57 protein-coding genes and 1 riboswitch (2 of these 58 cut by a window edge) are annotated in these 54,903 nt (G+C 66.3%); of the genes, 33 read left to right on the plus strand and 24 right to left on the minus strand.

Annotated features, from left to right (window positions below):
* A protein-coding gene (locus VXM69_RS03720; RefSeq protein WP_367189017.1) for a glutathione S-transferase family protein crosses the window boundary here: on the minus strand, positions 1–481 show its 5' portion. It extends 179 nt beyond the left edge of the window; the window shows 481 of its 660 coding nt (coding positions 1–481); its start codon is at positions 479–481; its stop codon lies off the left edge, out of view.
* A gap of 122 nt (positions 482–603) precedes the next feature.
* Here VXM69_RS03720 and VXM69_RS03725 point away from each other — a divergent pair, with 122 nt between their 5' ends.
* The 6 genes from VXM69_RS03725 (at position 604) to VXM69_RS03750 (ending at position 4,848) form a co-directional block, all read left to right on the plus strand.
* Positions 604–1,419 (plus strand): helix-turn-helix domain-containing protein, encoded by an 816-nt coding sequence (locus VXM69_RS03725; RefSeq protein WP_049034754.1) that lies wholly within the window; start codon positions 604–606, stop codon positions 1,417–1,419.
* Positions 1,420–1,639: 220 nt separating this feature from the next.
* Complete coding sequence (locus VXM69_RS03730) at positions 1,640–2,452, plus strand: hypothetical protein (protein WP_367189223.1); 813 nt, start codon at positions 1,640–1,642, stop codon at positions 2,450–2,452.
* Between the two features lie 151 nt (positions 2,453–2,603).
* Positions 2,604–2,707: riboswitch (SAM-I-IV-variant riboswitch) on the plus strand.
* 42 nt (positions 2,708–2,749) lie between these two features.
* Entirely contained in the window at positions 2,750–3,070 is a 321-nt protein-coding gene (locus VXM69_RS03735) for a hypothetical protein (protein WP_154233749.1), read from the plus strand.
* Positions 3,071–3,418: 348 nt separating this feature from the next.
* Positions 3,419–3,586, plus strand: a complete 168-nt coding sequence (locus VXM69_RS03740) for a hypothetical protein (RefSeq protein WP_367189018.1) — start codon at positions 3,419–3,421, stop codon at positions 3,584–3,586.
* Positions 3,587–3,598: 12 nt separating this feature from the next.
* Positions 3,599–4,567: a DUF6708 domain-containing protein gene (locus VXM69_RS03745; RefSeq protein ID WP_367189019.1), complete on the plus strand. Its 969-nt coding sequence runs from the start codon at positions 3,599–3,601 to the stop codon at positions 4,565–4,567.
* On the plus strand, positions 4,564–4,848 hold the full coding sequence (locus tag VXM69_RS03750; protein ID WP_175901198.1) for a PAAR domain-containing protein: 285 nt from the start codon (positions 4,564–4,566) through the stop codon (positions 4,846–4,848). Before VXM69_RS03745 ends, VXM69_RS03750 begins: the two co-directional genes overlap by 4 nt.
* Before the next feature lie 52 nt (positions 4,849–4,900).
* Here the strand turns inward: VXM69_RS03750 and glmS are convergent, their stop codons facing one another.
* Entirely contained in the window at positions 4,901–6,730 is a 1,830-nt protein-coding gene (gene glmS / locus VXM69_RS03755; RefSeq protein WP_367189020.1) for a glutamine--fructose-6-phosphate transaminase (isomerizing), read from the minus strand.
* A gap of 157 nt (positions 6,731–6,887) precedes the next feature.
* On the opposite strand from glmS, the gene VXM69_RS03760 reads away from it, so the two are divergent.
* Positions 6,888–7,379, plus strand: a complete 492-nt coding sequence (locus VXM69_RS03760) for an Lrp/AsnC family transcriptional regulator (RefSeq protein ID WP_034188457.1) — start codon at positions 6,888–6,890, stop codon at positions 7,377–7,379.
* Between the two features lie 24 nt (positions 7,380–7,403).
* Here VXM69_RS03760 and panB read toward each other — a convergent pair whose 3' ends face one another.
* A complete protein-coding gene (gene panB / locus VXM69_RS03765; RefSeq protein WP_069704451.1) occupies positions 7,404–8,258 on the minus strand; it encodes a 3-methyl-2-oxobutanoate hydroxymethyltransferase in 855 nt (284 codons plus the stop codon).
* 77 nt (positions 8,259–8,335) lie between these two features.
* Here panB and VXM69_RS03770 point away from each other — a divergent pair, with 77 nt between their 5' ends.
* On the plus strand, positions 8,336–9,154 hold the full coding sequence (locus VXM69_RS03770; RefSeq protein WP_226226979.1) for a helix-turn-helix domain-containing protein: 819 nt from the start codon (positions 8,336–8,338) through the stop codon (positions 9,152–9,154).
* Between the two features lie 13 nt (positions 9,155–9,167).
* Here VXM69_RS03770 and VXM69_RS03775 read toward each other — a convergent pair whose 3' ends face one another.
* Complete coding sequence (locus tag VXM69_RS03775; RefSeq protein WP_049028613.1) at positions 9,168–9,701, minus strand: methylated-DNA--[protein]-cysteine S-methyltransferase; 534 nt, start codon at positions 9,699–9,701, stop codon at positions 9,168–9,170.
* Entirely contained in the window at positions 9,698–11,170 is a 1,473-nt protein-coding gene (locus VXM69_RS03780; protein ID WP_367189021.1) for a DNA-3-methyladenine glycosylase 2 family protein, read from the minus strand. Before VXM69_RS03780 ends, VXM69_RS03775 begins: the two co-directional genes overlap by 4 nt.
* Before the next feature lie 317 nt (positions 11,171–11,487).
* On the opposite strand from VXM69_RS03780, the gene VXM69_RS03785 reads away from it, so the two are divergent.
* Positions 11,488–12,780, plus strand: a complete 1,293-nt coding sequence (locus VXM69_RS03785) for an MFS transporter (RefSeq protein WP_034188452.1) — start codon at positions 11,488–11,490, stop codon at positions 12,778–12,780.
* 72 nt (positions 12,781–12,852) lie between these two features.
* Here the strand turns inward: VXM69_RS03785 and VXM69_RS03790 are convergent, their stop codons facing one another.
* Positions 12,853–13,956: a LacI family DNA-binding transcriptional regulator gene (locus VXM69_RS03790; protein ID WP_034188451.1), complete on the minus strand. Its 1,104-nt coding sequence runs from the start codon at positions 13,954–13,956 to the stop codon at positions 12,853–12,855.
* 79 nt (positions 13,957–14,035) lie between these two features.
* Between VXM69_RS03790 and VXM69_RS03795 the strand changes: the two genes are divergently transcribed.
* On the plus strand, positions 14,036–14,872 hold the full coding sequence (locus VXM69_RS03795) for an NAD(P)-dependent oxidoreductase (RefSeq protein ID WP_034188450.1): 837 nt from the start codon (positions 14,036–14,038) through the stop codon (positions 14,870–14,872).
* Positions 14,873–14,900: 28 nt separating this feature from the next.
* Here the strand turns inward: VXM69_RS03795 and VXM69_RS03800 are convergent, their stop codons facing one another.
* The 3 genes from VXM69_RS03800 to VXM69_RS03810 form a co-directional block, all read right to left on the minus strand.
* Positions 14,901–15,221, minus strand: coding sequence for a DUF1330 domain-containing protein (locus tag VXM69_RS03800; RefSeq protein WP_034188449.1), 321 nt, complete (start codon positions 15,219–15,221; stop codon positions 14,901–14,903).
* A gap of 129 nt (positions 15,222–15,350) precedes the next feature.
* Complete coding sequence (locus VXM69_RS03805; protein WP_069704455.1) at positions 15,351–16,046, minus strand: hypothetical protein; 696 nt, start codon at positions 16,044–16,046, stop codon at positions 15,351–15,353.
* A gap of 97 nt (positions 16,047–16,143) precedes the next feature.
* Entirely contained in the window at positions 16,144–16,602 is a 459-nt protein-coding gene (locus VXM69_RS03810) for a MerR family transcriptional regulator (RefSeq protein ID WP_034188447.1), read from the minus strand.
* Between the two features lie 77 nt (positions 16,603–16,679).
* Between VXM69_RS03810 and VXM69_RS03815 the strand changes: the two genes are divergently transcribed.
* On the plus strand, positions 16,680–17,924 hold the full coding sequence (locus tag VXM69_RS03815) for an NADH:flavin oxidoreductase/NADH oxidase family protein (RefSeq protein WP_049036116.1): 1,245 nt from the start codon (positions 16,680–16,682) through the stop codon (positions 17,922–17,924).
* Positions 17,925–17,990: 66 nt separating this feature from the next.
* Here VXM69_RS03815 and VXM69_RS03820 read toward each other — a convergent pair whose 3' ends face one another.
* The 5 genes from VXM69_RS03820 to VXM69_RS03840 all read right to left on the minus strand — a co-directional run bounded on the left by VXM69_RS03820 (position 17,991) and on the right by VXM69_RS03840 (position 23,392).
* Positions 17,991–20,108 carry a TonB-dependent receptor gene (locus VXM69_RS03820; RefSeq protein WP_367189022.1) on the minus strand — a complete coding sequence of 706 codons (2,118 nt, stop codon included), beginning with the start codon at positions 20,106–20,108 and terminating at the stop codon, positions 17,991–17,993.
* Positions 20,109–20,149: 41 nt separating this feature from the next.
* A complete protein-coding gene (locus VXM69_RS03825) occupies positions 20,150–21,619 on the minus strand; it encodes a PepSY domain-containing protein (RefSeq protein ID WP_367189023.1) in 1,470 nt (489 codons plus the stop codon).
* A 242-nt stretch (positions 21,620–21,861) separates the two neighbouring features.
* A complete protein-coding gene (locus VXM69_RS03830; RefSeq protein ID WP_367189024.1) occupies positions 21,862–22,347 on the minus strand; it encodes a hypothetical protein in 486 nt (161 codons plus the stop codon).
* Positions 22,348–22,442: 95 nt separating this feature from the next.
* Complete coding sequence (locus VXM69_RS03835) at positions 22,443–22,997, minus strand: hypothetical protein (RefSeq protein WP_367189025.1); 555 nt, start codon at positions 22,995–22,997, stop codon at positions 22,443–22,445.
* A gap of 71 nt (positions 22,998–23,068) precedes the next feature.
* A complete protein-coding gene (locus tag VXM69_RS03840; RefSeq protein WP_034188441.1) occupies positions 23,069–23,392 on the minus strand; it encodes a hypothetical protein in 324 nt (107 codons plus the stop codon).
* 603 nt (positions 23,393–23,995) lie between these two features.
* On the opposite strand from VXM69_RS03840, the gene VXM69_RS03845 reads away from it, so the two are divergent.
* Positions 23,996–24,628 carry a LysE family translocator gene (locus VXM69_RS03845; protein ID WP_034188440.1) on the plus strand — a complete coding sequence of 211 codons (633 nt, stop codon included), beginning with the start codon at positions 23,996–23,998 and terminating at the stop codon, positions 24,626–24,628.
* A gap of 72 nt (positions 24,629–24,700) precedes the next feature.
* Here the strand turns inward: VXM69_RS03845 and VXM69_RS03850 are convergent, their stop codons facing one another.
* A complete protein-coding gene (locus VXM69_RS03850; protein WP_034188439.1) occupies positions 24,701–26,329 on the minus strand; it encodes an NADP-dependent glyceraldehyde-3-phosphate dehydrogenase in 1,629 nt (542 codons plus the stop codon).
* A 731-nt stretch (positions 26,330–27,060) separates the two neighbouring features.
* Positions 27,061–27,273 carry a hypothetical protein gene (locus VXM69_RS03855; protein WP_124608118.1) on the minus strand — a complete coding sequence of 71 codons (213 nt, stop codon included), beginning with the start codon at positions 27,271–27,273 and terminating at the stop codon, positions 27,061–27,063.
* On the opposite strand from VXM69_RS03855, the gene VXM69_RS03860 reads away from it, so the two are divergent.
* Positions 27,263–29,392 carry a TonB-dependent siderophore receptor gene (locus VXM69_RS03860; protein ID WP_124608117.1) on the plus strand — a complete coding sequence of 710 codons (2,130 nt, stop codon included), beginning with the start codon at positions 27,263–27,265 and terminating at the stop codon, positions 29,390–29,392. The two genes, VXM69_RS03855 and VXM69_RS03860, sit on opposite strands and share 11 nt — an antisense overlap.
* A gap of 95 nt (positions 29,393–29,487) precedes the next feature.
* On the opposite strand, the gene VXM69_RS03865 is transcribed toward VXM69_RS03860, so the two are convergent.
* Positions 29,488–30,444, minus strand: a complete 957-nt coding sequence (locus tag VXM69_RS03865) for a LysR family transcriptional regulator (protein WP_059559810.1) — start codon at positions 30,442–30,444, stop codon at positions 29,488–29,490.
* A gap of 225 nt (positions 30,445–30,669) precedes the next feature.
* On the opposite strand from VXM69_RS03865, the gene VXM69_RS03870 reads away from it, so the two are divergent.
* On the plus strand, positions 30,670–31,698 hold the full coding sequence (locus VXM69_RS03870; protein WP_034188436.1) for a DUF1338 domain-containing protein: 1,029 nt from the start codon (positions 30,670–30,672) through the stop codon (positions 31,696–31,698).
* A gap of 343 nt (positions 31,699–32,041) precedes the next feature.
* On the opposite strand, the gene VXM69_RS03875 is transcribed toward VXM69_RS03870, so the two are convergent.
* The 3 genes from VXM69_RS03875 to VXM69_RS03885 form a co-directional block, all read right to left on the minus strand.
* Positions 32,042–32,239, minus strand: coding sequence for a CsbD family protein (locus VXM69_RS03875; protein WP_034188435.1), 198 nt, complete (start codon positions 32,237–32,239; stop codon positions 32,042–32,044).
* 64 nt (positions 32,240–32,303) lie between these two features.
* On the minus strand, positions 32,304–32,654 hold the full coding sequence (locus tag VXM69_RS03880) for a BON domain-containing protein (RefSeq protein ID WP_069704463.1): 351 nt from the start codon (positions 32,652–32,654) through the stop codon (positions 32,304–32,306).
* 63 nt (positions 32,655–32,717) lie between these two features.
* Complete coding sequence (locus VXM69_RS03885) at positions 32,718–32,882, minus strand: hypothetical protein (RefSeq protein ID WP_185732791.1); 165 nt, start codon at positions 32,880–32,882, stop codon at positions 32,718–32,720.
* A gap of 384 nt (positions 32,883–33,266) precedes the next feature.
* Between VXM69_RS03885 and VXM69_RS03890 the strand changes: the two genes are divergently transcribed.
* From VXM69_RS03890 to VXM69_RS03905, 4 genes are all read left to right on the plus strand, one after another.
* Complete coding sequence (locus VXM69_RS03890; protein WP_034188433.1) at positions 33,267–34,799, plus strand: helix-turn-helix transcriptional regulator; 1,533 nt, start codon at positions 33,267–33,269, stop codon at positions 34,797–34,799.
* Between the two features lie 140 nt (positions 34,800–34,939).
* Positions 34,940–35,131, plus strand: coding sequence for a CsbD family protein (locus tag VXM69_RS03895; protein WP_034188432.1), 192 nt, complete (start codon positions 34,940–34,942; stop codon positions 35,129–35,131).
* Positions 35,132–35,556: 425 nt separating this feature from the next.
* On the plus strand, positions 35,557–36,708 hold the full coding sequence (locus tag VXM69_RS03900) for a branched-chain amino acid ABC transporter substrate-binding protein (RefSeq protein WP_367189026.1): 1,152 nt from the start codon (positions 35,557–35,559) through the stop codon (positions 36,706–36,708).
* 163 nt (positions 36,709–36,871) lie between these two features.
* On the plus strand, positions 36,872–38,044 hold the full coding sequence (locus VXM69_RS03905) for an NAD(P)/FAD-dependent oxidoreductase (protein ID WP_367189027.1): 1,173 nt from the start codon (positions 36,872–36,874) through the stop codon (positions 38,042–38,044).
* Between the two features lie 94 nt (positions 38,045–38,138).
* Here VXM69_RS03905 and VXM69_RS03910 read toward each other — a convergent pair whose 3' ends face one another.
* A complete protein-coding gene (locus VXM69_RS03910) occupies positions 38,139–39,320 on the minus strand; it encodes a serine hydrolase (protein WP_059559804.1) in 1,182 nt (393 codons plus the stop codon).
* Between the two features lie 252 nt (positions 39,321–39,572).
* Between VXM69_RS03910 and VXM69_RS03915 the strand changes: the two genes are divergently transcribed.
* The 4 genes from VXM69_RS03915 to VXM69_RS03930 all read left to right on the plus strand — a co-directional run bounded on the left by VXM69_RS03915 (position 39,573) and on the right by VXM69_RS03930 (position 43,416).
* Entirely contained in the window at positions 39,573–40,700 is a 1,128-nt protein-coding gene (locus VXM69_RS03915) for an aminotransferase class V-fold PLP-dependent enzyme (protein WP_059560087.1), read from the plus strand.
* 265 nt (positions 40,701–40,965) lie between these two features.
* Positions 40,966–41,430 (plus strand): GNAT family N-acetyltransferase, encoded by a 465-nt coding sequence (locus VXM69_RS03920; RefSeq protein ID WP_049028879.1) that lies wholly within the window; start codon positions 40,966–40,968, stop codon positions 41,428–41,430.
* Positions 41,431–41,682: 252 nt separating this feature from the next.
* The gene (locus VXM69_RS03925; RefSeq protein WP_338152887.1) at positions 41,683–42,411 is read left to right on the plus strand and encodes a helix-turn-helix transcriptional regulator; all 729 of its coding nucleotides are present in this window, start codon (positions 41,683–41,685) and stop codon (positions 42,409–42,411) included.
* Between the two features lie 87 nt (positions 42,412–42,498).
* A complete protein-coding gene (locus VXM69_RS03930) occupies positions 42,499–43,416 on the plus strand; it encodes an alpha/beta hydrolase (RefSeq protein WP_367189028.1) in 918 nt (305 codons plus the stop codon).
* 34 nt (positions 43,417–43,450) lie between these two features.
* Here VXM69_RS03930 and VXM69_RS03935 read toward each other — a convergent pair whose 3' ends face one another.
* Positions 43,451–43,879, minus strand: a complete 429-nt coding sequence (locus VXM69_RS03935; protein WP_034188425.1) for a VOC family protein — start codon at positions 43,877–43,879, stop codon at positions 43,451–43,453.
* 621 nt (positions 43,880–44,500) lie between these two features.
* Here VXM69_RS03935 and VXM69_RS03940 point away from each other — a divergent pair.
* From VXM69_RS03940 to VXM69_RS03965, 6 genes are all read left to right on the plus strand, one after another.
* On the plus strand, positions 44,501–44,875 hold the full coding sequence (locus VXM69_RS03940) for a VOC family protein (protein WP_367189029.1): 375 nt from the start codon (positions 44,501–44,503) through the stop codon (positions 44,873–44,875).
* Between the two features lie 30 nt (positions 44,876–44,905).
* Positions 44,906–45,112 carry a hypothetical protein gene (locus tag VXM69_RS03945; protein WP_059559795.1) on the plus strand — a complete coding sequence of 69 codons (207 nt, stop codon included), beginning with the start codon at positions 44,906–44,908 and terminating at the stop codon, positions 45,110–45,112.
* Between the two features lie 82 nt (positions 45,113–45,194).
* On the plus strand, positions 45,195–45,704 hold the full coding sequence (locus VXM69_RS03950; RefSeq protein ID WP_156444807.1) for a hypothetical protein: 510 nt from the start codon (positions 45,195–45,197) through the stop codon (positions 45,702–45,704).
* Between the two features lie 171 nt (positions 45,705–45,875).
* On the plus strand, positions 45,876–46,319 hold the full coding sequence (locus tag VXM69_RS03955) for a hypothetical protein (RefSeq protein WP_034188422.1): 444 nt from the start codon (positions 45,876–45,878) through the stop codon (positions 46,317–46,319).
* An 85-nt stretch (positions 46,320–46,404) separates the two neighbouring features.
* On the plus strand, positions 46,405–46,917 hold the full coding sequence (locus tag VXM69_RS03960; RefSeq protein WP_226251987.1) for a GNAT family N-acetyltransferase: 513 nt from the start codon (positions 46,405–46,407) through the stop codon (positions 46,915–46,917).
* Positions 46,918–47,034: 117 nt separating this feature from the next.
* Positions 47,035–47,715: a hypothetical protein gene (locus VXM69_RS03965; RefSeq protein ID WP_367189030.1), complete on the plus strand. Its 681-nt coding sequence runs from the start codon at positions 47,035–47,037 to the stop codon at positions 47,713–47,715.
* A gap of 4 nt (positions 47,716–47,719) precedes the next feature.
* Here VXM69_RS03965 and VXM69_RS03970 read toward each other — a convergent pair whose 3' ends face one another.
* Positions 47,720–48,691: a LysR substrate-binding domain-containing protein gene (locus VXM69_RS03970; RefSeq protein ID WP_124608111.1), complete on the minus strand. Its 972-nt coding sequence runs from the start codon at positions 48,689–48,691 to the stop codon at positions 47,720–47,722.
* Between the two features lie 135 nt (positions 48,692–48,826).
* Between VXM69_RS03970 and VXM69_RS03975 the strand changes: the two genes are divergently transcribed.
* The 5 genes from VXM69_RS03975 to VXM69_RS03995 all read left to right on the plus strand — a co-directional run bounded on the left by VXM69_RS03975 (position 48,827) and on the right by VXM69_RS03995 (position 54,042).
* A complete protein-coding gene (locus VXM69_RS03975; protein ID WP_069704467.1) occupies positions 48,827–51,127 on the plus strand; it encodes an NADP-dependent malic enzyme in 2,301 nt (766 codons plus the stop codon).
* A 130-nt stretch (positions 51,128–51,257) separates the two neighbouring features.
* Positions 51,258–51,641 (plus strand): hypothetical protein, encoded by a 384-nt coding sequence (locus VXM69_RS03980; RefSeq protein ID WP_034188417.1) that lies wholly within the window; start codon positions 51,258–51,260, stop codon positions 51,639–51,641.
* A gap of 310 nt (positions 51,642–51,951) precedes the next feature.
* Complete coding sequence (locus tag VXM69_RS03985) at positions 51,952–53,151, plus strand: PLP-dependent aminotransferase family protein (protein WP_124670108.1); 1,200 nt, start codon at positions 51,952–51,954, stop codon at positions 53,149–53,151.
* A gap of 12 nt (positions 53,152–53,163) precedes the next feature.
* Positions 53,164–53,355: a hypothetical protein gene (locus VXM69_RS03990; RefSeq protein WP_175027102.1), complete on the plus strand. Its 192-nt coding sequence runs from the start codon at positions 53,164–53,166 to the stop codon at positions 53,353–53,355.
* 96 nt (positions 53,356–53,451) lie between these two features.
* The gene (locus VXM69_RS03995; RefSeq protein WP_049035274.1) at positions 53,452–54,042 is read left to right on the plus strand and encodes a pyridoxamine 5'-phosphate oxidase family protein; all 591 of its coding nucleotides are present in this window, start codon (positions 53,452–53,454) and stop codon (positions 54,040–54,042) included.
* Positions 54,043–54,085: 43 nt separating this feature from the next.
* Here VXM69_RS03995 and gcvA read toward each other — a convergent pair whose 3' ends face one another.
* Positions 54,086–54,903, minus strand: partial view of a transcriptional regulator GcvA gene (gene gcvA, locus VXM69_RS04000; RefSeq protein WP_069704470.1) — the 3' portion only. 76 nt of this gene lie beyond the right edge of the window; only the last 818 of its 894 coding nucleotides appear in the window; the start codon falls outside the window, past its right edge; its stop codon occupies positions 54,086–54,088.

Consider the following 54,903-nt stretch of genomic DNA (forward strand, 5'->3'; position numbering starts at 1 on the left):
GCACGTCCGCTGCGGTGAAGCGTTCGCCGAGCAGATAAGGCCCGTTGGCCAGTTGCGCGCCGATCGTGTCGACGACGGTATCGAAGTCGCCGTAGGGTGACGTCGAATACGGAGCAGGCGGGCGGTTCATCGATCGATCGACGATGGCCGGCTCGAAGCACGATCCGTAGAACACCATCCAGCGCAGGTACGAGCCGCGCAGCGGATCGCCCGTCGCCGGCGCCAGGCCGGCTTCCGGATACAGTTCCGCCGCATAGAGATAGACGGCGGCCTGCTCGGTGACGACCACGTCGCCGTGGCGCAGGGCGGGCACCTTGCCCAGCGGATTGATCGCCCGATAGGCGGGCTCGCGATGCTGGTCGGCGGACAGGTCGAACGCGTGCAGTGCATAGTCGGCGTTCAGTTCCTCGAGCAGCATGCGGGCGCCGGCCGACCGGCTGCGCGGCGAATGGTAAAGGATCAGGTGGCGGTCTGGCGGCATGGCGGACTCCATGGCGTGGTCGGGAAGCGGGTGTCCAATGTAGGCCGGCGCGCGCGGCATCGTCTTGGAAAAATCCGCTGTGGCGGTGCATCATCACGGTATTCCCTCTCGCCGTTCACACCATGTCCGACCTGCGCAACGTGACCGATAGCCCCAAGGGCGTGGTCGGCCCTCGGGCCGCCCTGCAGCGCTTCCGCCTGAATCGCTACTATCCGTGCGCCGCACTGGCCGGCGTGCTCGATCACCACTGGATCGTCGAATGGGATTTGCGCGACCAGCCGCCCCATGTGCAGCGCACGCTGCCGTATCCCTGCGTGAACCTGGTGTTCGACCGGCGGCAGACGGGCATTTTCGGCGTGGTGTCCGGCGCATTCGAGACGACGCTGGCCGACACGGGGCGCGTCATTGGGCTGCGATTCCGGCCCGGCGCGTTTCGGGCGTTTTTCGGCAAGCCCGTGCATCTGATGACCGACAAGGTGCTGCCGGTGTCGACGCTGCTCGACTGCAGCGATGCGCAGGCCGAGGCGGCGGTGCTCGGTGCGCAGGACGATGCGGGCATGGTATCGGCCGCGGAGTCGTTGCTGTTGCGCGTGCTGCCGCCGCCCGATCCTCAGGTGGAGCGTATCCACGGCTTGCTGCAGATGCTGCAGCAGGACATCGGCATCACGCAGGTGCGCGATCTGGCCGAACGCGCCGGCTTGAGCGAGCGCACGCTGCAGCAGCTCTTTGCCGACTACGTGGGGGTGACGCCGAAGTGGGTGATCTGTCGATATCGCCTGCACGAGGCGGCTGACCGGCTGGCCGGCGGACAGCCGGTCGATCTGGCGGAACTCGCGCAGGCGCTCGGCTATTTCGATCAGGCGCACTTCACGCGCGATTTTCGCAAGCTGGTGGGGAAGGCGCCGGCGGAGTATCGGCGGGAGGACGGGCAGGCATGAGTGTGTGGATGCCCGATGGGCGCCGCAGCACACATCCCGTTGTTTGTTGTCGGCCGGGCAACACGGTAGTGTGCCCGTGGGCCTGCCGCCGCGCCGACAACGAACCTATGATGGGGCGAGCCGGCCCTCGGTGACGGTCAACACCGAGGGGTGCGCTGCCGATCATTCCACCCTATAGTGCTCGTCGTTGATCGATCTGCAAGCCAATCAGGAGTGTGTCGTGTTTCACCGGAAATCCAAATGGGGTCGTTCGAACCTGGCGTGCATCGTCGCCCTGGCGACGATGCTGGCGACGGCCGCCGCGCACGCAGAGACGGAGACTGTCGACGGCGCGACGCGCATCGCGTCGGCCGTCAATCGCGACGCGTCGCCGGCCCGGCCGATTGTCGGCGACGACCCGGCCGTCATCCGCGATGCGCTGCAGAAACTGCACGTCGGCACGCGCTCGCCTTCGTTGCGCGACCGGGTTCGCGGTCTGGTTCCCGGTGCGACCGACCGGCGCGGATCGAATTCCGACCTGGCGGCCGTCGGTCTGGATCGTGACGTGACGTTCGTGGTGCCGGTGCGGTACGGGGTGAGGTACCGGTCGCGGCGGCACCTGTTGACGCTGGATGTCGACCTGTTCGACGCGGAGCGCGGCGACCGGACGGGCATCCTGCTCAGCAAGGTCACGACGGGGCCACGAGGGCGCGGGCTCGTGATTGCGCCCGAAGCGAAGGCAAAAGGGTATATCCAGCACGTCGACGTCATCGAACTCGACGCCGGGGAAGGCAAAAAGACCACCGTTCGTAGCCGCATGCGGCTTTCGCCCGCCGAGTACGCCCGGACGCAGGGCGACTTCGCGCTCGTTTTTTCCGGGCACCTGGTTCGGCCTTACCTGACCGACCAAACCGAACATGCCGATCCGAGTATCGAGGAGCCGACGGACATCACGACGAGGGTCTCCACGTTGCACGTGGATCTCCATGACATCCGGCTCGTGAGCCCGTCGAGCGGCGTCGTGGTGTCGAAGAAGCTGGCTTTGTCGAAGTAGCGGGTGTCGGCGACGAGGGTATGCCGGCGTGTGGACAGACAAGGGCCGGATCGGTGATGCGGTCCGGCTGAAGCGCCGTTTTCCGGGGCTTCTTGCCCGCCGGCAGGTTTTCGGTATAATGAACCCACGTTCGAAATGCCGAACGTGACACATCAAGCATCCAGAGTCGGATTATCCGACGCCAACCTGCCCTCCCGGGCAAGGTGGACGCCTTCGAGGCGATGCGGCCGATTGACGGCAACGAAACGGGAGCAGCATGGCTGGCACCGGTTCGATAACCATTCATCCGGAGCAACCATGAGCCAAGTTTCCTCCGCTTCCCGCCCGACCCTCTGTGAAGACTGGTCGCAGTTCCTTCCCGGTTTCACGTTGACGCATACCGTTCATCTCGTATCGAAACGGAATCCGGGCATCGTCTCGACCGCGGCCGCCGTGCTCGAAGGTGAAACGGCGACGGTCGACCGGTGGGCCATCACCCGCTGTGGCGACGTGCTCGAGCAAAAGATCGTTCTCGGTGAAATGACGGAAGGGCAGGCGGTGCGTCTGCGCGAACGGCTTGCCGCGCTCGATGGTGTATTGCGCACGAGGGTGGAGCATCATTTCGTGCGGGCGGGGTGAGGCGCGTTCGGAAATGAATCGGAGGGGGCTGTTGGGCGAGGCGGTTGCGTCGTTGCCGTGTGTAGCTATCCGGATTAGAAGTCGTTACACAATTGGCCGTAGGCCGAGTGAGTGCGAAACCGTAAGCGCTTTTGTTTCCCCGTCGCGTTGCCGAGACTGACGCGCGAATGAAAAAGTGCATGAATTTTGGGGCATCAGGATTAGAAGCGTTTACGCACGCCAGGCAAGGCTTTTTCGGGAGCTTGTCAATTTCGATGGGATATCCTAGATACAGCGTCAGGGTTTGTAGGTCTTGCTCTCGCCTTCTCTGTCATCTTCCTCTCTGCCTCCGCTGCGGCTGTCGTTGCCTTGCCACTTCTGCTTATCGCTGCACTTATCGGTATCTTCATCAACTACTTCAAAGGAAAGGAAGTGGATGAGTGGCTGGAACGATGCTTTTTTGGGTTGAAAGAGGCCAAAGACCGATTTCCGACACTGGCCGAAGACCAAAAGGCATTTGCTGCAATGCTTTCGTGATGGAGAAATGAGATGGCATTTGATGGACTCTCGTGGTATCGCCTGAACCGGCCGGTCAGCGAGGAAGAGCAGGCCGCTCGCCTTGCGACCGAACGGCCCGCGTCTGATACGCCCAAGGATGACCGTTCCGTGTTCTCGATGAGCGATACCTGCCTCGAGGTCCGCAATGGAACCTATTCGGAGAAGGGCTGGGGGGTCTTTGCGTTTATGCTGCCAGGGCTCGGTTCGTTAGCGGCTCTCGCGTTTATTCTTTGGCAGATGGCCCATCTACCTCCAATCTACGAGCAGCGAGGACAGCAGGGCCTCATGTACGGTGCGCTGGGCTTTTTCCTGTTTGTCGCGCTCTGTTTCTCGGGACTTGGCATTTGGGCATTGACGCGCGACTGTTTCAACTACATCAGCAAACCCGTTCGCTTTGATCGGCGCAACCGGATGATTTATGCGTTCAAGCACAATGGCCCTGGCGGGGTTGTGTCAGTACCTTGGGATAGTGCCTTCCTGTACGTTGAACGCAAACCCAGACAGGGCCTCGCGCGTACCACACCGCGTATGGTTCGCTGCCTTGTTCTCGACGACAAGGGTCTGGTTAAGGACACGTTTTCGGTAGGAACACGAGTCGTCTTGGCGTTCGATGAGAGCAGTGTGGGAGGCCAGGAGGTCATGAAAATCCTTTACCAGGATTTCGAGTTCTACCGACGGTTTATGGAGGAAGGCCCCGCTTCCGTACCGCCCGTAACAGAGTTCCTGCCGAGGGGAGCCTCCCTGCGCAATTCGCTGAGGTTGAATTTTGAAGGCTGGTCTGCCCTGACTAACTCGCGCAATCCGATCGTGTGGCTGGTAATGGGGATTGGCGCACTTCCAGCATTCATTTTCTCTCTGATGCAGTGGTTCGCCCAACTGACTTGCCGTGAGCCGGTGTGGCCTGAAAATATCGAACGTGCATGCAATGCCGAGGCCCCGTCCAAAGGGCTGACTGTATGAGCCGACGGTTCATTCGTCAGAGCGATAAGACTGACCGCAACGGTGTAGTGGTTGACGGTATCGCTGGAACCTCGTTTCAAGGTCAACCTTTCGCTTATCTGGGCGCCGCTGTTCAGTGCCCAGCCTGCGGCACGATGGGCATCATCGTAAGCGACGGCTCACCACGTGCGATGACAATGATGGGTAAGCAGGTCGCGCTGGAGAACGATTTGTGTCAATGCAAATGCGAACCCCCGCCTAGACTGGTTGCGTCGCAGACTTTGGGCTCCATAAAGACATGATGGTTCGCTCAAGAACCCGCCTCGCCTGTATGAACCGAAAACACGCTCCCCCTCACTCCACCGTCACCGACTTCGCCAGATTCCTCGGCTTATCAATATCCGTCCCCCGCGCCAGCGCCGCGTGATATGCGAGCAGCTGCATCGGCACCGCATGCAGGATCGGCGATAGCGGCCCGTAATACTCGTTGAGCCGAATCACCTCGATCCCCTCGCTCGGCACCAGCCCACAGTCCACATCCGCGAACACGAACAGCCGTCCGTTCCGCGCGCTGACCTCATGCATGTTCGACCGGAGCTTTTCGAGCAGCATATCGTTCGGCGCGACCGCGATCACGGGCATCTCGTTGCTGACGAGCGCGAGCGGCCCGTGCTTCAGCTCGCCGGCCGGATAAGCCTCCGCATGGATATACGAAATCTCCTTCATCTTCAGCGCGCCTTCCAGCGCGATCGGGTAATGCATCCCGCGCCCGAGAAACAGCATGTTGTCGCGTCGTGCGAGCAACTCCGACCACCCCATGATCTGCGGCTCCAGCGCGAGCACTTTCGACATCGCATCGGGCAGGTGCCGCAGCGCGCGCAGATGCGTCTTCTCCTCGTCGTCGCTCAACCGCCCGCGCACCTGCGCCAGCGACAACGTCAACAGGAACAACGCAACGAGCTGCGTCGTGAACGCCTTCGTTGACGCCACGCCGATCTCGATGCCCGCGCGCGTCACGAACTGCAGCGCGCATTCGCGCATCAACGCGCTCGTCGAGACGTTGCAGATCGCGAGCGTATGCATCATCCCGCTCTTCTTCGCGATATGCACCGCGCCGAGCACGTCGGCCGTCTCGCCGCTCTGCGACACCGCGACCACCAGCGTGCGCGGATTCGGCACGCCGTCGCGATAACGAAACTCGCTCGCGATCTCGACGCTCGCCGGCAGCTTGGCGATGCTCTCGATCCAGTACTTCGCGGTCAGCGCCGCGTGATAACTGCCGCCGCACGCGAGCAGCAGCACCGAGTCGACATCGTTGAACACGCGCCACGCACCGTCGCCGAACAGCTCGGGCATGATCGACGACACGTCGAGCAGCGTATCGGCCACAGCCTGCGGCTGCTCGAAGATCTCCTTCTGCATGTAGTAGCGGTACGACCCGAGATCGGCCGCGCCGCTATGCGCGGCGACGCGTTGCACCGCGCGCTCGACGCGCTGGCCGTTCGCGTCGACGATCCAGTAGCGATGCAGCTGAATGTCGGCGACGTCGCCGTTCTCCAGATACGCGATGCGATCGGTGATGCCCGACAGCGCGATCGCATCGGACGCCAGGAAATTCTCGCCTTCGCCGACCCCGACCACGAGCGGCATCCCGTCGCGCGCGCCGACGATCCGGTGCGGCTCGTCGCGGCACATCACCGCGATCGCGTAGCTGCCGCGCAGCCGCGCCACCGCCCGCCGCACCGCATCGAACAGATCGCCGTCGTACAGGTGATCGATCAGGTGCGCGATCGCCTCGCTGTCGGTCTGGCTCGCGAACACATAACCGTGCGCCTGCAACTCCACGCGCAGTTGATCGCAGTTCTCGATGATGCCGTTATGCGACAGCGCGATGCGCGCATTGGCGTCGCTCGGCGAGAAGTGCGGATGCGCGTTGAGCGTGACGGGCGCGCCGTGCGTGGCCCAGCGCGTATGCGCGATGCCCGTGTAACCGGACAGCGCCTGCGCGGCGATGTCGCGCTGCAGGTTGGCCACGCGGTCGACGCTGCGCGCCCGCGCGAGCGCGCGGTCGCGATAGACCACGACGCCGCACGAATCGTAGCCGCGGTATTCGAGCCGCTTCAGGCCGTCGACCAGGTTCGGCAGGATGTCCCGCTGGGCGACCGCCCCGACAATTCCACACATATCGCGCTCCGTAAATGTCCTGTCTGGATCAGTGAGAGCGATGGTAGGGCGGGCTGTATGGAATTAAATTTCAAAAATCAAATGAAAATGAAACGTACCGCAGATCATCTATCATATTGAAATTAAATTTCACTCCCTTGACCGGAAGGAGCCGCTGATGGCCGGCATCACCCTCGACGATCTCGACCTGCGCATCCTCGCGATCCTGCAGGAGGATGCGTCGGTGTCGAACCTGCAACTGGCCGAGCGGGCGCTGTCGTCGCCGCCGACCTGCATGCGCCGCGTACGGCGTCTGACGGAGGCGGGCGTGATCCGCCGGCAGGTCGCGGTGCTCGACCCGGTCGCGATCGGTACGGCCGTCACCGCACTGATCGAGATCAGTCTCGACCGGCAGACAGCCGAGGACTACGACGCGTTCGAAACCTACGTCTGCGCGGAGCCGGCCGTCACGCAGTGCTACCGCGTGTCGCCCGGGCCAGATTTCGTCGTGGTGGCCGATCTGGCCGACGTCGCCGAATACGACGAATTCGCGCGACGGCTGTTCACCGGCGCATCGAACGTCCGCAACGTGCGAACGTTCTTCTCGACGCATCGCGCGAAATTCGAAGCGAACGCACGGGTCGCGCATGCGACGCGCAAACGCGCGTGACCTGACCGTACCGTTCGATCCGCGTCACGCAACCGGAGCCGCCTCCGGCAGTTGCAGCGGCTTGCCGTATCCGAAGCAATGCGCGGGCTCCGGAAACACGCGCTCCCGCACGTCGTGCGCATACTGCCGGATCGCGTCGCGCATCACCGCATTCGCATCGGCGTAGCGCTTCACGAAGCGCGGTGTGTACGCATCGAACGCGCCGACCATGTCCTCGGTCACGAGCACCTGGCCGTCGCATGCGGGCGACGCGCCGATGCCGATCGTCGGGATCGTCAGCGTGTCGGTCAGGTGGCGCGCGAGCGCTTCGGCGGTGCCTTCGATCACCACGCTGAACGCGCCGGCCCGCTCGGCCGCGCACGCGGCGTCGAACACGTGCGCGGCCGAATGCGGGTCCATCCCCTGCGCGCGGAAGCCGCCCGTCGCGTTGGCCTGCTGCGGCATGAGGCCGACGTGCGCCATCACCGGGATGCCGCGATCGGTCAGGAAGCGGATCGTGTCGGCCATCTCGCAGCCGCCTTCGAGCTTCACGGCCTGCGCACCGGTTTCGGCGAGCAGGCGCGCGGCCGAACGATAGGCCTGGGCGGGCGATTCCTGGAACGTCGAGAACGGCAGGTCGACGACGACGCACGCCTGCGCGGCGCCGCGTACGACGGCCGCGCCGTGTGCAATCATCATGTCGAGCGTGACGCGCAGCGTATCGGGCATTCCGTACAGCACCATGCCGACGGAGTCGCCGACGATGATCACGTCGGCCACGTCGTCGACGAGTTTCGCCATCGGCGCGGAATACGCGGTCAGCGCGACGAGGCTGCCGATGCCCTTGGTCGAACGGATCGCGGTGACGGTCTTGCGGGTGGTGCGGGTGTGAGCGCTCATGAACGGAAGCCGTGTGAATGAAGAGCCGCCACGGTAGCATCGCATGCGTTCGCGCAATGACCTTCGGAGGACGTCTTATGTTGCTGGCGGGACAATCGGCTGACCCTTACGCGGTGCCGCCGATGGCGCGGCTGCCGAGGCCGCTGTACGTGCGCGCGTTCGGCATTCCCGGCAACGTCAGCGTCGACGCGCACAGTCATCCGTGGGCGCAGCTGATGTATGCGACGAGCGGCGTGCTCGAGGTGTCGACGCCGTCGGGCCGGCAACTGCTGCCGCCGCACTATGCGATGTGGATTCCGCCGCACGTGCCGCATGCGGTATCGACGCGCGATTGCGTCGCGTTCCACAGCCTGTATCTCGATGCAGCGATCGCGCGCGACGACGTGAACGGCGACTGCACGATCCTGTGCATGACGCCGCTGCTGCGCGAGCTGGTGATCGCGACGGGCGAGTTGCCGGTGAACTACGACGAGACGGGGCCGGACGGCGCGCTCGTGTGTCTGATCGCCGACCGGATCGCGCGCATGCAGCCGGCGCCGCTGACGGTGCCGCTGCCGCGCGATCCGCGTCTGCTGAAAATCGCGCGTGCGTTGCATGCCGCGCCGGGAGATACGCGCAGTCTCGACGAATGGGGCCATCAGGTCGGCGCGACGCGGCGCACGTTGTCGCGGCTGTTCCGGCAGGACACGGGGTTGTCGTTCACCGAATGGCGGCAGGCCGTGCGGCTGCTCGCGTCATTGCCGCTGCTCGACGCGGGCGAGCCGATCGGGAGGGTGGCCGCGCAACTGGGTTACGACTCGACGTCGTCGTTCATCGCGCTGTTCCAGGCGAAGTTCGGCGTGACGCCCGGCGCGTATGCGAAGCGTGAAGCGCGCCGGCCGGCGTTGAGCGCGTGATGCGCAGCGTCGCTCAGAACGCGAGCGCCTGCTGCACTGGATGGGACGCGCCGCGCGAGAACCCGGCGCCTTCGAGCGACAGCAACGCGCGCTTGCGATCGATGCCGCCCGCGTAGCCGGTCAGGCTGCCCGACGCGCCGACCACGCGATGGCACGGCACGATGATCGATACCGGATTGCGGCCGACCGCGCCGCCGACGGCGCGCGCGCCGCTCATCGGCAACCCGACGCGCTCGGTGATGTCGCCGTACGACACGAGTTCGCCGAACGGAATCGCGAGCAGTTCCTTCCATACGCGGCGCTGAAACGCGGTGCCGCGCAGGTGGATCGGCACCGAGAACGTGTCGCGCGTGCCGGTGAAATATTCGGCGATTTCTTCCGCGACCTTGCGCGCGATCGGCGACATCGGGTGTGCGTCCGCTTCGGTCACGATCGTCACCGGCGGAAAGTATTTCTGGCCGACGAAGTACAGGCCCGTCAACGCATCGTCCTCGATGCGCACGGCGATGTCGCCCAGCGGGCTCGGAATCAGGTGAGCGGGAGTCATCGCGCTGCATCTCCTTGGAGGCGCCACACATGCAGTGCGGCATACGCGCGCCACGGCGCCCAGCGCGCCGCATGCGGCGCGGATGATGGCAGGGTCGCGCGTTCGTTGCGGGCGGGAAGCCACGTATCGTCCGCGGGGAACGCATTCGGCCAGGCCATCGCACGCATCGCGACGTACTGCACCGCGCGTTCGTCGAAGCCGGGCATCGCGCGCAACGCGGCGAGCGTCGCGTCGAGCGGCGCCATCGGTTCGAGCGCGAGTGTGCCGTCGCCGACCGCGCGCGCGAGCGACACGATGGCGCGCGCCGTCTCGCGCGGGATGCCGATCGTTTCGAGGGCCGCAGGCGGCAGGGCGGCCAGCGTCGCGGCGCACGGCAGCGCATGCGCGAGGCCCGGCGGCGCACCTTCGACCGACGCGCCGAAACGTTCTGCGAGGCGTGCCGGCACGGGCGTACCCGTACACGCATCCGCCGCCGCAAGCCGCTCGCCCGCGATCGCGCGGATCGCGATCTCGAGGCCGTCGAACGCGCCGGGCACGCGCAGGCCCGGCGAGCCGCGCGCGAGATCGCCGAGATGCGCGTCGATCACGTCGGGCCGGCTGTCGAGATCGAACAGCCGCCGCACGCGCGCGAGCACGGCCGGGACGACCGGCGTCAGCGCGGGCGACACGGTGACGGCCAGCGCGAAGCGCTGCGGCACGTGTGCGACGGACAGCCAGCCCGTCACGCGGCCGCCGTCGTTCCGGTTCGGCATGGCGACGGCGCGCGCATAACCCCGTGCATCGATCCGCTCGACGCCGTCGATCTGCCGCTGGGCGAGAAAACGCATCAGTTCGTCCCACGCGAACGGCGGCCGGTACGGCAGCGGGAACGTCATGTCGCCGGCGGCGGCACCGGCGCCCTTGCGCAGCCGCAGCGGGTTGAGGCCGTAGCGTTGGCGGAACAGGTCGTTGAAGCGTCGCACGCTGCCGAATCCGGCCGTCGACGCGACGACGGCCAGCGGCAGCGCGGTGTCGGTCAGCAGCCGCTTGGCCATCAGCAGGCGGTGCGTCTGCGCGAACTCGACCGGCGACACGCCGAACTGCGCGCCGAAGATCCGTCGCAGATGCCGCTCGGTCACGCCGACGCGCTGCGCGAGCGCGTCGACGCCGTGCGCATTCAGGAAACCGTCCTCGATCAGCGTCGCGGCCGCGTCGGCGAGATTGCCGGACAGGTCGAGCAGCCCGTGGCCGGGCGCGAGCTCGGGGCGGCAGCGCATGCAGGGCCGGAACCCGGCTTTCTCGGCCGCGGCGGCGGTCGGGTAGTAGCTGCAGTTCCGCGCCTTCGGCGGCTTCACCGGGCAGACGGGGCGGCAGTACACCCCGGTCGTCGCTACGCCGACGAAGAACCAGCCGTCGAAGCGGCGGTTCCGCGCAAGCAGGGCGTCGTAGCAGGTATCGGGATCGAGGCGCATGGGGCGACTGTAACCCATCTCCGTGCCGCATTCTGGCTGGAATCGGACATGTGTATCGGCGGCCGCCCGTCTGCGCGCGCGTCGGGAAAATCCGGGAAAAACGGTTAATGCCACGCTGCGAAACAGTCGTCTCTTTTGCCGCGATCAATTTGAGATGACTCATCGAAATCCCCGACTGACAGGGCACCGGCAGACGCCCTATGCTTTGAAAAACGTTTTCCAGACTGATTGGCGAAAGGGCCCGCGCGTCAGCGCGGGCCGTCCGCCCCGGCGCCGGTCGCCGGTCAACGAACCCAGTGCGGCGCGACGGGCGCGGCCGCGCATCGGAGACATTCATGCAATCTGCCGTCGTCGGCGCCGTGCGCGCAGCCGCCAGCCGCTACCGCTGGACCGTCTGCGCGCTGCTGTTCTTCGCGACCGTGATCAACTACATGGACCGGCAGATCCTCGGGCTGCTCGCGCCGATGCTCCAGCACGACATCGGCTGGAGCCAGGTGCAGTACGGCCGGATCGTGATGGCGTTTTCCGCGTTCTATGCGCTCGGCCTGCTCGGTTTCGGGCGGATCGTCGACTGGCTCGGCACGCGCGTGTCGTACGCGGTGGCGATGCTGGTGTGGAGCATCGCCGCGATGCTGCACGCGGCGGTCGGCTCGGTGACGGGCTTCGCGTTCGTGCGCGCGCTGCTCGGGATCGGCGAGGGCGGCAATTTCCCGGCCGCGATCAAGACGACGGCCGAATGGTTCCCGCGCCGCGAACGCGCGCTCGCCACCGGCATCTTCAACTCGGGCGCGAACATCGGCGCCGTGTTCGCGCCGGCGATCATCCCCGCGATCGCGGTGGCCTACGGCTGGCGCGCGGCGTTCGTGATCATCGGCGCGATCGGCATCGTGTGGCTCGCGGTGTGGCTCGTGCTCTATCGGCAGGCCGACACGCGCGCACTCGCCGCGGAATACGACGAACCGCGCGACGAAGCCGAGGCGCTCGATGCGGCGAACGCGGACGCCGGCGCGCCGCGCTGGGGCGAACTGATCCGCAAGCGCGAGACGTGGGCGTTCCTGATCGGCAAGTTCCTGACCGATCCGGTGTGGTGGTTCTACCTGTTCTGGCTGCCGAAGTGGCTCAACGAATCGCGCGGGATGGACATGCAGCACATCGGCCTGCCGCTCGTGTGCATCTACGCGCTGACGACGGTCGGCAGCATCGGCGGCGGCTGGCTGTCGTCGATGCTGCTGCGCGCGGGCTGGAGCGTGAACGGCGCGCGCAAGACGGCGATGCTGATCTGCGCATGCTGCGTGCTGCCGATCGCGTTCGTGTCGCAGGTGCAGAGCCTGTGGGTCGCGGTGCTGATCGTCGGCCTCGCCGCCGCCGCTCATCAGGGCTGGTCGGCGAACCTGTTCACGACCGCGTCCGACCTGTTCCCGCGCCGTGCGGTCGCGTCGGTGGTCGGCATCGGCGGGATGGCCGGCTCGATCGGCGGCGTGCTGTTCTCGGAAGTGATCGGCCAGGTGCTGCAGCGCACGGGCCACTATTGGGTGCTGTTCGCGATCGGCGCGTCGGCCTACCTGATCGCGCTGGCCGTGATGCACGTGCTGACGCCGAAGATGAAGCCCGCGAAGCTCGACGCGTGATCGCGTGCCGGCAATCGAACGCGCCGCCCGAGGGCGGCGCGTTTTCATTCGGCGTGCGGGGCAGGCGCGCGGTCAGCCGGCCGGCGCCGTCGACGCCCGCATGATCAGCCGCGGCTCGAACGTCGAATAGCTCGCGTCGGTGCGCCCCGCGAGCGCGTCGATCAGCTTCTGCATCGCGAGCTCGCCCATGTTCTCGCTCTGGATGTCGACGGTCGTCAGCGCGGGCGCCGCATATTCGCCGTACGGCACGTTGTCGATGCCGGCGACGGACACGTCCTGCGGCAGCCGGAAGCCGAGCGACGCGGCTTCCTTCATGAAGCCGAGCGCGATCAGGTCGTTGTAGCAGATCACCGCTTGCGGGCGTTGCGGCCCGAGCATCACGCGCGAGCACGCGCGTTCGCCGGCCTCGGCGGTCGGCGCGTGCGCGTCGTGTACGTCGAGCGTGAGCCCCGCTTCGGCGAGGCAATCGCGCGCGCCCTGGATCCGCTCGTCGTTCACGCGCGCGCTGCCGAAGCCGAGATACGCGATGCGCGTGTGACCGAGATTGAGCAGGTGACGCGCGAGCATGTAGGTCGACAGCCGGTTGTCGATGCCGACGCTCGGAATCGGCAGGCCGGGGCTGCGACGCAGCAGCACGAGCGGCTTGTTGAGGTCGAGCATCCAGCCGGCTTCCTCGTCGGGCATCCGCGTGCTGACGATCAGCCCGTCGACGCGCTGCGCGAGCGCTTCGATCAGCGAGCGTTCGCGTGCCTGGTTCTCTTCGGTATCGACGAGCAGCAGCGTGTAGTCGTGCTGCAGCGCGACGCGGTTCGCGCCTTTCACCACGTTCGTGAAGTGCGGGTTGCTGATGTCGAGGATCACGAGGCCGATCGTGCGCGTGCGGCCGGTGATCATCGAACGCGCGAGCGGGTTCGAACGGTAGCCGAGCCGCTCGATGGCCTCCTTGAGCCGCGCCTCGACGGTCGGCGAGAAGCGCTGCGTGCCGTTCACGTACTTCGATACCGTCGCGACCGACACGCCGGCTTCCGCGGCCACGTCGCGGATCGTCGGGGAAACTTTTTTCATCGGAAGGGTAACGTTTTCGTTCGATAACGCCGGATTGTGGCAGAAAAAGCCGGGCTGCGGCCACCGGCCGATATCGGGAAAGTGCGGATGGCTGCGAACAGGTTCGGCCATTGACGTTCGGTCGCGCCCCCGCGTATAGTTGGAAAACGTTTTCCGATTTTGGTCAGATTGTCAGATTCAAGGAGATTCGATGAACGCCTCATCCACCGCCGCGCGCAAACCGTTCGGGCGCCTGCTGCTGACGGGCGCGGCCGGCAACCTCGGCCGCCAGTTGCGCGGCGCGCTCGCCGACTGGGCCGACGTCGTGCGCGTCAGCGACATCGCGGCGCTGGACGACGCGGCCGCGCATGAAGAAATCCGCGTGGTCGATCTGGCCGACCGTCCGGCCGTGATGCAGCTCGTCGAGGGCGTGGACGCGATCGTCCATCTCGGCGGCATTTCGGTCGATGCGCCGTTCGACGATCTGGTCGACGCGAACATCACCGGCACGTACAACCTGTACGAGGCCGCGCGCAAGCATGGCGTGAAGCGCGTCGTGTTCGCGAGCTCGAACCATGCGATCGGCTTCCATCCGGTCACCGAAGTGCTCGACGCCGATTCGCCGCTGCGCCCCGACAGCCTGTACGGCGTGACGAAGTGCTTCGGCGAATCGCTGTCGCGCTACTACTTCGACCGCTTCGGGATCGAGACGGTGTGCCTGCGGATCGGCTCGTCGTTCGAAGTGCCGAAGAATCCGCGCATGCTCGTCACGTTCCTCAGCTATCGCGACTTCATCGAGCTCGTGCGCTGCTCGCTGCTGACGAACCGCGTCGGGCACGCGATCGTCTACGGCGCGTCGGACAACCCGGTGAAGTGGTGGGACAACACGAAGGCCGGCTTCCTCGGCTTCCGCCCGCGCGACAGCTCCGAGCAGTTCGCGGGCCTGTTCCCGGTGACGGCGCCGAGCGCCGAGTACGACGATCCCGCGCAGCGGTTCCAGGGCGGCGGCTTCGTCGTCGGCGAGCCAATGGAGCGAAAAGCATCGTAAGCGTTGCCGGCATCGCCGGCGTCCTGATTCAGCGCAGGATGTCGGTCGCCTTGTGCCGCTCGTCGACCCCGTCGATCAGGATCAGCGGGCCGCTCGCGTGTCGTGCGCGCAGCGGCTGGATCCGCCGGTACGCATCCGATTCGTACCAGGCGCGCGCCGTGTCGAGATCGGGAAACGCGATCGCGATCAGGTCGCCGCGCCACACGCCTTCGCGCACCTCCGGCCGCGCGCCGTGAATCACGAAATGGCCGTCGTACGGCGCGAGCGTGCCGTCGATGCGTTCGAGGTAGCCGACGATGTCGTCGCACATCTCGACGTCGTGCAGGTGGGCGATGGCGTAGGCGGTCATGGCGGGCTCCCGGTCGTTGCGGTTCGTGAGTCGATGGCGCCATGATCGCGGCGCGGGCGACGCGCGTCGATTACCTGCGACGTAAGCCAATCCTCACGGCGGCGCCCGTGTCGCCGCCAGCCGACGCCGTCAAGGCTGGCGGCAAGCCGGATCGGTATCGCGCCGCTCGGCGGAAGCGCACCAGTCGTTCGGCCGCCAGGCTTCGAAGGCGACGGCCTTCGCCGCATTGGCGCGCGTGACACGCACCGGGTCGGCCTTCAGCGCATCGCCGTCGGCGTCCGCGTCGAATCGCCAGTTCCGGAACACTTCGCGATGGAACACCCACGTGCGGTACGCCGCGTCGTAGCGGAACGTCACGCGGTCGCGCCAGTGGCTATGGCCCGCGAATACGCCTTGTTCGACGGTGAACGTGCGCGGCTCGACCGTGAGCGCATGCTCGGCGACGCCGTCGAGATACGGGTCGCCCATGCCGCCTTCTTCGGCTTTCATGATCACGGTGTCGTTGCGCGCCGCGAGCCGGTATCGTCCGTCGTTGCCCTGCACGAAGATCAGCAGCGGGCGCGGCGACGGCGTATGCGTCGAATCGCCGGGCCGATGCGCGACGACGACGTAACCGCTGCGCGTGCCGTCGGTCAGGGGCCCCGAAGCGGCATCCAGCGCTTCGTAGCCGGCCGGCAGCTGCGCGACGATGTCGGCCGGCAGTGCCGACGTGTCCGGGCAACGGATCGACGCATGCGTGTCGTCGCACGTCGACGCGCAGGCACTGCCGATGCCGAAACTCAGCAGCGCGGCGACGAGCCATCCTCTGATACGGGGGAGCGTCATGCGGATAGGGTCATGAGGTTGCGCGGCGCACGGCGACGCGCTTGCGTCGACGCGTCTCGCCACGGTGCGGGTTGATCGAACGGGGAGGTGGAGGCGGTCATGCCCGCTTGCGCGCCGGCCGTACCACGGGTGCGGGCTCCAGCGGCTGGCTGGCCTGCTCGCAAAGCCGGTCGAGCATTCGTTGCGCGGCGCCCGCGCAATCCTCGCCTGCCGGCTTGTTCTCGATTTCGTCGATCAGCGCTTCCAGCTGCTGCCGGTTCTGCGCGAGCCGCTGTTCGAGCAGCGCGATTTCGTCGACCTTGTGCCGCAGCGCGACCAGCAGCTCGTCGCGCGGCCATGCGCCGAGATCGGGCGGCAGCACCGCGCGGATTTCGTCGAGCGCGAAGCCCGCGCGCTGCGCGCGGTCGATGATCGCGAGCCGCGTCAGCGCTTCCGCCCCGTATTCCCGATAGCCGTTCGCCTGGCGGCGGGCCGGTTCGAGCAGCCCGCTCGCCTCGTAGAAGCGGATGCGCGACGCCGCGAGGCCGCTCGCCTTCGCCAGTTCGCCGATTTTCATGGTGTGCTCCAAAAGGGCTTGACCTTAAAGTTGACTTTAAAGTTATCGTTGGGCATCGTCAATCGAGGATGTCCACCATGAATCTGTTTGCGCCGCTGACACTGCCCAACGGGGCGGTGATTCCGAACCGTCTGGCCAAGGCCGCGATGGAAGAGAACATGGCCGATGCGGACCACGCCCCGTCCGACGCGTTGCTGCGCCTGTACCAGGCGTGGGCCGACGGTCAGGCCGGCCTGATCCTGACCGGCAACGTGATGGTGGACGGCCGCGCGATGACGGGACCGAACGGCGTCGTGCTCGAAAGCGACGCGCATCTCGACCGCTTCCGGCGCTGGGCGCAGATCGCGCGCTCGGGCGGCGCGCACGTGTGGATGCAGATCAATCACCCGGGGCGCCAGATGCAGGCGGCGCTCGGCCAGACGACGCTCGCGCCGTCGGCCGTGCCGCTCGCGCTCGGCGCGCTGTCGAAGCAGTTCCCGGTGCCGAAGGCAATGACGGAAGCCGATATCCGCGACGTGCAGCAGCGCTTCGTGCGCGCCGCGCAGCTCGCGGAGCAAAGCGGCTTCACCGGCGTGCAGGTTCACGCGGCGCACGGTTATCTGCTCAGCCAGTTCCTCTCGCCGCTGACGAACCGCCGGCAGGACCAGTGGGGCGGCAGCATCGAGAATCGCGCGCGCCTGCTGCTCGATATCGTGAAGGCCGTGCGTGCGGCGGTGTCGCCGGCATTCGTCGTCGCGGTGAAGCTGAACTCGGCCGATTTCCAGCGTGGCGGTTTCAGCGCGGACGACGCGAAGCGCGTGGTCGAGCTGCTGAACCCGCTCGACGTCGATCTCGTCGAGTTGTCGGGCGGCAGCTATGAAGTGCCGGCGATGCAGGGCGAGGCACGCGACGGGCGCACGCTGGCGCGCGAAGCGTATTTCCTCGAATTCGCGCGCGACATCGCGGCCGTCGCGCGGATGCCGCTGATGGTCACGGGCGGCATCCGGCGTCGTGCGGTGGCCGAGCAGGTGGTGAACAGCGGCGTCGCGATGGTCGGCATCGCGACCGCGCTGTCGATCGACCCGAACCTGCCGCGCGAGTGGCGCGCGGGCAAGGACAGCGCGCCGGCGCTGCAGCCGATCCGCTGGAAGAACAAGGCGCTGGGCGCGCTGGCCAACATGGCCGTCGTCAAGTTCCAGCTCACGCGGCTCAGCGAAGGCCGCCGCACGCACCCGCAGGTGTCGCCGCTGCGCGCGCTGGTGCGGCAGCAACTGGCCGCGCAGTGCCAGACGCGACGGTACCGGAAGTGGATGGCCGGGCGTGCGGCGGGCACGCGGGCGTGATCGGCGCGCGGGTGCCTGCGGCGGCGCGGCCGGGGACCGACCGGCAGCGCCGTTGCGCATGCCCCGTCAGAACCGGTAGTTCGCCAGCACTTCGAACCGCCGGTCGTTGCCGAGCAGGACCTGCGTCTCGTTGTAGTACGCGGACTGCACGTAGCGGCGATTGAACACGTTGTACGCGCGCGCGGTGATCGTCGTGTCCTTGCGCGGCTTCCACGCGAGGCCCAGGTCGACGGTCGTGTACGACGGCATCACGAGCTGGTTCGCGGTATCGGCGAAGCGCTTGCCGACGTACTTGACGCCCGCGATACCCGTCCAGTCCGGCGCGAAGCGCCAGCTGATCCACAGGTTCGCGAGCCGCTGCGGCACCGACACCGGCACGTTGCCCGCGCGCGACACCGTCGTGCCGCCGGACGACTGCTGGAAATCGTCGTACTTCGCGCGCAGGATCGACACGTTCGCGTCGACACGCCAGTCCTTCGCGATCTCCGCGCCGACCGTCGCCTCGAGCCCGCGCGACGACTGCTGGCCGACCTGGATCGACTGGTTCGGGTTCACCGGGTCGGCCGTCAGCAGGTTGCGCTTGACGATCCGGTAGGCGGCGAGCGTCCATTCCGCCTTGCCGTCGAGGAACGACTGCTTCACGCCGATCTCGATCTGCCTGCCGGTCGCGAGCGTGAAGCCCGCCCTGGACGCATTCAGCGACAGCAGCGAGCTGACCGGATCGGCCGCGACCGCGTACTGGCCGTAAACGGCGAGACCGGGCCGCACGTCGTACACGGTGCCGATGCGCCAGCCGGTGTTCGCGAACACCTTCGTGAAGGCGCCGCCGTTCACGAGATCGTCGCGGTTCACGCTCGCGTGGTCGTAGCGCAGCCCGCCGATCACCGCCCAGCGCGGCGTGATCGCGAGCCGGTTCTCCGCGAACAGCGCGTACTGGTTCGACTGGCTGCGGTACTTCGGATAGGTGCCGGCCGTGTTGATGAAGCTGCCCGGGTCGAAGCCGAACGGATCGACCGTCGAGGTACCCGAATACGGCGAGTTGTTGTCGTGCTGGAACGTCGTGTGGTTGAACTCGACGCCCGCCGAAAACGTGTTGCGCATGCCGAGCAGCGCGCTGCTCACGGTGGCCGTCGTCACGTTGCCGTACTGCTCCTGGTCGTGGAAGATTTCCGTGTAGCTGCTGCGCCGCACCTGCGCGCTCGACGGCAGGTACGTGTAGTACTCGGCGTCCTTCCAGTGACGGTTGCTCTTCATCCGGTACAGCGTGGTCGTCACGTTCAGGCTGTCGCTCGGCTGCCAGTTCGCCGAGACGGTGGCCCAGCTGTCGCGGAATGCGATGTCGCTGTCGCCGACGTTGTAGTTCTTCCTGTCGAGTGCGCGATCGCGCGCGCCGTTCACGAGCGGCGCGCCGAAGTACTGCATCGGATGCAGGAAGCCCTGCGCATACGACGCCGTCACGTACAGGTCGGGCGTCACGTCGTAGCGCAGCGCGCCGGAGACCGACAGGTTGCGCGAATCGCCGCGGTCGACCCAGTTCGACGAGCGGTTGCCGCTGACGTCGAAGCGGTACGACAGCTTGTCGTTGATCGCGCCGCCGCTGCCGAACGCGGCCCGCGCGGTGCCCTCGGTGCCGCCGCCGACCTGCAGTTCGTTGCGGATCGGCGTGCGCGTCGGCTTCTTCGGCACGATGTTGACCACGCCGCCGATCGCGCCTTCGCCGTAGATCACCGAAGCGGGGCCGCGCAGCACGTCGATGTGGTCGACCGACCATGTGTCGAACGGGAACGTGACGCCGATCGCGCCGTACGGGCGCACGCCGTCGTAGAGTTGCGTGACCGACGACGCGCCGACGAAGCCGCGCGCGGCGAGCTCCGAGTTGCCGTTGCCGGGGTGCGGCGACGCGCTGATGCCGGCGGCGCGGCTCACCGCATCGATGATCGAACGGTCGCCGCGCGTGTCGAGCGCCGCGCGGTTGATCTGCTCGACGCTTGCGGGTGTTTCGAGCGACGACAGCCCGAGATGGCTGCCGGTGTCGAGCGGCTGCGTGAGCGCGGGGGCTTTCCGCGCATCGACGCGGATCGGGGCGAGCGTGGCGCCGGTGCGGTCGACGCCGCTTTCCTGTGCCTGCCCGGCGGGAGAGAAGGCCGCGAGAACGGCGGCGGGCAGCATCAATCTGAACTTCATTGTTTCGGTTTCCTTCGAATGGGTGGCCGCGCTTGCGCCGATCACGCCGCGGCGCGCGTGGCGCGGCCGAACAGCAGCCGGTCGACCAGCCAGACGGCGACGATCGTGATGCCCATCAGCGGGAAGACGATGCCGAGCAGCACGAGCCCGGCGATCCAGCCGCGCATCGGCGGCGTGCCGCGTTCGCGCGACGGTGCGCCCAGCTTGCCGGCCGGGCGGCGCTTCCACCACATCACCGTGCCCGTGACGGCCATCGCGGCCAGCCCGAGCGACAACACCGCGCAAACGATCTGATTCGCGAGCCCGAAGTAGCGGCCCATGTGCAGCGACGTGCCGTACGACACGGCCTGCGAGACCGCGCCGTAGTCGTCGTAGCGGATGTCCTTCAGCACCGCGCCGCTGTACTGGTCGAGATGGATCGTGCGTTCGGCCTTCGGGTCGGCCGGGAAGTACGACGCGGTGAACACGCCGTCCGTGCCGGACGGCAGCGCGAGCGTGTAGCCGCTCGTCACGCCGAGGCCGGCGACGATCGCGATCGCGCGCGTCAGCGGCAGCGGCGCGGGTGTCGGCGCCGACGGCGAATGCGGAACGGGCACGTTGCCGACCGCCCACGGCGTTTGCGGCAACGGCAGGTCGTCCATCACCATTCCCGGCATCGCGTCGCCGGCATCGTGGTGATGCGTCGATGGTGCGGCAGCCTGCGCGTGCGCAGGCTCGGGCGTCGTGGCAGTGCCCGGTCGCGTCGAGCGTACCGATGCGCCGCCCCATGCGCCTTCCGGCGCGCCGAGGTTCACGCTCGTCGCGAGTGCCTTGAAGTTCTTGCCCCATGAGCCGGACCACGGCAGCCCGGTCAGGATGAACGCGACCGTGCCGGCGGCGAGCCAGATGCCGGCCGTCGCGTGGAGGCTTTTCCACAGCGGCCGGCCGCGCAGCGACAGGTCGGGCCGCAGCGCACGCCCGACGCGCGCGGCGCCACGCGGCCACCACAGCGCGATGCCGGTGCCGATCATCACGAAGGTCCAGCACGCGGCGAGCTCCATCAGCAGCTCGCCCGTCTTGCCGAGCAGCAGCTTGCGATGCAGCATCCGGTCGACCTGCATGAAGCGGTTCTCGACGCTCAGCGTGCCGAGCACGCTGCCGTCGTACGGGTTCACGTACACGCTCTCGCGGCTGCCGTCGTGCAGCCGGAACACGTATTCGGCGCTGCGGTCGCGCGCGGTGGAGACCTGCACGGAGACCGGCGTTGCGCCGGCCGGCATCGCGGTGCGGGCGCGTGCGAGCAGCGTATCGGCGTCGAGCCGCGGCGTGGCGCGCGGCTCGACGACCAGCCGGTGCGGATACAGCAGCGGCTCGATTTGCGGCTGGAAACAGTAGAGCGTGCCGGTGATCGCGAGGATCACGAGGAACGGCATCACGAACAGGCCGGCATAGAAGTGCCAGCGCCAGAGCGTCCGGTAACCGGCGCCGGTGGAACGGGTGGGCGAGATGGCCCGATCGACGGTGGTCGACATGGTGTCAGCTCCTCGTGTTCGTCGAGCGGCAAGGCCGGCAACGGCCGGCCGCCGTCAACGCGCGTCGCGTCCGCGTGCGCGCATCGACGCGGCGGGCGGCGCCGCGTGATGCGCAAACGATGCGCAACGCGGCATCGCCCGCGCGACGCGGGCATGCGGATGAACGCTTGAATCAGGTCGGGTGAAACGAACGGCATGAACGCGCATGCACGTCGACGTGCATGCGCCGCAGGGCGGAACGTTCAGCAGAACAGAGGCGGGGCGCGAGAGGGCGGGCGATCGTCGAGGATCGATCGCACGAAGGGAAGACTGTCGACGTGGACGCGGAACCGTCGTGGCGCCGCGGCCGGAAACAGCAGCACCAGCAGCACGAACGACGCGAGCGCGGTGAACAGTGCCGCGCCGAATGCGCACAGGCCGTCGCCGTTGCCGGCGGACGCCGTCTTGTCGGCATGCGCGTCGTGTTTGAGCGCATCGGCGAGTGCCCGCGCATCGTTGGCCGGCGTGATCGGCGCGCTCGCATCGAAGCGGGCGGCCAGCGAGGCGCCGGTGACGATCAGCGGGCCGCGGCCCGAGCACAGCACCACCGAGCCCGCATCCGGACCGTCCGGATCGAGCATCACGGCGCCCGACATCAGCGCGCGGGACAGCAGCGTCACGAGGAGGAATCCCCACAGCAGCTGTCGCGCGACGCCGGGCCGAAGCAGGAAGCGGCGAAGTGCGTTCATGGCGCGCGATTGTACATCCGTTTGCGCGGCCGGGCCGGCGCGCGGCTTGCATCAGCGGGATCGGCCGGTGTGTGTCCGGAAGCGGAGCGCGGGGGCTATTCCGGAGCGGCTGATCGTGGGTCCGGCGCGACGTTCGCGGGGCCGTACGACCAAGTGCCGTCGGCCAGCGCGGTCAGCACGTTGCCCGTGCGCGCGTCGTACAGATGCCACTGCTCGTCGGTCGGATCGTCGCCGTACGGCCAGGTCGTCAGCTTGCCGCCGAGGTCGAAGTCGAATACCCACGCTCCCGGTTCGGCGCGCGGCGCGATCGATCTCAGGAACTGTCCGTCGAGCTGCCGCGCGGCGGCCGCGATGTCGCCGGCGCGGGATTCGCTATGCGCGAGTTCACGGCCGTCGAGCGCGATCGACCAGTGGCAATAGCAGATCCACAGCTGTCCGTCGCCCGCGACGGTCACGCGCCGCGACGCCAGCCTGTCGCGTGCCGGGGCGGCCTGGCCGGAGGCGCCGCCGCGCGGCTCCCGCACATGCAGCGCGGGCTGGCCGAACTCGAACGTGAGGAAGCTGCCCTGGCCTTTCGTCACGGACCAGGCCGGCGTGTCGCAGATGGCCGGCCAGATCCGGTCGAAGTCGGCCGTGTTCACGAGGAGCATGTCGGTGATCGGAGCCCGGCGGCCGTGCCCGTCGCGATGGCCGTCCGCGGCAGCCGGTGCGGTGGGCCGGTTCAAGCCGGATAGGAGTCGTCCACCTTCAGGTTCGCGAGCCGGAACAGCGTGCGCAGCGTCTGCGGATGAATGTCGCGGTGCGACGCAAGCGACGTCAGCATGAAGTCGAGCACTTTCGCGTAGCGCAGCAGCACGAGGCAGCGTGCGAGATCGGGCGTACGACCGCGCATGTCTTCGGCAAGGGTGACCATTTGCGTCGACAGCGTGCGCGCCATCTCGAGTTCCATCTGCTGTTTTTCGGTCCAGTCGGGCAGGGGCTGTTCGAGCACTTTCGCGAGAAAGAGCTGGAACGACGTATCGGACGAGTTGGGCAGCGCATCCATGAAGAGCCTCGTGCGTATGTGGATCGTTCGGGCGCATCCGTGGACGCGCCCGTGGGTGGAGGTGTGTCCGCGTCTTGATCGGCGCGGTGTTCACCCGAACGGAACGCAGGTTCCGTACCAGCGTCGCAAGACGAATGTTGAGTATTGTTGAGGCGTGTCAACGCGACGTCGGCGAGTCCCGCCGGTGCTGGGTCGCGGCGGCGGTCGAGGAAGGCATCCATACGCGCGGCGCGATGTATGCCGCGCACGCAAAACGGCTCGACACGTCGAAATGCTTCAGGGATGTAACGTAACGCCCGCATAAAACCCGTCGCGCGATTCCGTCGACGAACGGCCGGAACGAGGCGTTTCGCGCGTCCCGGCTACGTCCGACGTGCGTTCGCCGGTGCGGCATGCCGGAACGCGACGCCCGGCGCCGAGCGGCGCAAGCGGGCCGCGCATGCGCCGGGTGTTTCAAAACCGAGACGCTTGCGCGAGCGGCGATCGCTTGCCCGGCCGCCGAACTGGCCCAGCGAACTGGCCCAGCGAAAGGGCGACCAACTGTCCATGGGCAGACGGCGCGCGTTTGCCAACAATCTCCAGATCATCCCTGCGAGGTTCGACATGAGCGTCCACGCCTTCTTCTCGGCCAACCTGCTGCTCGCCTATACGGCTTACTTCATCGGCACGGCCAGCCCGGGGCCGAGCAACCTGGCGATCATGTCGGTGGCCGCGAACCAGGGCCGCAAGGCGGCGCTGGTGTTCGCGCTCGGCGTCATTTCAGGGTCGATGTGCTGGGCAACGGTGGCGGCGCTCGGCGTGTCGGCCGCGCTGCTCGCGTGGTCGAAGCTGCTGGTCGCGATCAAGATTTTCGGCGGGCTGTACCTGCTGTGGCTCGCGTTCAAGTCGGGGCGCACGGCGCTGTCGGGGCCGGCGGCCGCAGCGGTGAACGCGGCGCGCGAGCAGCGGCTGTCGCGCTTCTACGTGCGGGGCGCGATGCTGCACCTGACCAATCCGAAGGCGATTCTCGTGTGGGTATCGATCGTCGCGCTGTCGTCGAACGGCGCGGGGGCGTCGCACGGCGCCGTCGTGCCGGGCTGCCTCGTGATCGGCTGCCTGGTGTTCGGCGGTTATGCGCTCGTGTTCTCGATGGACGGCGCGCGTCGGTTGTACGTGCGCGGCCGGCGCGCGATGGACGCGTGTCTGGCCGTCGTGTTCGGCGTGGCGGGGGTTCGGCTGCTGGTGTCGAACGTCTAGTCGCGCGGCAGGTACCGCCATCCTCCGCCGCGCGGGCGCGCGACGGAGGCTCCGACGTCGATCAACCCGGCTTCAGAAAATGAAGCCCGTGTTGATGAACTTCGAGTGGTGATCCGACACGATCGAATCGAGCAGCTGCTTGCTGCTGTCGGTCTGCTTCGCGGCGACCATCGAGCGGATCGAGAACGCGCGCAGCGCGTCGCTCACCGACAGCGTGCCTTCGGCCGAATCCTTGCGGCCGGCGAACGGGAACACGTCGGGCCCGCGCTGGCACTGGCAGTTGATGTTCACGCGGCATACCTGGTTCACGAGCGGATCGACGAGCGCGCCGATCTGCGCCGGATCGGAGCCGAAGATGCTGACCTGCTGGCCGTGATCCGACGTCGTCACGTAGTCGAGCGCGGTGTCGACGTCGTCGAACGGCGCGACCGGAATGATCGGCCCGAACTGCTCCTCGCGGTACAGCTTCATCCCTTCCGACACCGGATACACGACGGCCGGATAGAACAGCGTCTTGCTGAACTCGCCGCCCGAATGGTTGACGACCTGCGCGCCCTTCGCCTTCGCATCGTCGATCGCGTCCGTCATGTAGGCCGTGCGATGCATGCCCGGCAGCGGCGTGATGCTGACGCCTTTCTCCCACGGCATGCCGATCTTCAGTTGTTCGAGCGCCGCGGTGAAGCGCTTCAGGAATTCGTCGACGATCGAGCGATGCACGAGCAGCATCTTCAGCGCGGTACAGCGCTGGCCGTTGAACGACAGCGCGCCGAGCAGGCACTCCTTCACGGTCAGGTCGAGATCGGCGTCGGGCAGCACGATCGCGGCGTTCTTCGCGTCGAGGCCGAGGATCGCGCGCAGCCGGTGCGACTTCGGGTGCTGCTTCTTCAGGTGATCGGCGACCTTGCTCGACCCGATCAGCGCAAGCACGTTGATCTTGCCCGAAGCGAGCATGTGCGGCACGACCACCGCGCCCGGCGCGTAGATCGTGTTGATCACGCCCTTCGGGAACGCGTCGCGGAACGCCTCGAGCAGCGGTTCGAACAGCAGCGTGCCGTACTGGGGCGGCTTGAACACCACGGTGTTGCCCATCAGCAGCGCGGGGATCAGCGTCGCGAACGTCTCGTTCAGCGGATAGTTGTACGGGCCCATGCACAGCACGACGCCGAGCGGCGTGCGGCGGATCTGGCCGATCGTGCCTTCCGCGATCACGAAGCGCGAGTTCGCGTTGTCGAGTTCCTTCAGCGCATCGATCGTCTGCGTCATGTATGTGACGGTACGGTCGAACTCCTTCTGCGAATCGGCGAGGCTCTTGCCGATCTCCCACATGATCAGGTTCACGACCAGTTCACGCTGCGCGACCATCCGCTTGATGAAGTCCTGCATGCACGCGATGCGCTGCTCGACCTTCATCGTCGGCCACTCGCCGCGGCCGGCATCGTACGCGCGCACCGCGGCGTCGAGCGCCGCGTCGCTTTCCGTTTCGCCCATCACCGGGTAGCTGCCGATTTCGACCTGCTCGACGCTGCCGTCCGCCTGCCGCACGCATACGGGCGACAGCACGGTCTTGGTCGCACCGTCCCACGGTCGCAGTGCGCCGTCGACGAGCGACACGCGCTGGTGGATCGGGGCGGAGAGCCGGAACTCGGCGGGGATGTCCTGATAGGCGGGAAACAGCTGCTGCAGGGAGGCGGAATCGGGCATGACGGTCTCGTTTGACGGGGTGTCCGGGAAGGACGGGTGATGCGAATCCTGAGCTGAATGATCCTCGATCCTGAATCGGCATGATGACGCGCACGCGACGGCGCGTCACGCGGAAACCTGGCCGAATCAATGAATGGAACCAGTTCCATTAAAAAGGAACGCCGTCGTGAATGCAAGAATCGCCGAACGGCATGACGGAGGCTGTAAGTATTTGGAAAGATTGTTGCCGAATGGCCGGTATAACGTGCAGGGTGCATTCGCAAACGTTTCACTTCGACCGAATTGAGCGGATAATGGCGCGGCGCGGCGAAGAAAATAATGAAGTGAGCCTGAGAGCAGACGGAGTGAAGAACGGAAGTAGGTCCGCCGCGTTGCCGATGCGAGGTCGGCTGCCCGGAGCGCCGGGTCGGGGTTGCCCGGTCCGGCGCGCACCGGACTTTTGCATGCGTGCTGCCTGCGTGGCCAGATCCTTCGGAATCCTCCCCAGTCTCTCCGCCGTCGCTTCCCGAATCCCGCCTTCCCCCCTGATCGTTTCCGCCTGGCGCGGCCAATCCTGGTCTTTCGTTTTTATTACGAAAGGCCGATCAAATCTACAAAAATGAAAGGCGTTTGTCGGGAATGCAGAGCGTTAAGCAGGCGCACGTTGTGGGCAGGCGACACGTCGAAAATTAATTAAAAACACGAATCATTCTCGTTTAATATTTCGCTCCGTTACGAGCCATGACATCGCGTCACGGCTCTTTCGTGCCGGTCGTGCCGGCCGGCATCCACCCGCGCCGGCCATTCGCGGCCGGCATGCGCGACGGGGCGATCCTCCGCGCGCCACAGCCTTCTTCACGGAAAAGGGTGTCGTCGGCCGATTCGCCGCGTGACGCGCGCGTTGACCGGACACGTTTCCGTTCGCCGTTTTTCTTCACCACCCCTACGTTCACGATGAAACTCAACAAGAGCGCCTGCCATGCGCTTCTGATCGCCGCGTCGCTGGCCGGCGCCCGCACCGCGTTCGCCCAGGCGAGCGATGCCGCGGCCACCTTGCCCGCGATTTCCGTCAACGCGGCCGCCGAGCATGCGTCGTACGACGGCGGCCACTCGCGCGCGGCGACCAAGACCGACATGTCGCTGATGGACGTGCCGCAGACGGTGAACGTCGTCCCGCACGCGGTGATCGAGGACCAGAACGCGACGTCGCTGCAGGACGCGCTGCGCAACGTGCCGGGCGTCGGCTTCTCGGTCGGCGACGGCCAGCGCGACCAGATCACGATCCGCGGCTTCAACAGCATCACGGACCAGTACGTCGACGGCATTCGCGACGACGCGCTGTACTACCGCGACCTGTCGAACGTCGATCGCGTCGAGGTGCTGAAGGGGCCGGCGGCCGTGCTGTACGGGCGCGGCTCGGCGGGCGGCATCGTGAACCGCGTGCTGAAGCGGCCGCTGGCGAACCCGGTGAACGACGTGGGCGTGACGCTCGGCACGCGCGGCGAGCGGCGCGGCGAATTCGACCTCGGCTGGAACGCGAACGACGCGGCGCGCTTTCGCATCACCGGCGCGGCCGAGAACTCGAACAGCTTTCGCGACCAGTTTCAGCTGAACCGGCAGGCGATCGCGCCGTCCGCGCAGTTCAAGCTCGACAGCGACACCGTGCTGAACGTCGAATTCGACTATCTGCACGACCGCCGCACGTCCGACCAGGGCCTGCCCGCGTATCGCGGCCGGCCGGTGGACGTGCCGATCAACACGTACTACGGTTCGGCCGACGCGGCGAACAGCTCGTACAACGACGTCTCCGCGAAGAGCGCGACGGTGTCGCTCGATCACCGTTTCAACGATTCGCTGTCGTTCCACGGCGCGATCCGCGCGTACGACTTCTCGCTCGAGCGCAAGAACTACGTGACGTACGAGCCGATCAAGACGGCCGCGCACCCGGTCGTCACGCTCGACCAGTCGACGCGCCAGCGTACCGATCACGGCATCGACGGCCTGTTCGAACTCACGCAGAAGACGTCGCTGTTCGGCATGCGCCACGAGCTGCTGTACGGGCTCGAACTGTCGCAGCAGCAGAAGTTCGACACGATCTACGGCGTGACGAAGGTCGCGACCTACGATCTCTTCGATCCGCAACAGGTGGTCCTGCCCGGCGTGCCGACCGGCGCGCGGGCGAAGACGAACGCGTCGACCGTCGTCGGGCTCGCGGGCGTCTACGCGCAGGACCTGATCTCGCTGACCGAGCACTGGAAGGTGCTCGCCGGGTTGCGCTTCGACTACCTGAACCAGATCCGCCACGACTATACGTCGTCGAACGTCAATCTCGACCGCACCGATCACGCGTGGAGCCCGCGTGTCGGGCTGATCTACGAGCCGCTCGACTGGCTGACGCTGTACGGATCGTTCAGCCAGTCGTTCTCGCCGCTCGCCGATACGCTGATCAGCTCCGGCGCGTTCGCGAACGGCGCCGCGCTCGCGCCGCAGAAGACCACCGCGTATGAAGTCGGCTCGCGCGTCGATCTCGGCGGCAAGGCGACGGCCAGCGTCGCGCTGTTCGACATGCGCCAGACCAACCAGCAGATCGGCGATCCGGCGAACCCCGGGTATGCGCTGCCGATCGGCACGCAGCACGTGCGCGGGATGGAGCTTGGCCTGACCGGCGAGATCGCGCCGAAGTGGTCGGTGTATGCGGGTTACGCGTACCTGAACGGCACGGTCGACGGTTCCCCGCAATCGACGGCGGCCGGCCTCGCGTTGTCGAGCAACACGCCGGGGCTGATGCCGCGCCACAGCGCGAGCCTGTGGCTGAAGCGCGAGCTGCCGTACGGCTTCTACGCGGCGGCCGGCATGCAGTTCCAGTCGGCACGTTATGCGTCGGCGAGCGATCTCGTCACGCTGCCGTCGTTCACGGTGTTCAATCTGGGCGCAGGGTACCGCAGCAAGAAGGTCGACGTGACGCTCACGCTCGACAACCTGTTCAATCGCCGTTACTTCATCGCCGCGCACGGCAATGCGGACCTGTACAACATGCCCGGCGATCCGCGCACGCTGACCGCCACGGTGAAGTGGCACATGTAACGCGCTTGCGGCGAGCGATGCAGGCCTTCGTCAGGACGGCCTGCATCTCGTTGCCGACGCTCGCGGCGCCGGTTGGCAGGTTGCCGGCGGCGCCGTCATTCGACGTCCTCGTCGTCCTCGTCGTCCTCCGTATCGTCCATCTCCTCCGCGCGCGCCGGCGCCGCATACGCGCTCGCCTGTTCGAGCAGCCAGCCGCGGAACAGCTCCAGCGGCTTGCTGTGGCTGAATTCCGTCGGATACACGAGGTAGTACGCCGAATCGCCGACCGTCGCGGCGTCGCACGGCACGACCAGGCCGAGCTGCTGCAGCTGTTCCTCGACGAAGAACTTCGGCACGAGCGCGATGCCGAGCCCGGCCGCGGCCGCGCTGATCAGCATCGTATGCAGTTCGTAACGCACGCCCTGCATCGTGCGGATGTCCTCGACGCCATGGGTCTCGAACCACTGCGCCCACGCGCCGGGGCGCGTGGTCGAGTGCAGCAGCGGATACGCGAGCAGATCCTCGACACGCTCGACCGGCCCGTCGAGCAGCGCGGGCGAACAGATCGGCACGACCTCCTCGCCGAACAGGTAGTCGGACGAGGTGCCGGGCCAGGTCGGCTTGCCGTAGTGGATCGCGGCCTCGAAGTGCGTGTCCTCGAACGAGAACAGATCGGTGCGGCTGCCCATGTTCACGCGCACGTCGGGCGTGCGGTCGTAGAAGCTCTTGATGCGCGGGATCAGCCAGTGCGATGCGAAGGTCGGCAGCACCGCGAGCTCCAGGTAGCCGCCGCCGCTGCCGTGCGCGATGATCGACAGCGTGTCGCGGTCGAGCGTTTCCAGCGCGCGCCGCACCTGCGTGCCGTAGAGCTTGCCGGCGCGCGTCAGCACGACGCGCTGCTTCACCCGGGCGAACAGCCGCACGCCGAGGCTGGCCTCGAGCGTCGCGATCTGGCGCGACACCGCGCTTTCGGTCAGGAACAGCTCCTTGGCCGCGTGCGTGAAGCTCTCGTGGCGCGCGGCGGCTTCGAAAGCCACGAGCGCGCCCATGTTGGGAATCTTGAATTTACGCATGATGCTCGTTTCGTCTGACGAACGGGGCCGCGCCGCGCGAGGGCGGAAGGCGGGCGGGGGACAGGTAATAATTCCAAAAACTCATCACGTGTCAATTTAATCTCGCTTTACGCCCGGCTGCAACCCTTTGAATAATGCTCCCCACGCAAGGTCAGGCGCCCGCCGGGCGGCCGGCCGACGAGTTGCCGGCACGTTTGCCGGCGGTCCCCCGAGACGAGAATCCTGATGCGCAATCCGAATATCGAGAGCTTGCTGACGAAGCTGCTGGGACAGGCGAAGACCGACGCCCTGTTCTCGACCCTGAACATGCCGGCCATCCTCGAAGAATGGGAAGACGGCGTCGTGACGCGCGCGGAAATCGCGCAGGCGATGAACATGGCGCTGTTCGAAGGGCTGCTCGAACGTTCGGCGAACGGCCGCGCCTACACGGCCGAAGCGATCGAAAGCGGCGGCTCGGTCTATTTCGACCACGGCGCGCTGCGCACGGTGCGCTGGCCGCACACGGGCGCGCTGCCGCCGGGCGAAGCCGCGTTCACGCGCATCCTGCGTCCGCTCGGGTTCCGCCTGAACGGCCGCTACCCGCTCGACAAGCTCGGCATGACGGGCCGCGCGTACGCGCACGAAGACGCGCCGGACGAAATCGCGCAGTTCTTCGTCAGCGAACTGCATCCGGAACGTTTCTCGAAGGAGTTCCAGCAGGCCGTGACGAACGTCGTCAGCTCGTCGCGCGATCCGCTGTCGCCGGCGGCCGTCGCGCTGCTGTGGGAGGTCGAGCGCGAAGGCTGGCTGCCGCTGGACGCCGCGCAGGCGCTGCTGCCGGAAATCGTCGGCGCGTTCGCGCGCCAGCACGACGTGCCGAACGAACTCGACTATGAAACGCTGCTGATGGAATCGGCGGAAATGGCGTGGATCGCGACCGAAGGTAACGCGTTCAACCACGCGACCGACCGTGTCGCCGACGTGTTCAAGCTGTCCGACGACGAGAAGGCGAAGGGCCGCCCGATGAAGCCGGAAGTCGAGCGTTCGCGCTCGGGCCGCGTGTTCCAGACCGCGTATCGCGCCGACACCGTCGAGCGCGAGTTCCGCACCCGCGACGGCGGCACGGTGAAGCGCAACGTGCCGGGCTCGTTCTACGAGTTCATCACGCGCAAGCGCACGTTCGACCAGGGCGCGCGCCGCTGGGTGACCGACCTGCGTTTCGATGCGGGCAACGCGCAAGGCATCTTCAAGATGACGGCGAACGCGGCGAAGTAACGCAGCGCCGCGGCGGAAGCGACGAACCGGTCGGGCAGGACGTGCATGCGTCCTGCCCGATCTGCGTTGGGGGGCTCGCGATGCAGCGTCGGCGCGCGTCGACGGTCGTGCGGCGAAGCCGTCCGTGGCCGTCGGTCGTGTCGTCGAAGGGGAGGTGTGTGCCGCGAAGGCGGCGGGCGCGTGCCGGGCGCCGCGCCGTCAGAAGACGTGCGTGATCAGATAGAACAGCACCAGCAGCCCGAACGGTACGCCGAGCAGCCAGGCGATCAGGTATTTGCCCATATCGTTGTCCTGAATGGCCGCGACGCCATCGGCGCCGCGGCGGGTGAAATTGCCGGATGCGTTACAGCTCGCGATCGAAATCCTTCAACTGCTTTTCGGCTTCATCGCGGGCGATCCCGTAACGTTCCTGGATCTTGCCGGCCAGGTAGTCGCGATTGCCTTCGGCGACCGCGAGATCGTCGTCGGTCAGCTTGCCCCACTTGGCCTTCAGCTTGCCGGTCAACTGCTTCCACTGGCCCTTGATCTTGTCCTCGTTCATCGTGTGCTCCTTGGTCGTGATGGGAAAAACTGCGGGGGAAGCGCGGCAGCCGCCGCGCGGGAGGTCAGGCCTTCGCCTTCAGGCCGGATGCGTCGACGTGCTTCACGCCCTTGATCGCGCGCGTCACGGCGACGGCCTTCTTCACGGCCGTCTTGGTCGGCAGCACGCCCGTGAGCGTGACGACGCCGTCGACCGTTTTCACGCTGATGTCGGTGCTCTTCACGCCGTCGGTGGTCGCGAGTTCACCCTTCACCTTGGTCGTGATCCACGTGTCGGTGACGGGCTGGTTCGATTCGGCCGTCATGCCGCTGTCGGCCGACGAGGCCTGGGCATGCGCGTTCGTGAGCGGCGCGGCGGACAGCAGGAAGGCCGCGCTGACGGCGAGCAGCGTCGAAAGGTGCGAGGTCTTGTTCATTGATGTTCTCCTTCGATGGGCGTGTTGAATGAATGGATCGACGAGCACGGATCGTGCCGCGGATTACCGGGCGATCGGCGTGTCGTAGCCGGGCTCGCGCGGCGGCATGTCCGGGCGCGGCAGGTCCGGCGGCAGCGGCACCGGCGGATCGGTGCCGGGCGGCGGTTCGGGCGGAACGTCCGGGGACGGCTCGGGCCGCGTCGGATCGGGTGTCTGATGCAGCTTCATCCGGTTGTCCTCCTCTGCGGTGTGAAAGGGCAGCGCATGAGCGCCGATGCAGTACCAGCGTACCGACGCGAACGCGAGCGGACATCGCGCAAATTCACCGGATCGGCTAGTGCGTTTGCACCGGGAATGGCACCGGCGGGCAGGAACGGGGAATGCATCACGACCCGGGCAACGCGCGGGCAGCGGCGCGAGGGCCTTGCCGTGCCGTTGGGCGGGACACCGCACGGTGCCGACGCGGCATGCGAATGTACTATTGGGGGTAGTGCATTCGCGCCTGTCGCGTCCTCGCGCGGTACGCGATCATCACCGCACGCGCCGGCCGGGGCGTGCGGCGTAACGGGGCAATCGGCGGGCGGTCATGTCGACGACAGGGACAACGACTCGATGAACGAACAAGTAGACGAACAGGCGCTCAAGTCGCACACCGACCGGCGCCAGCTGCACCAGATCATCGCGGGGCTCACCGAAGGCGTGATCCTGATCGAGCCCGACCAGCGGATCGTCTGGGCGAACGAGGCTGCGCTCGCGATGCATGGCGTGACCGAACTGGCCGCGCTCGGCGCGGACGTCACCGAATACCGCGAGCGCTTCCGGCTGCGCTACCGGAACAACCATCCGGTGCGCGACGGCCACTATCCGATGGATCGCGTGATCGCCGGCGAGGAGTTCAGCGACGTGACGGTCGAAGTCGAATCGGCCGCCGACGAAACCGTGAGCTGGGTGCACCGCATTCGCAGCCTCGTGCTGACGAACGCGGCCGGCGAACCCGACTGCCTCGCGCTCGTGCTGCACGATGCGACCGAATGGGCGAGCGCCGAGGAGCGCTTCGAGCGCACCTTCAACGCCAACCCGGCGCCGGCCGTGATCTGCCGGCTCGACGACTTGCGCTACGTGAAGGTCAACCAGGGCTTCCTCGACATGACGGGCCACGCGCGCGACGACGTGCTCGGCCGCTCGGTGTACGAGGTCGACGTGCTCGAACAGGCCGAGCGGCGCGAGCTGGCGATCGAACGGCTCGGCGAAGGCGCGACGATCCCGCAGATGGAAGCCGTGCTGAAACTCGCGGACGGCAGCACGAAGGCGGTGGTCGTCGCCGGGCAGCCGATCGACATGAACGGCGAGGCGTGCATGCTGTTCACGTTCATGGATCTCGAGCCGCGCAAGCAGGCCGAGCGCGCGCTGAAGCAGAGCGAGGAGCGTTTCGCGACGGCATTCCGGATGGCGCCGGTCGCGACCGCGATCGTCACGGCCGACCGCTTCGAACTGCTCGACGTGAACGATGCGTTCGCCGCGATGACGGGCCATGCGCAGGACGCGCTGCTCGGCAAATCCGCGGACGAGATCGGGCTGTGGGCCGAGCGCGGCGCATGGCAGCGCATTGAAGGCCGGCTCGCGCGCGACGGCAACGTCCGCAACGCCGACGTGCAGATCCGCACGCGCGACGGTGATGTGCGCGATTGCGTCGTGTCGGCCGATCCGGTCGCGATCCACGGCCGCGACTGCCTGCTCGTCGCGCTGCTCGACATCAGCGATCGCAAGCGTACCGAGATGGAGCTCGTCTATGCGATCGAGACCGCGATGCAGGATGCGTCGTGGTTCAGCCGCACGCTGATCGAGAAGCTCGCGAACGTGCGGCGCGCGAATGCGCCGGACGCGGGCGCGCAGTTGTCGGACCTGACCGCGCGCGAGCGCGACGTATTCGACCTGCTGTGCCACGGCCTTGCCGACAAGGAGATCGCGGGCCGCCTCGGGCTCGCGCCGAACACCGTGCGCAATCACGTCGCGACGATCTACGCGAAGCTCGACGTGCACAGCCGCGGCGAGGCGATCGTGTGGGCGCGCGAGCGCGGGATCGTCGGCGCGGCCGAGGCGAACGGTGCACGCGGCGAGAAGGGCGGCACGAAGGGCAAGGACTGACGCCGACGGTACGAATGCACCACGCGCACTGGTGCATCCGCATCTGCCGCCCGCCGCGTTCGCTTGCGATCCTGTCCACTCGGCGGGGCGGCGCGGGCCGCCGCATCGCCGGTTCTCCCTCACCATCGCAGGAGACGACCATGGACAGGAATCGCATCGAAGGCAAGCTCAAACAGGTCAAGGGTTCGGTCAAGGAAGCGCTCGGCAAGGTAACGGGCGACCGCAAGGCGGAAGCCGAAGGGGTTGCCGAACAGCAGGCCGGCAAGATCCAGGAGAAGGCCGGCGAGGCGGCCGACGCGGTGCGCAAGCCGGTGCGTACCGATCGGCGCTGACCGATGACGCGACGCCCGCCGCGGGCGTCGCAAAGGCCGGCCGGGCCGTCGTCGCGACGATGATGCGCGATCGGCATGACCACGGCCGGCCTTTGCCCGAGGGTGCCGCCGCCGCGCCCTCTTGCAGCCTTCCACGCTCGACCCCCCCGCCGTACTGGCCGCGGGGTCGCCCGCGAACGCGGAACTTGATGAAAAATCCTCACAACATAGTTCCGATATTTCGTTTGCTGCGCGGGTATTGGCTACCCACAATCCCTTCACCTCTTTCGCGATGAAAGGTTCTTCGGAGACGGAATCGCGGTGATCGGCCGGCCGGTTGGCGCATCGAATGACGCCCCGGCAGCGCATGCCATCACCGACGCGCGAGAGGTCGCCGACGCGCGGCCGCCGCGCGTTGCATCCCGACCCACAGAAGAAGGATTGCCATGACGTTCCGCATTCGTTCGCTTTCCGGCGTTGCATTGACCGCTGCGCTCCTCGCGTTCCAGACAGGCGCGGCCCATGCGCAGGAAACCGTCGTGAAGGTCGGCGTGGCCGGCCCGCTGACGGGCGGCGGCGCCGCATACGGCAAGGACATCGAGAACGGCGTGCGCATGGCGGTCGACGAAGCGAATGCCGCGCACACGACGGTCGGCGGCAAGCCGGTGAAGTTCGTGATCGCATCGCAGGACGACCAGAGCGATCCGCGTACCGGCGTGCAGGCGGCGCAGCAGCTCGCCGACGCGCAGGTGGCCGTCGTGATCGGCCACTTCAATTCGGGCACGACGCTGCCCGCGTCGAAGATCTACGCGAAAGCCGGCATTCCGATGATCACGCCGTCGGCGACCAATCCCGACATCACGCGCGCCGGGCTCGGCACCGTGTACCGCGTGATCGCGACCGACACGCAGAACGCGGGCAACGCCGGCGCGTACGCCGCGAGCGTGACGAAGGCGAAGCGCATCGCGATCATCGACGACCGCACCGCGTTCGGCCAGGGCGAGGCCGACGAGTTCGAGCGGGCCGTGAAGGCGAACGGCGGCACGATCGTCGCGCGCGAGTTCACGAACGACAAGGCCGTCGACTTCAGCGCGCAGCTCACGAAGATCAAGAGCACCAATGCCGACCTCGTGTTCTTCGGCGGCCTCGATGCGCAGGCCGCGATGCTCGTGAAGCGCATGCGCCAGCTCGGCATCCGCGCGCAATTCCTCGCGGGCGGCGGCGTGATGAACGCGAACTTCATCAAGCTCGCCGGCAATGCGGCCGAGGGCGCGTCGGTGTGGGAATACGGGCAGCCGCTGTCGCGTCTCGCGAAGGGCAAGCAGTTCGAAACGAAATTCAGGCAGAAGTACGGCGTCGACATGCTCGCGTACGCGCCGTTCGCGTACGACGCGACGTGGATCGCGATCAACGCGATGCAGAGGGCGAACTCGACGAAGCCGGCCGATTTCAACGGCGCGCTGAAGGGCACGCGCTATGACGGCATCACGGGCACGATCGCGTTCACGAACACGGGCGACCTGAAGAACCCGAGCTCGACGCTGTATGAGGTGAAGAACGCCGCGTGGCAGCCCGTCACGACTCAATCGTCGGACTGACCGCGATACGCGCGAGCGGGCTTTCGCGGCGATGCCGGACGTGCTGAAATAGCCGAAGCGATCGCCGGGGAGTCCGCCCACGCGAGGCCGCGCGCGACGCGGCACGAACAACCTACGGGCGCGGCCGGCGGGCTGCGCCTTTCACGTGCAACCGGAGTCAGTCGTGAGTTCTCAAGTCGTCATCGTCGGCGGTGGTGTGATCGGCAGCTCGATCGCTTATTTCCTGCGCGCCACCGATCCCACGGTCGCCGTGACCGTCATCGAACGTGACCCCACCTATGCGCGATCGTCGTCGGCGCTGTCGGCCGCGTCGATTCGCCAGCAGTTCTCGACGCCGCTGTCGATCGAGATGTCGCTGTTCGGCATCGACTTCCTGCGCACGATCGGCGAGCGTCTCGAAGTGGACGGCAACCGGCCGTCGATCGACCTGCACGAAGGCGGCTACCTGTTCCTCGCGACGCCGGCCGGCGACGCGACGCTGCGCGAGAATCATGCGCTGCAGACGCGCCTCGGCGCCGATATCCGCCTGATGGACCGCGACGCGCTGCGCGCGAAGTTTCCGTGGCTGAACGTCGACGATCTCGTGTCGGGCGCGTACGGCGCGAGCGGCGAAGGCTGGTTCGACGGCTACGGGCTCGTGCAGGCGCTGCGCAAGAAGGCGCAGGCGCTCGGTGCGCGCTACGTGCCGGCCGACGTGAAGGACGTGGTGCGCGACGGGCGCAAGGTCACGCATGTCGTGACGGGCGACGGCGAGCGCTACGCGTGCGACACGCTCGTCAATGCAGCCGGCGCGTGGGCGCGCACGCTGTCGTCGATGATGGGCATCGACATTCCCGTGTATGCGCGGCGCCGCAGCATCTTCAACGTATCGTCGCCGGCGAAGCTCGCCGATTGCCCGCTGCTGATCGACCCGACCGGCGTGTATTTCCGGCCGGAAGGGCGCACGTATATCTGCGGCACGTCGCCGAGCCCGGATCGCGACCCGGACGACCTGCCGCTCGACGAAGTCGATCATGACCTGTTCGACGAGGTGATCTGGCCGACGCTCGCGAATCGCGTGCCGGAATTCGAGGCGCTGCGCGTGGAGAACTGCTGGTCCGGGTACTACGAGTACAACGTGTTCGACCACAACGCGATCATCGGCTATCACCCGGCGCTCGACAACGTCGTGTTCGCGAACGGCTACAGCGGCCACGGATTGCAGCAGGGGCCGGCGACGGGGCGCGGCGTCAGCGAGCTCATTCTGGGCGGGCGTTACGACACGCTCGACCTGTCGTCGCTCGGCTGGGCGCGTGTGCTGGAAAACCGGCCGATCGTCGAAAAGAACGTCGTATAGTGCGGCGTGACCGCCCGGTCGTGTTGTGGGCGGGATTCTCCTTGTGCCTCAAACCCGTTGGCCCGACGCGTGTCGGGCCTTTTTTTCGTGCGGGTCAGCCGGCGCCGTAGACGGCGTCGCGTAGATCCAGCGTGTACTGGCCGTTCATTCCTTCGTAGAGCGTGTTCGACAGCGACACGACGGTCAGCCCGCGTGCGCGATCGACGAACCAGGAATGACCGTAGACGCCACCCCAGCGCCAGGTGCCGACCGATTCGGGCGATGCGGCCGCCTGCGGGTCGCGCAGCACCGAAAACCCGATCCCGAAGCCCGCGCCCGGCAGGTCCGCCAGCTCGAGGTCGCCGGTCTGCACGCGGCCCATTTCGTCGACGAGGTCCGCGGGCAGGATGGCGCCGCCGCCCGCGCGCAGCGTGTCCAGCACCGTCAGCACATCGCCGGCGGTGCCGACCATGCCGGCGCCGCCCGATGCGAAAGCCTGCGCGTCGAGCGCGCGCGACGGCGAGTACGTGACGCCGACGAACCCTGCGTCGATGGGCACCGTCTCGTTCTCGGCGAGCCGGTGCGGCTGCGGCGTGTCGTTGACGTACGGCGTGGCAAGCCGCGCCGGATCGCGCGCGACGAAGGCCGTGTCGCGCGCGCCGAGCGGGCGGAGCACGAGCGCATCGATCGCGTCGGCGAGCGGCACGCCGCAGACGGCCTCGATCAGCGCGCCGACGACGTCGATCGACAGCGAGTAGTTCCAGTCGGTGCCGGGCGCGAACTGCAGCGGCACGCTCGCGATCCGGCGCAGGTTTTCGGCGAGCGTGATCGTCGCGCCGTCCAGCCCGTCGGAGACGCCGGCACGCGCATAGGGGCCGTTCGTGTCGGTCTCGCTGAAGCGATAGCCGAGGCCGGCGGTATGCGCGAGCAACTGTCGCAGCGTGATCGTCGGCACGCGGCCGTCGGGCAGTGCGGGGCGGAACTCGGGCAGCCAGCGCGTCACGTCGTCCTCGAGCGACAGCTTGCGTTGCGCGACGAGCGCCATCGCGGCCGCCGAGACGATCGGCTTCGTCACCGATGCGAGCCGGAACAGCGTGTCCTCGCGCATCGGCGTGCGCGATTCGCGGTCCGCGAACCCGGCCGCGCGGCGGTAGATGAGTTCGCCGTCGCGCGCGACCAGGACCACCGCGCCGACGAGGCGCTGCGTGTCGAGCTGGCGGGACAGGACCGCATCGATGCGCTCGGCGAGCGCCGGATCGATGGACGACTGCCGTGACGAAGCTGAAGAGGAGGTCATCGAGGATTCCTTCGTGAAGGGTCTGGTCGACATGTTATGGGCGGATGGCCGCACGCGTCGTTAACCCTTACACGGAACAGGGCTACGCGCGCGGCACGGGCCGGCGGACAAAATATGCCCCAATCGGCCGGCGGCGTTCGTTAGAATCTGCTTTCGTCGAGGAAATGACGCATCCGCACGGGTGCGAAGCAGTATCGAATCGCAGGCGCCGCGCGCCGCGGTTCCATCGTTCATCTTTCACCGGAGGCGAGCATGCCAGGTTTACTTCCCGATGTTGACCGCGAGGGGCTCCTCGAATATTCGGTGGTGTACACCGATCGCTCGGTCAACCACATGTCGCAGCGCTTTCAGGGCGTCATGCGCGACATTTCCGCCACGCTGAAGAAGGTCTACCACGCGAAGGCGGTCGCGATCGTCCCGGGCAGCGGCACGTTCGGCATGGAAGCCGTGGCGCGGCAGTTCGCGACCAACAGGAAGTGCCTCGTGATCCGCAACGGCTGGTTCAGTTACCGCTGGTCGCAGATCTTCGACATGGGCAGCATTCCGTCCGAAACGACGGTGCTGAAAGCGCGTCCGGTCGAAACGGGCCGGCAGGCCGCCTATGCGCCGGCGCCGATCGACGAAGTGGTCGCCGCGATCAACGAGCACAAGCCCGATCTGGTGTTTGCGCCGCACGTCGAAACGGCTTCCGGGATGCTGCTGCCCGACGGGTATCTGCGCGCGGTGGCCGATGCCGTGCATGCGGTCGGCGGGATGTTCGTGCTCGATTGCATTGCGTCGGGCACCGTCTGGGTCGACATGCAGGCGAGCGGCGTCGATATCCTGATCAGCGCGCCGCAGAAAGGCTGGAGCGCGTCGCCGTGTTGCGCGATGGTCATGTTCAGCCCGCTTGCGCGCGAACGCATCGATTCGACGACCAGCACCAGCTTCGCGTGCGATCTGCGCAAGTGGCTGCAGATCATGGAGGCATACGAGGGCGGCGGGTTTGCGTATCACGCGACGATGCCGACCGACAGCCTCACGACGCTGCGCGACGTGATGAAGGAAACCGACGCGTACGGTTTCGACAAGGTGAAGGCCGAGCAGCTCGAACTGGGCGAGCGCATTCGTGCGCTGCTGGCGGAGAAGGGGTTCAGGAGCGTGGCGGCGGCAGGGTTCGAGGCGCCGGGTGTCGTGGTCAGCTATACGGACGACGACGGGATTCGAACCGGGAAGAAGTTCGCGGATGTCGGGTTGCAGATCGCGGCCGGCGTGCCGCTGCAGTGCGACGAGCCGGAGGACTTCAAGACGTTCCGGCTGGGGTTGTTCGGTCTCGACAAGCTGCACGATGTCGATGGCGCGGTCGAGCGGTTCTCGGATGCGTTGAACCGGATTCTTTGACGCGGTTGTTCGGCGCGGGCGCGCACCGGATCGTTGCCGGGACGGTGCGCGGTGGCGTGCGCTGTCCTGGTCTAGCGGTCCCGAATGGGCACGGTGAGTTTCGATGCCGACCCACTCGACCACGTGATCGTTCGAGCGGTTTCCGCCTCCACCGGTGACTACGCCGAGTTCCGCCTGCTTCAACGCGTCGTCCAGCGCCTGATGCCTCCGACAGAGGCATGCCGCGCATGGTCGTCGGTCTTTACCGACCGGGAAAGGAGACCGGATGCACCGCCGATTTGTCATTCGTGCCGGCCGGCCCGCCGATGCAGACGCACTCACGAAACTGGCATTTCTTTCGAAAGCGCACTGGGGCTACCCCGAGGCGTGGCTGGATCTTTGGCGAGCCGATCTCACGGTGACGCCCGAGATGATCGAAAGCTCGATGGCGTACGTGGCCGAAACGGAAGAACGGATCATCGGGTTCTGGGTGAGGGCTGCGACCGATTCCGATGCGCTTACGCGCGGATGGTTGTTCGTCCATCCGGATCATATGGGGCAGGGCGTCGCACGTGCGCTATGGTCCGCGCTCAGGAAGGAAGCCGCCGCGAAGGGAATCGGAAGCTTCGTGATCGAGGCAGATCCCAACGCCGTGCCGTTCTATATGGCGCTCGGCGCGGAGAAGATTGCCGAGAAAGAGTCGACGCTCATTCCGGGCAGATGGGTTCCGATCCTGCGGGTACCCGTGTGATTTGGCGACGTGGTGCAATCATCGGGGCGACCGAACGGAATTCCACGCTGCAGGCGGACCCGTGTCGTTTGTCCGACTCGCGCGACCGCATCACCCGGCCATCCCGCGCAAATGAAAGGACGCGCGATGCAGGGCGAAGGTAAAGCGATCATGCTCGACGCGACGGCCCACCCGAGGCGGACTGGCCGCGCATACGCGCCGAAGAGCACCGATCCGCGCGATTACCAGCACGCACCGGGTATCGCGGCAGTCATGCCGAAAGCATTTCCGGACGGTTTCGTCGTCGCGGAACACCAGCATCCGCGCGCGCAACTCGTCTACACGACGACGGGCATAGCCGAAGTCCGTGCGAGCCAGTCGCTGTGGATGATCCCGCCGCATCGCGCACTCTGGATTCCACCGGACCTTCCGCATGCGATGCGCGCACACGGCCTCCTCGAAATGCGAACGGCGTACGTCGACCCGCGCGCGTACCCGTCGGCTTATCCGAATCAACCGAGACTGGTCGAGGTGTCGCCGCTGCTGCGTGAACTGATCGTGCGCGCGTCGTCCCTGCCGATCGACACGCATCCCGCCGGACGCGACGATCTCGTCATCCAGCTCATGCTCGCTGAAATCGAATGGTCGCCCGAGCAGCCGTTAAGGCTTCCGTCTGGCCGGGACCGGCGGCTTGCACGCGTCTGCGATGCCATCCTGTCGGATCCGGCCGATCAACGAACGCTGACGGAATGGGCCGGTGAAGTCGGTGCGTCGAGCCGAACCTTGGCGCGGTTGTTCCAGGCCGAAACGGGCTTGTCGTTCAGCCAGTGGCGACAACAAGCGCGTATTTCAGCCGCGCGCCCACTGCTGGCGTCGGGTTGCTCGGTGATCGCCGTCGCGGCCGAACTGGGCTACGAAACGACGAGCGCATTCTCGACCGTGTTTCGCCGCTTCACCGGCATGACGCCGAGCGCTTACGCGAAATTGTCCGATTCGGCGTAGCACACGTCTTACCGGAACACGCGGGACATGGCGTGCGGGCATATCGTGTCGGTCATCGAATCCACCGACCGAATGAGGCCAGCCGACATGACGCGCCACGACATCGAATTCCCGTCAGAATCCACGACGCTGCGGGGCTGGTTCTACGTGCCGACGCGGCGCGTCGCCGACAGCGAAACGTATCCTGCCATCGTGATGGCGCACGGCTTTTCGGCCGTGAAGGAGCAGTATCTGGACCGCTACGCGGAGGTGTTCGCCGCGAGTGGTTTTGCCGTGCTGCTCTACGATCACAAGAACTTCGGCGCGAGCGACGGGCTGCCCCGTCAGGAAATCGACCCCGTACAACAGAAGCGCGGCTATCGTGATGCGATCGGCTACCTGCTGACGCGTGCCGATGTCGATGGCGAACGCATCGGTATCTGGGGCACCAGCTACAGCGGCGGCCACGTGCTCGAAGTCGCCGCGATCGACCGGCGCGTGAAATGCGTGGTGTCGCAGGTGCCGACGATCAGCGGATACCAGTCGGGCTTGCGCCGCACGCGTTCCGATCTCGTGCCGGCAATGCTGGCGCGTTTTGACGAAGACCGCAGGCAGCGCTTCGCGGGCAGCGCGCCGGCCATGTTGCCGGCCGTCAGTGCCGACCCGTCGGCTGCGTGCGCGATGGCCGGCGCGGATGCGTACCGGTTCTTCACCGAATCGGCCGCGCAGTTTGCGCCGAGCTGGCGAAACGAAGTGACGTTACGCAGTGCGGAGATGTCCCGCGAGAACGAACCGGGCCAGTACGTCGACCGCATCTCGCCGACGCCACTGCTGATGATCGTCGCCGATCAGGACGTGTTGACGCCGACCGACCTGTGCCTCAAGGCATGGGCAAACGCACTCGAACCGAAGCGCCTGCTCCAGATCAAGGGCGGGCATTTCACGCCGTATATCGAGCACTTCGACGCAACCAGTCGGGCGGCGGCGGAATGGTTCACGCAGCATCTGGGCGGCGTGCCGACCTGAGCCGGCGCGCGTCCGACCGGCGCCGCCGTTGGCGCTATGCGTGCCGCTTCGGGTTCCACGCCTTGTGGACGAACTCGAGCCGATTGCCGTCGAAGTCGGCGACGTTCGCCGCGTAGTAGCCGCGGGCGAAGTAGGTGCGATCCGCCGGTTTTCCCTCGTCGATGCCGCCGGCCTGGAGCGCGGCTGCGTAGGCGGCGTCGACCCGTTCGTTGGAGTCGCAGACGATCCCGAGATACAGCCCCGTCTCGCCGGGTTTGCGCTGGCGCAGCCAGATACTCGATCCGACCGCGGTGCCCTTGCCGTACACGTCGTCGCCGATGCCGTAGAGATCGGGGACGCCCTCGGGGCCCGACGCGGAGTCGTAGTTGCCGAAGATGCGCCAGCCGAGCGGTTTCAACGCTGCGGCGTAGAAGGCCAGCGACTTGTCGATGTCGGTGACGGAGAGGTAGACGTGGTCGATCATTGGGCCGCCTTTTTCGGTGTGGGTGCTCAGGGTTGGGACATCACGCTATCGGACCATAACAAACCGGCGATGCGCTGCACAGCGCCGACGATGGTCAAGCGCGGTCGCGCGGCAATGGGGGCTCACAAATGACGTGCCGCAAACCGGCGCTGACGCCGGCCGTTGCTTCGTCATATGAAGTAATAGCTGTAATCCCGCATGAAATCTTCTTTCCGGTGACTCGGGCTAGACTGGTCGCGCCTTGTCCCCCCAAGGCGTTTGGTGACTTCCGCTCGGCCCGCGCTTTCCGGCGCGGGCCTATTTTTTCGAGCGGGTGCTGTCGGCGCTCGAATGAGCGCCAACCGGATGCGCATGGGTTTTTCGAATCCTTTCAGGTGAGCAAGGTATCGACATGCGATCGTCAGGTATCCGCAGGATCTCGCCAATGTCACGTCGCGTCGCGTGACGGCCCGGTATGGGGTGAGCGGGTGTTCCTTGTATCTCGCTCATTGGCCCGACGTTGTCGGGCCTTTTTTGTTGGTGAGCGAAGAGGTGTACTGCTGCAGGCAGTGTGTGGCACCATCGCGGTGGTCTCGACATCACACCCGGGTGCAGGCCCGCCCATCTATCCGAGGGGATCTCATGTTTGACCACGTCAAATTCGGCGTCAGCGACTTTGCCGCCAGCAAGGCGTTTTTCCTCAAGGCGCTTGCACCGATCGGGGCAGTGACCGTGGGCGAGGGCGAGCCTTCTTACGGTATCGAGATCAGTACGCCCGCCAAGGCCTCGTTGTGTCTGTTCCAGTCGGACGAGAAACCGGCGCATCTCCACATCGCGTTCGTGGCCGACAATCGGCAGCAAGTCGATGCGTTCTATCGCGCGGCGCTGGAGGCGGGCGGGAAGGACAACGGCGCGCCCGGGCTGCGGCCGCATTATCACGCGAACTACTACGCGGCATTCGTCATCGGGCCGGATGGGCACAATATCGAGGTGGTGTGTCATCAGGCGGAGGGATGATGCACCAAACACGCAAGAGAGCGTGTCGCGATGAGTGAAATGACCATCGATTGGCCTTTCTACATCATGGTGCTTGCCGCGAGTGTTGAATACTGGCCCGTTACGCTTTGTGTCGGCGTGGCTGGATTGTATTTCGGGGCGACTCGCCTGCGCGGTATCCGGCGGGTGGTCTGTCTTGTCATTGCGCCTTTGTTCGTCCTCGTTGCTGGCGCCGGGATTTACTTGTCCTTCGGTTAGGGGGGCGCGAATCACGCTTGCACTCGGATCGAGTCTGCGCCCGGCTGACTCGACAGCGCGTTTCGAATTGGAACACTTGCTCTTGCGAAAATACCTGCTGCTTTGGATTCTGGTGATGCACACGGTTGATGTGTCTGCGCAGTTTCCCTTTGCTCAACGCCCCTTTTTCGGCCAGCCATCATTTCGTTTTGGTCTTGGGATGATTTTCAGTTTTCCGGCTCCATCCCTCGACGAATCGCCCGAGGCCGCCTACAAATATTGCATGCAGGCGGCGGTATCGGCGTTGATTCGCTTTGACGATTTCCTCGTTACGAGTACGTCGTCGATCCTACCCAGTTCGCCGATTGCACCGCAGCAATTACCGAGGGCCTTTCCGATGTTTCCTGTTCTGAAACACTCGCCCTCGACATACGAGCTGGAACGCAACCAGTGTGTTCGGGGATATGACAGATTGCGAGCGGTGATGATCGACATGCCGACGATCGAACATCTCTATGCGGGCTTGTCGAGATGCGAGCAAATCTACGGTCGTGATCAGATCGCTGATCATGCGCTGTGCGTTGTCGCGATCGCGGAGCATCAAGGGCGGTGAGTTTTGTTGTTGCGAATGGTCGGCCGCTTCAGCTTCTATCGGACGATCGTTTCGAATCGGACAGCGAGTACGCTACACTCAGCCGAAACGCACAGAAGAGTGATATCGGCATGCGGTGCAGACAATAGAAGTACATCCCGGGGCGGGGGCCATCGGCCTCCCGAAAAGACGATGCCAATCAGCAAACTGAAGGCCATGCCGGCGTTTCACACGGACGCGCCGCCGCAGATCCGTCATGCCGTCGCGCTCTTCGCGATTGTCTGGCTCATCGAGGTCGGATGTGCTGTCTGGCTTCAGAGGCTGGGTTTCGATCAACTTGGTGAAGTGCCCGCGGAAAAGGCAACGCTGATGCGTAAGGGCATTGCCCTGATCGCCGTGGTCCAGGCATTCTGGCTGCTCTTGAACGCGAGCCTGATCATCGGCCTTTGCCAGCGACAAAAGCTGGCGCGAACGCTGGAACTGATACTCACGATTGTCACGACGCTAGCCTTCATCGTGATGGCACCCCCGTTCAGGATGACTCTGTTCGAAGTGTCCTTTTTCGCCAATGCGATTGCGACCGTGCTCATTTATTCGGGCCCATGTTCACGCTGGTTCCAGGGTACGACTTCGTAAGGTCGTTACGTTTGTTATTGCGAATGCGGGTCGGCGAGATGAAGGCCGTCGTGCGACGCCGCGAAGATTCAACGGAAAGACGAGCGTGAATTCGAATGACATCCGCCGAGCCACGGCAGACGACGTACCGGCACTTACGCAGATCCGGAATGATGCGCACGCAAAGAAAGTCGCGCATGGCGACTATGTGTGGGGCAAGGAGGGTGACGGCTTCTCCGAGCGGTGGGTACGAAACCATGTCGCCGAGAAATCGGTGTATGTCGTCGAACAGAACGGTACGTTGGTCGGAACGTTCTCGCTGAGTTTCGACAATGATCCGCACTGGGGGCCGCAAGAACCGGTCGCCGGTTACGTGCACGGGCTATGTGTGCGGCAAGGTTTCAACGGGCTCGGGATCGGCGGCGTCATGCTTGATTGGTGCGCCCGCGAGGTGAACCGCATCGACCGGCGTTTCGTTCGACTCGACTGCGCTGCCGAAAACACCAAGCTCTGCGCTTATTACGAATCGCTCGGCTTCGTCCGCGTGGGGATCAAGTCGGATGGCCGCGACTGGTCGTTGTACGAGAAACCGGTTGCCCCGCACCGACCGGAACGTTGAAGGGTTTCTCTCACGCACTTCGTCGAAGCGAATGAAACCGGCGATGCACCTTTTTGCCAGAACCGGCCAGATCATCGACAATCTGCAGCCGTCAAAAAAATCAGAGAGAGAGGGTGTATGTGCAGGACCGGCAAGATGTTCGCGGCAATCTTGAGTCTGGCAGTCGTCGGCATTGCCGGCGTTCGGGCGGCCTCCGCCGGCGAATCCGCATTTCCGCGCTACACGCAGACGGAAGGCCAGCTCGATAGCGACGGGCTCCCGCTTTCCGGCGTGAAGCTCTGCGTGCTTCCCGACCATGCGCCGTGCTTCGAGATGCCGCCGGCGCCGCTTCCCGGTTCGTCCCGGGAGGTGTACCAGTTCGGCCTGAATCCTCGCTCCGAACGGCTGCCGATCGCATCGGGCGGCTCGTGGGTGTTCTTCTCGGGGATGTTCTCGGGCGGCGGCAGCGGGATGCTGGAGCGTGTGGCCGTCCTGCGTGTCGGCCCGAATGGCAAGATCGAGAACCTGATGCCCAAAGTGACCGAAACGGAGATGGCCGACCGCGCGATGTGGAAGCTGCCGGACGTTTCGCCCTACCCGGTGTTTGTCCGCGCGGACTATATCTGGGAGAAGGACGAGGATCATTTCGGCAAGCACTTCTTCGAAGTCGACGCGTGGGTGTTCGATCCCGCCGCCAATCAATATGCGAAGCGTTTTTCCTACCGCACAACCAGTCGCTACGACCGCGGCGAGGGCTCGGACCACGTGTTGAGTGCCGAGCGCGCGGAAATCCTGCGCCGCCTCGCCGCGAGTAAATAGCCGCTTATCGCTGCATGTCCCCGTACGTCTCCTTGCATACCCCGCGCAGCGCGTCGACGAGCAGATCGCGCGCGGGCGAGCGCGAATCGGCGGAACGGGTAAACAGCGCGATCGGCGGCAGCGTCCACACGAGCGAGTAAGGCACGATCGCCACGCCGGCAATCCGCACCAGTTCTTCCGCGATATCGGCCGGCACGATCGACACGGCCTCGTCGCTCGACGCGATCATTTCGCCGATCAGCTTCGACGAGTAGCTTTCGACGATCGGCACGGGCGGCGCGATGCCGGCCGACAGGAACAGGTCGGTCACCTGTTCGCGCATCGGCGTATGCGGCGCGCCGAGAATCCAGTCGAGCGCGTGCAGCTTGTGCCAGTCCAGCGGCATGCGCGCGAGCTTGGCCGCCAGCCGCCGGCTCGCGATCACGCGCGGCTGCTGCTGGTACAGCACTTCGAACGAAACCTGCCCCAGATCGATCGCCGACGACGCGCGGCCGATCACGATGTCGACGCCGTGATCCCTGAGTTGCAACAGCAGCTGATCGCTGGTGCCTTCGTGAATCGTCACGGTCAGCCGCCGTTCCATCCGTGCCTGCAACCGCTTCAGCGCCGCCGACAGCAACTGGCCGGAGATGAACGGAATCACGCCGATGTGCAGATGGGCCGCGTGCCCGGCGGCGACGGCCTCCATTTCGCGGGCGAGGTGGTCGAGATCCTTGATCATCGCCTTCGCGCGCTCCAGCACGACCGTGCCGAGCGCGGTGGGCCGCATGCCGCGCGACGAGCGCTCGAACAGCGGCGTGCCGAACATGCTCTCCAGCTCGGACAGCGCGTTCGTCACGGCCGGCTGGCTGCTGGCCATGTGCTCGGCGACGCGCGTCAGCGACCCGTGCTGCTGGATCTGCAGCAACAGCACCAGATGCCGAATCTTCAGACGCGCGCCCAGCCGCCTGACCACGTCGTTTGCGTCAAAATTCATTGACTGGTCATGTATTCATCAGGAAAAAGTGATGGGCCGATATTAAAACAGAATCATCACGTTATGGCAGATCCCTAGAATCACCTCCATGGATCGCGCCGGGACTGGCCTGGCGCCCACGCCGGGACCCAAAACATGAAACAGACAGAGACACAGCAACAGGCCGCGTTCGACTATCACGAGTTTCCGACCCCCGGGAAAATCTCGGTCGTGGCGAGCAAGCCGCTGGTGACCCAGCGCGATCTGGCGCTGGCCTATACGCCCGGCGTGGCGAGCGTGTGCGAGTCGATCGCCGCCGATCCGCTGCAGGCGCACCGCTTCACGAGCCGCGGCAACCTGGTCGGCGTGATCACGAACGGCACCGCGGTGCTCGGCCTCGGCAACATCGGCCCGCTCGCATCGAAGCCGGTGATGGAAGGCAAGGCCGTCCTGTTCAAGAAGTTCGCCGGGATCGACGTGTTCGACATCGAGATCAACGAGACCGATCCGGACAAGCTGGTCGACATCATTGCCGGCCTCGAACCCACGTTCGGCGGCATCAACCTCGAGGACATCAAGGCGCCGGAATGCTTCACGGTCGAGCAGAAGCTGCGCGAACGCATGAAGATTCCCGTCTTCCACGACGATCAGCACGGCACCGCGATTACCGTTTCCGCCGCGTTCATCAACGGGCTGAAGGTCGTCGGCAAGTCGATCAAGGACGTGAAGGTCGTGACGTCGGGCGCCGGAGCAGCCGCGCTGGCGTGCCTGGACCTGCTGGTCGACCTCGGGCTGCCGGTGGAAAACGTCTGGGTGACCGACATCGAGGGCGTCGTCTATCGCGGCCGCACCGTGCTGATGGACCCGGCCAAGTCGCGCTTCGCGCAGGAAACGGATGCGCGCAAGCTGGCCGAAGTGATCGGCGGCGCGGATGTGTTCCTGGGGCTGTCGGTCGGCGGCATCCTCACGGCCGAGATGCTGAAGGCGATGGCGGCGCGTCCGCTGATTCTCGCGTTGGCCAACCCGACGCCGGAAATCTTCCCGGAACTGGCGCACGAGACGCGCGACGACGTCGTCATCGCGACGGGCCGCTCGGACTATCCGAACCAGGTCAACAACGTGCTGTGCTTCCCGTACATTTTCCGCGGCGCGCTGGATGTGGGCGCGACGACGATCACGCGCGAAATGGAAATCGCCGCGGTGCACGCGATCGCGGGGTTGGCGGAGGAAGAGCAGAACGAAGTGGTCGCGGCGGCCTACGGCGCGTACGACGTGTCGTTCGGCGCGCAATACCTGATTCCGAAGCCGTTTGACCCGCGCCTGATCGTGCGAATCGCGCCGGCCGTGGCCAAGGCGGCGATGGAAGGCGGCGTGGCGACGCGCCCGCTCGAGAATCTCGACGCGTATGTCGAGCAGCTGCAGCAGTTCGTCTATCACTCGGGCGCGTTCATGAAGCCGCTGTTCGCGACCGCGCGTCGGCTCGTGCGTGACGGCGGCAAGGCGCGGATCGTGTTCACCGAGGGCGAAGACGAGCGCGTGCTGCGTGCGGTACAGGTGATCGTCGACGAGAAGCTTGCGCGTCCGATCCTGGTCGGGCGTCCGGAGGTGCTGCTGGCGCGCATCGAGCGGTTCGGCCTGCGCCTGCGACTCGGTCAGGATGTCGAAGTGACCAATCCGGAGTATGACGAACGTTTCCCGCAGTACTGGACGAAGTATTGGGAACTGCGTTGCCGCGACGGCATTTCGAAGGAAATGGCGCGCGTGGAAATGCGCCGCCGCCTCACGCTGATCGGCGCGATGATGGTGCAGCTCGGCGATGCGGACGGGATGATTTGCGGGACGGTGGGCGAGTATCACAATCACCTGCGGTTCGTGGACGAAGTGATCGGCAAGAAGCCCGGTGCGTCGACCTACGCGGCGATGAACATCCTGCTGCTCGATCAGCGGACGGTCGCGCTGGTGGATACGCACGTCAACGACAACCCCGATGCGGAGCAGATCGCGGAATTCACGATCGCGGCGGCCCGGCAGATGGAATGGCTGAACCTGACGCCGAAGGTCGCGCTGCTGTCGCGGTCGAACTTCGGGTCGGGAAGCGCGGCCTCGGGCGTGAAGATGCGCCGGGCGCTGGAGATCATGCGGGAACAGGCGCCGGATATCGAGGCGGATGGCGAGATGCATGGCGACTGTGCGCTGGATGAAGGGCTGCGTGCGAAGCTGCTGCCGATGTCGCCGCTGAAGGGCGCGGCGAACTTGCTGGTTTGTCCGAATGTCGACGCCGGTAACATCGCGTACAACCTGCTCAAGACCGAGGCGGGGAGCAATGTGGCGGTGGGGCCGTTCCTGCTCGGCGTCAATGCGCCGGTGAACATCCTGACTTCGAGCGCCACCGTGCGGCGGATCGTGAATATGGCCGCGTTGACGGTGATCGAGGCGAATCGGGGTGTGGGTGGTTGATTGAATGGCGGGGGCGGTTACGGCCGCCCCCTGTTCGTGCGCATCTGGCCGTTACGAGCCAGCCGGATTCGCTGCGTCTGCCCGGGTGCGGCTCGTGCGATGATGTGCCATGACCAGCATGAGAGATGGAATGACGACTACATTCGACGAGGCGACCACGGCGGCGATCGCCGCGTTTGCCCAACTGGATCTCCACACGGCCGTGCAAGCGATGCGCGCCGAGGCCGATTACGACTACGAACGCGACCAGTGGATCTCGCGCTATATCGACGAGCACGGCGGCGGTGAGGACGATGCAGCCTACGATGCCTTGCACGCGCAGGCCCAGGCCACCCCGGAATACGCGCAGTTCGTCGATACGGTTCGCCGGGAAATCCTGGCGTACTTCGGCGTGACCGACGATCAACTGGACTGGATGATCCTGCTGCGCGATGACGACAGCGATGCGCTTTGGGCGGAAGTCAACCGGCAGCGGAGCGCGTTGGGAACGGGTGAGGTGCGCGGGGATCTCTGATCTTCGTGTTCCATCTGTGCCGGCTTGTCAGAAATTTCAACCATGTCGGCCGAGCGAAGCGCATAGGCCGGGCGAGCGTCACGCTCGTTTTTTTTGATGTTCGTCTACCTGTCAACAGCCCGGCCTCGCTCCGTCTAAACCCGCGATTTAATGACCAAACCGCAAGACCTAGTGCATAGATATCGTTTGCCGAGCCCTTAATGACTATCGACAATCGTGGCTCGAATTCACCGCCGCGGCGCCAGAAGCGCCACGTCGGCCGGCGCTCGACGGCTATCCCGGCCGCCCGTGCCCTCCAGCTCACGACGACATGTACGCGTTCACTCCCTCATTCCAGAATCCCGCCGGCTCGCCGATCCGCGAACTGTTCAAGTACCTGTCCGAACCGGGCATGATTTCCTTCGCGGGCGGCTATCCGGCCAGCGACCTGTTCGACGTCGACGGCCTGAACGCGGCCGCCGAGCGCGCATACGCACAGCCCGTCCGCTGCCTGCAATACGGCCCGACCGACGGCCTCGCCGAACTGAAGCAGCAACTGATCGCGCTGATGGCGCGTCGCGGCGTCGCGTGCACGCCGGCCGAACTGCTCGTCACGACGGGCTCGCAGCAGGGCCTCGACCTGCTGCTGCGCGTGATGGTGTCGCCCGGCGACGTCGTGCTGACCGAACAGCCGGCTTACCCGGCCACGCTGCAGGCGATGCGTCTGCAGCAGGCGCGCATCGTGACGATCCCCGTCGACGGTGAAGGGCTCGACGTCGACCGTCTTGCCGAGCAACTCGCCTCCGGCGCGATCGCGCAACCGAAGCTGCTTTACACCGTTCCGACCTTCGCGAACCCCACCGGCGCGACGCTCACGCGCGAACGCCGGCTGAAGCTGCTGCGTCTCGCGGTGCAATACCGTTTCCTGGTCATCGAGGACGATCCGTACGGCGACCTGCGTTTCGCGGGCGAAGCCGTGCCGTCGATGCTCGCGCTGGCCGGTGAAGTGGACGGCGCGCGCGACTGGATCGTGCATTTCGCGAGCCTGTCGAAGATCGTCGCGCCGGGGCTGCGCGTGGGCTGGACGATCGCGCCGGCCGAGATCGCGCGGCGCTGCGTGATCGCGAAGCAGACGGTCGACCTGTGCAGCGCGCCGTGGACGCAGGCGACCGCCGCCGAATACCTGGCCGACGGCGCGCTCGAACGCCACTTGCCGCGCATCACGGCCGCGTACCAGCGCAAATGCGACGCGATGTGCGACGCGCTGCGCGACGGGTTCGGCGATGCGATCGAATTCCACCGTCCCGAAGGCGGGATGTTCGTGTGGGCGCGGATCGGCGCGGTGCCGTCGGACGTGCTGCTGCAACAGGCGATCGCCAACAAGATCGTGTTCGTTCCCGGCAAGGCGTTTTTCGCGGACAACGTCGACGCAGCGTCGCTGCGCCTGTCGTTCGCCGCGCCGGATGTCGACGCGATCCGGGAAGGCGTCGCGCGCCTCGTGCGCGCGTATGGTGCGGCGCTGGCCGCGTGAGGAGACATCAACGTGAATATCATCGTCAACGAAACGGCATCGACGGGCGCGGCGTCAGTCACGGGCGACAAGCGGCCGCCCAGGCATCGCTCGTCGCAGATCAGCGCGGGGCCGCAATACGTGGCCGACGTGCTCGGCCGCTTCGGCGCGGAGCCGGCGTCCGATGCGGGCGATGTCGCCCCGGCCGTGCTCGGCTATAACTGACCGGCACAAGCACGGCGGCCCGCGTCGCACGCGAGCCGCCGCTGAAACAACCGGTTAAGCTGGCGCGATCGAAACACCGACGATCGCCATCGCCTCATGTCCGACCCGACTTCCGAATCGCTCGCGCAAACCTACGACCGCCTCTGGTCCTGTCTCGAAACCGGCGTCGGCGCGCGGCGCTCGCCGTTCACGATGCTGCAGGCCGCCACGCTCGGCCTCGACGGCACGCCGAAGGTCCGGACGATCGTATTGCGTCAGGTGAGCCGGGCCGATCGCGTGCTGTCGTTTCATACCGATGCGCGCTCGGAGAAAGTCGCGGAGTTGCGCCGCGATCCACGCTTCTCGATCGTTGCGAACGATCTCGACGCGCTCGTGCAGATTCGCGCGCAAGGCATTGCATCGATCTGCGAAGACGAAGCACAACGGCGTGCGATCTGGGCGTCGAGCCGTCCGCATACGCTGCTGCTGTATCGCGCGCCGTTGCCGCCCGGCACGCCGATCGCGTCACCGGAACAAGCGCATATCGACGGCACCGCACCATCCGGCGACGGCTACGAAAACTTCTGCCTGATCCACATGACGGTCACGCGCATCGACTGGCTCGAACTCGCGCGAACGGGGCATCGCCGGGCGGTGTTCGATCTGAACGGTGAAAGCGGCTACGAGGCGCGCTGGATCGCTCCCTGACACTGACGCAGGACGATCAAGGCGCTCCAAGGATTTAAAGCACTCAAGGCCGCCCGTCCGACGCTGCCTGCCCGGTCATCCACTCGCGCATCACCGCGATCGCATCGTCGTCGCGCCGCTCGGCCGGATACACGAGATAGAACCCCATCGACAGCGGAAACGCGAAATCGAACGGCTTGCACAGCCTGCCGGCCGCGATGTCGCGCTCGACGAGCGGCTCGGTCGCGAGCGCGACGCCCTGGCCGGCGACGGCCGCATCGATCGCGAGCGACGTCTGGTTGAAGCGCAGCCCCTTGTGCGGATCGACGTCGACCGGTTCGGGCAGCGCCGCAAGAAACTCGGGCCACAGGTCGTGCGCGTCATGCAGCAGCACCTGGCCGAGGAGCGCACGCGGCGAAGCCGGCGCAGCGAGCAGCGCCGGGCTGCACACGGCGCACACGTCGAGCGGAAACAGCGCATGCGCGACGAGATGCTTGCCGAACGGCGGCTTGCCGTAGCGGATCGCGAGATCGACGCCGTCGTGGCGGAACGTCGCGATCTGCGGGTCGGCGATCACGCGCACGTCGTAGTCGGGATGGGCCTCGGTGAACCGCGCGAGCCGCGGGATCAGCCACTTCGACGCGAACGACGGCGTCGTGCTGATCGTCAGCGCGGCACGCCGCTTCACGAGCTTGTCGGTCGCGTCGGCGATCGCGTGCAGCGCGCGCTGCACGTCGGAGAAATACGCGGCGCCGTCGTGCGTGAGCGCGAGGCCACGCGGCAGGCGCTCGAACAGCTTGAGGCCGAGCACGTCCTCGAGGTGGCGCACCTGTTGCGCGACGGCGCCCTGCGTGACGCCGATCTCGTCGGCCGCGGCGCGGA

The sequence above is a fragment of the Burkholderia sp. Ed8 genome (assembly GCF_040761425.1).
GTDB lineage: Bacteria > Pseudomonadota > Gammaproteobacteria > Burkholderiales > Burkholderiaceae > Burkholderia > Burkholderia seminalis.

Coding starts and splice junctions, on each gene's coding strand:
- VXM69_RS03725 (WP_049034754.1), top strand. CDS start 604: ATGTCCGACCTGCGCAACGTGACCGATAGCCCCAAGGGCGTGGTCGGC.
- VXM69_RS03735 (WP_154233749.1), top strand. CDS start 2,750: ATGAGCCAAGTTTCCTCCGCTTCCCGCCCGACCCTCTGTGAAGACTGG.
- VXM69_RS03745 (WP_367189019.1), top strand. CDS start 3,599: ATGGCATTTGATGGACTCTCGTGGTATCGCCTGAACCGGCCGGTCAGC.
- VXM69_RS03750 (WP_175901198.1), top strand. CDS start 4,564: ATGAGCCGACGGTTCATTCGTCAGAGCGATAAGACTGACCGCAACGGT.
- glmS (WP_367189020.1), bottom strand. CDS start 6,730: ATGTGTGGAATTGTCGGGGCGGTCGCCCAGCGGGACATCCTGCCGAAC.
- VXM69_RS03760 (WP_034188457.1), top strand. CDS start 6,888: ATGGCCGGCATCACCCTCGACGATCTCGACCTGCGCATCCTCGCGATC.
- panB (WP_069704451.1), bottom strand. CDS start 8,258: ATGAGCGCTCACACCCGCACCACCCGCAAGACCGTCACCGCGATCCGT.
- VXM69_RS03770 (WP_226226979.1), top strand. CDS start 8,336: ATGTTGCTGGCGGGACAATCGGCTGACCCTTACGCGGTGCCGCCGATG.
- VXM69_RS03775 (WP_049028613.1), bottom strand. CDS start 9,701: ATGACTCCCGCTCACCTGATTCCGAGCCCGCTGGGCGACATCGCCGTG.
- VXM69_RS03780 (WP_367189021.1), bottom strand. CDS start 11,170: ATGGGTTACAGTCGCCCCATGCGCCTCGATCCCGATACCTGCTACGAC.
- VXM69_RS03785 (WP_034188452.1), top strand. CDS start 11,488: ATGCAATCTGCCGTCGTCGGCGCCGTGCGCGCAGCCGCCAGCCGCTAC.
- VXM69_RS03790 (WP_034188451.1), bottom strand. CDS start 13,956: ATGGCCGAACCTGTTCGCAGCCATCCGCACTTTCCCGATATCGGCCGG.
- VXM69_RS03795 (WP_034188450.1), top strand. CDS start 14,036: ATGAACGCCTCATCCACCGCCGCGCGCAAACCGTTCGGGCGCCTGCTG.
- VXM69_RS03800 (WP_034188449.1), bottom strand. CDS start 15,221: ATGACCGCCTACGCCATCGCCCACCTGCACGACGTCGAGATGTGCGAC.
- VXM69_RS03805 (WP_069704455.1), bottom strand. CDS start 16,046: ATGACGCTCCCCCGTATCAGAGGATGGCTCGTCGCCGCGCTGCTGAGT.
- VXM69_RS03810 (WP_034188447.1), bottom strand. CDS start 16,602: ATGAAAATCGGCGAACTGGCGAAGGCGAGCGGCCTCGCGGCGTCGCGC.
- VXM69_RS03815 (WP_049036116.1), top strand. CDS start 16,680: ATGAATCTGTTTGCGCCGCTGACACTGCCCAACGGGGCGGTGATTCCG.
- VXM69_RS03820 (WP_367189022.1), bottom strand. CDS start 20,108: ATGAAGTTCAGATTGATGCTGCCCGCCGCCGTTCTCGCGGCCTTCTCT.
- VXM69_RS03825 (WP_367189023.1), bottom strand. CDS start 21,619: ATGTCGACCACCGTCGATCGGGCCATCTCGCCCACCCGTTCCACCGGC.
- VXM69_RS03830 (WP_367189024.1), bottom strand. CDS start 22,347: ATGAACGCACTTCGCCGCTTCCTGCTTCGGCCCGGCGTCGCGCGACAG.
- VXM69_RS03835 (WP_367189025.1), bottom strand. CDS start 22,997: ATGCTCCTCGTGAACACGGCCGACTTCGACCGGATCTGGCCGGCCATC.
- VXM69_RS03840 (WP_034188441.1), bottom strand. CDS start 23,392: ATGGATGCGCTGCCCAACTCGTCCGATACGTCGTTCCAGCTCTTTCTC.
- VXM69_RS03845 (WP_034188440.1), top strand. CDS start 23,996: ATGAGCGTCCACGCCTTCTTCTCGGCCAACCTGCTGCTCGCCTATACG.
- VXM69_RS03850 (WP_034188439.1), bottom strand. CDS start 26,329: ATGCCCGATTCCGCCTCCCTGCAGCAGCTGTTTCCCGCCTATCAGGAC.
- VXM69_RS03860 (WP_124608117.1), top strand. CDS start 27,263: ATGAAACTCAACAAGAGCGCCTGCCATGCGCTTCTGATCGCCGCGTCG.
- VXM69_RS03865 (WP_059559810.1), bottom strand. CDS start 30,444: ATGCGTAAATTCAAGATTCCCAACATGGGCGCGCTCGTGGCTTTCGAA.
- VXM69_RS03870 (WP_034188436.1), top strand. CDS start 30,670: ATGCGCAATCCGAATATCGAGAGCTTGCTGACGAAGCTGCTGGGACAG.
- VXM69_RS03875 (WP_034188435.1), bottom strand. CDS start 32,239: ATGAACGAGGACAAGATCAAGGGCCAGTGGAAGCAGTTGACCGGCAAG.
- VXM69_RS03880 (WP_069704463.1), bottom strand. CDS start 32,654: ATGAACAAGACCTCGCACCTTTCGACGCTGCTCGCCGTCAGCGCGGCC.
- VXM69_RS03885 (WP_185732791.1), bottom strand. CDS start 32,882: ATGAAGCTGCATCAGACACCCGATCCGACGCGGCCCGAGCCGTCCCCG.
- VXM69_RS03890 (WP_034188433.1), top strand. CDS start 33,267: ATGAACGAACAAGTAGACGAACAGGCGCTCAAGTCGCACACCGACCGG.
- VXM69_RS03895 (WP_034188432.1), top strand. CDS start 34,940: ATGGACAGGAATCGCATCGAAGGCAAGCTCAAACAGGTCAAGGGTTCG.
- VXM69_RS03900 (WP_367189026.1), top strand. CDS start 35,557: ATGACGTTCCGCATTCGTTCGCTTTCCGGCGTTGCATTGACCGCTGCG.
- VXM69_RS03910 (WP_059559804.1), bottom strand. CDS start 39,320: ATGACCTCCTCTTCAGCTTCGTCACGGCAGTCGTCCATCGATCCGGCG.
- VXM69_RS03915 (WP_059560087.1), top strand. CDS start 39,573: ATGCCAGGTTTACTTCCCGATGTTGACCGCGAGGGGCTCCTCGAATAT.
- VXM69_RS03920 (WP_049028879.1), top strand. CDS start 40,966: ATGCACCGCCGATTTGTCATTCGTGCCGGCCGGCCCGCCGATGCAGAC.
- VXM69_RS03925 (WP_338152887.1), top strand. CDS start 41,683: ATGCCGAAAGCATTTCCGGACGGTTTCGTCGTCGCGGAACACCAGCAT.
- VXM69_RS03930 (WP_367189028.1), top strand. CDS start 42,499: ATGACGCGCCACGACATCGAATTCCCGTCAGAATCCACGACGCTGCGG.
- VXM69_RS03935 (WP_034188425.1), bottom strand. CDS start 43,879: ATGATCGACCACGTCTACCTCTCCGTCACCGACATCGACAAGTCGCTG.
- VXM69_RS03940 (WP_367189029.1), top strand. CDS start 44,501: ATGTTTGACCACGTCAAATTCGGCGTCAGCGACTTTGCCGCCAGCAAG.
- VXM69_RS03945 (WP_059559795.1), top strand. CDS start 44,906: ATGAGTGAAATGACCATCGATTGGCCTTTCTACATCATGGTGCTTGCC.
- VXM69_RS03955 (WP_034188422.1), top strand. CDS start 45,876: ATGCCAATCAGCAAACTGAAGGCCATGCCGGCGTTTCACACGGACGCG.
- VXM69_RS03965 (WP_367189030.1), top strand. CDS start 47,035: ATGTGCAGGACCGGCAAGATGTTCGCGGCAATCTTGAGTCTGGCAGTC.
- VXM69_RS03970 (WP_124608111.1), bottom strand. CDS start 48,691: ATGAATTTTGACGCAAACGACGTGGTCAGGCGGCTGGGCGCGCGTCTG.
- VXM69_RS03975 (WP_069704467.1), top strand. CDS start 48,827: ATGAAACAGACAGAGACACAGCAACAGGCCGCGTTCGACTATCACGAG.
- VXM69_RS03980 (WP_034188417.1), top strand. CDS start 51,258: ATGACGACTACATTCGACGAGGCGACCACGGCGGCGATCGCCGCGTTT.
- VXM69_RS03985 (WP_124670108.1), top strand. CDS start 51,952: ATGTACGCGTTCACTCCCTCATTCCAGAATCCCGCCGGCTCGCCGATC.
- VXM69_RS03995 (WP_049035274.1), top strand. CDS start 53,452: ATGTCCGACCCGACTTCCGAATCGCTCGCGCAAACCTACGACCGCCTC.